Source organism: Lysinibacillus sp. RC46 (assembly GCF_041262385.1).
Lineage (GTDB): Bacteria > Bacillota > Bacilli > Bacillales_A > Planococcaceae > Lysinibacillus.
The window spans coordinates 1-57671 of record NZ_JBGCCF010000024.1 but is presented as its reverse complement, the minus strand read 5'-3'; the positions used below and the strand labels follow the sequence as shown (position 1 = coordinate 57671).

The window sequence follows — 57671 nt, the reverse complement described above, 5'->3', positions numbered from 1 at the left end:
TTCGTGATGGTGACGATGCTGTTTATATCGAGAAAATTGATACGCAGCAAAAAGTTCGACTCTACACAGCAATTGGTAGAAAAAGTCCTCTTTATGCAGGGGCATGCCCTCGTGCTGTATTATCCTTTTTACCGGATGCAGACATTAAGGAATATCTTGAATCGGTAGAACTTACATCATTTGCAATGGGGACAATTACAGAAAAGGAAAAGCTTTTTGAAACGATTGTGCAGGCTAGAGAACTTGGTTATACAATCAGCCATTCAGAATTAGAAAATTATACTTCTGCTGTTGCAGCACCGATTTACGATCATAAAGGAGAAGTCGTTGCAGCAATGAGTATTGCGGGACTAGAAACCAATTATCGAGGGGAAAACGTTGAAATCTTCGTCGATAAACTTAAGAAGGCTACCGCAGCGATTTCTAAACAATTGGGGTATGAACAGCTTTAAAAAATGGGTAGTCTCAAAAGTCATTTGAGATTACCCATTTTGCGCTGAAATTGCTAGTTTTTTCGGAAAATATTACTATCTAAATAATCGAATTTTGGACGATTGAATAGCCTCTATCGCTTCTATAACCTTTTAAACGAAGCCCAAATGCTAATTCATTTCGTTTTCTTTCTTGCTGTATTAACGCCAATTGAGCTTCTTCAAGAGTGACCTCTTTAAAATAGACTCGACCATTTGCTTGCATTTGTGCTAATGATGGTAAATCGGCAGAAATCACTTGAGCTATTTTAGGATATCCACCAGTTGTTTGACGATCTGCCATTAAAATAATAGGTTGCCCATTGGAGGGCACTTGAATCGTTCCAAATGTAACCCCTTCGGATAATAATTCAAATGGCTCTTTTAATTGAATAGCCTCTCCTTCTAATCGATAGCCCATTCGGTCTGACTGTGTTGTGATGGTGTAAGGTGTTGAAAGGAATTTTTTTAAACTCTCCTCATCGAAATGCTGGTATTCAGAGCCTCTTATGAAACGGATTGTTTGCGTTTTTTTAAATGTAACAAAGGGTGTGTAATCAGCTGACCAAGAAAGATACGTTGGTTCTTTTTTTAATTGTTTAAAAAGATCCTCTCCTAAATCTGATCGTCTATCTAATTCAAAAACATCATTCTTCAGCAATTTTCTTCCTTGAAATCCTCCAATTCCAGCACGTATGTAGGTACTTTTACTGCTCATCACTTTGGGTACTTGAATTCCTCCACTAAACGATACGTAGGCTCGGCAACCACTAATCGCAGTATTAAATTTTAAAACAGAGCCTTTTTGAATAAAAAGTGGCCGCCACATTGGTGCTTCTATTCCGTCTATTGTAGGTTGTAAATTCCCACCTGTAATTGCGATCAGTTCATCAGTTTCAAATAAAAGGGTTGTTCCATAAAGTGTTACCTCAAGAGCGCCTTCTCCTTCCGAATTTCCAACAAGTAAATTAGCAATTCGTAAGGAAATTGAATCCATTGCTCCTCCGACGATAACACCAAACTTTTGTAGTCCATATCTTCCTAGGTCTTGAATGGTTGCCAGCATACCTGGCTGTAATACCTTTATGCCCATGTTCTCATCTCCCAATCGCTCTTATATTCATCCAACGAAATTGGTACAAACTGAATTCGATCACCCGGTTGTAATAAGGTTGGAGGAGATTGTTCAGGTAGAAACAAACGAGAAGGTGTTCGTCCGATGATTTGCCATCCACCTGGTGTTTCTAATGGGTAAATCCCTGTTTGATTTCCCGCAATTCCAACAGATCCCGGAGTAATCGATAACCGTGGAGTTTCTTTACGAGGTGTTGCAATTTGTCTGTCCATTCCTCCCATAAAAGGAAAACCTGGAGCAAAGCCTATCATGTAAACAAGATATTCTACAGAAGAATGAATTTTAATGACTTCATTAGGTGTTAAACCATGATAAGTGGCTACAAATTCTAGATCTGGTCCCATTTCACCACCATATACTACAGGGATTTTTACGACACGTTCCTTCGTTGTTTCAACTATATGAGATTGGTTCATTAAAGAAAGAATTGTTGCTTTCACCTTTTCGTAAGGCATTTGAGCTCCTTTTTCTATAGTTGAAAAGTATACTTCAATCGGATTGTAATAAACTGTCACATTATTATAGGCAGGTACAACCTCGATGAATCCTTCAAATGGATTTCTCTCTAATAAATTCAATATATTTTTAACTTTGTAGTGAATTGCCTCACTGATTCCTTCACCTACATGTATAACTAGTGCAGAATCGCTCAAAGGTCTTATTTGTACATTCTCTTTTAAATTCAGCATAAAAACCAACTCCTGAAGTTTCGTAATTCGGTATATCAGTTTTAAATAACGGATTATTAAATATTATATTTAAAGAATAAACAAAAACAAGTTTAATTTAAATGAAAATTTTAAAAAAAATATTCTTTCTCAAAATTTTAAATTTATACTTTTCAGAAATTATAAAATATGTTAAGATTTTTTTAAATTTCAAAACTTAAGTTCCGAATATCGGTACAAAATATTTGTAAACGTATTCATTATAACTACTTAAGTGGGAAGAAAACGGGGAGAAGAAGATGTTTCGAGTTGATTTAAACTGTGATTTAGGGGAAAGTTTTGGTCGTTATCGACTTGGAGAGCAAGAAGAAATCTTAAAATATGTAACCTCTGCTAATATTGCTTGTGGATTCCATGCTGGAGATCCAACAGTCATGCGAGAGACAGTTAAGCTAGCCATTGCTATTGGTGTGAAAATCGGAGCACATCCAGGATTACCGGATTTAAATGGTTTTGGACGACGTGAGATGAACATCACACCACAGGAAGCCTATGATATGGTTATTTATCAAGTTGGTGCATTGCAAGGTTTTCTAACGACTTACAATGAAACGATGCAGCATGTTAAGCCACATGGAGCACTTTATAATATGGCTGCTAAAAATCCAGCGATTGCTGAGGCAATCGCACAAGCTATTTATGATATTTCACCTTCACTTGTGTTATTCGGTCTCTCAGGAAGTGAATTAACAAAAGCCGGAGAAAAAGTAGGGCTTCAAACAGCCCATGAAGTGTTTGCAGATCGTACCTATCAGAAGGATGGTTCTTTAACATCTCGTCAACAACCTGATGCATTGATTACCGATAAGGAACAAGCTGTGAATCAGGTTGTGAGAATGGTGAAAGAGGGAATTGTGCTGTCACAACAGCAAATCGAAATTCCATTACAGGCAAATACTATTTGTATTCATGGGGACGGGGAACATGCTGTAGAGTTTGCAAAATATATTCATTCAAGATTAGCAGAACATCAAATATCAGTACGTGCAATCAAGGAGGGGTAAGCCAATGGTAACAAAAAAAGCGGAAGTTAGTGAAGCTGGGATCGAGCAAGAGAAAAAAGGTAAATTTGTTAAGAAAACAGCAAGTAAAAGTGTGTTAATAGGAGCAGCCTTTTTAATGGCTACCTCATCTATCGGACCAGGTTTTTTAACACAAACGACAGTATTTACACAGCAATTAGCGGCTAGTTTTGGATTTGTCATTTTAATTTCATTAATTCTAGATATTGTCGCACAGGTAAACGTTTGGCGAATCATTGCTGTTTCTGGCTTGCGAGGGCAAGAAATTGCCAATAAGGTGTTACCTGGATTAGGTGTTCTCCTTGCAATAATGATTGTTATAGGCGGTTTAGCATTCAATATTGGTAACGTTGCTGGAGCTGGATTAGGGCTAAATGCAATGCTTGGCGTAGATCCAATTATGGGTGCCATTGTAAGTGCACTTTTTGCTATTTTTATATTTATCTATAAAGAAGCTGGGAAGGCAATGGACAGGGTTGCGCAAATTGCTGGCGGTGTTATGATTCTACTCATGCTATTTGTTGCTTTTAAGACTTCACCACCTGTAGGAGAAGCGATTGTGAGCACCGTTTGGCCTAAAGAAATTAGCTGGTTTGCGATTGTAACATTGGTTGGTGGATCAGTTGGAGGTTATATTACTTTTGCTGGTGGTCACCGCCTTTTGGACGCTGGCATCAAAGGACAAGAATCCTTACCAGAAGTAACAAAAAGCTCTGTGACAGGTATTTTGATTACTGGCGTAATGCGTATTGCTTTATTTTTAGCGGTTCTTGGTGTTGTTTCAAAAGGTTTAGTCATTGACCCTGCCAATCCACCTGCATCTGTTTTCCAACTAGCTGCGGGTAATATTGGTTATCGTATGTTTGGTATGATTATGTGGGCTGCAGCGATTACTTCTGTTGTAGGTGCAGCTTATACATCCGTTTCATTTATTCGTTCATTCCACCCTAACATAGAGAAATATCATAATTGGGTGATTATAGCATTTATCGTCATTTCAACAACAACTTTTGCCTTAGTTGGAAAGCCTGTTAATGTGTTAATTTTGGTAGGTGCATTAAATGCACTGATTTTACCATTATCACTTGGCATTATATTAGTTGCTGCACACAAAAAAGAAATCGTTGGTACATATAAGCATCCACGTTGGTTAACTGTAACTGGAGCAATTGTAGTTGTTCTTATGGGATATCTCAGCATCAATACATTTATTGAAGAAATTCCAAAAATTTTTAGTTAATCTAACAACCATCCATCCATGAGCATCTTTTCATGGATGGTTAATTTATAAGGAGTGAATTGATGATGACAACATATAGTGCTTTAGAGCCGAATGAAATCCGTAAACTTATTCGCAATCAAGAAATTTCTGGACCAACTTCTGGCATGTCGATTGGGTTTACACAAGCAAATTTAGTGATTTTGAAGAAGGAGCATGCCTTTGACTTTCTACTATTTTGTCAGCGAAATCCAAAGCCATGCCCGTTATTAGACGTGACAGAACCTGGATCATTTATCCCTTCAAAAATTGCTAAAAATGCAGATATTCGCAAGGACATTCCGAAATATCGTATTTATCGGGATGGTATTTTAACTGAAGAAGTATTAGACATTACAGATTATTGGGAAGAGGATATGGTAGGTTTTTTAATAGGATGTAGCTTTACATTTGAAACACCTCTTCTTGAAGCAGGTATTCCAATAAGACATATTCAAGAAAACTGTAATGTGCCAATGTATAAAACAAATATCGCGTGTGAAAAAGCAGGTTTGTTTGAAGGACCAACTGTTGTCAGTATGCGCCCTATGACACCAGAGGATGCGATTCGTGCAATCCAAATTACTTCGCGTTTTCCAAATGTACACGGTGCACCAATTCATATTGGTAGTCCAGAACAAATAGGTATTACGGATATTTCAAAACCAGATTTCGGTGATGCCGTGTCCATTAAGCCAGGGGAAATACCAGTATTTTGGGCTTGTGGCGTAACCCCTCAGGCAGTAGCAATGGAAAGTAAACCTTCTATTATAATTACCCATGCTCCGGGTCATATGCTAATCACTGATATAAAGGAAGCAAGCTTGAGCATACTTTAAGGTATGTTCGAGGACATCTATTTATTTTTCTGCATAAGTATGCGTTAAGAGGTTGGGGTTTCTAAAATCTAAAAAGCTGGTGAAATTTTACGACGAGTAATATTTCACCAGCTTTGATTTTTTTTAAAGGACTTACTTGGCACACTACAAAAACAAACGAAAAAGTACCACGGTGTCGTTCGATTCATGGACCTTAAGGGTAAAGAAATCCTGTCGTGACAAAACGTGACTAGATTGCCGCATTACCCTGGGGACGTACAGTTTATAACGTTATACTTAGAGAAAAAATAAGCATTTTCGCTTATGATTCAATTTTACAGTACTCGGTCAATCGAGTTTCTGTATTAATGGATTGTGCGTGGAGGTGCTTTTTTCTTTGCCCTAAAAGAAGGGGATATTTGAAATTCAAATAGTACAACCGTTATTGCAAGTTAGAAAACATGAAGAAAAACGAGATGATTTAGCAGTTGAAAAAATGAGGATTGATTATTTAAGTGGATGGTTCATTACAATTGAAATAATATTAATATATAATCTTTTACCAGGAATAACACTGATGAAAGAAGAAAGCAAGATTTTAAGTAAGTTTTAAGGAACTAATGAGGTGAGTATATTTGGATTGGAAACCTGATAGACAAGCGAAAAAAGCGATCTATAAACAACTCGCAGAATATATGGAAAAGGGAATTGCAGATGGTACATTTCCACCTGATAAACCATTGCCATCAGAGAGATATTTAGCTAGTGCTTTACATTTAAATAGAAGTACTGTCGTTAATGCATATGACGAATTAGAATCGATGGGGCTAATTGAAAGAAATAGAGGCAGTGGTACTACAATAAGTAAAGATATATGGGGTATGACAAAAAAACGGATTCCTAGCTGGAATAGGTATATTGAGGCGGGTTCTTTTTTACCTAGTCAACCTGTAACGCAAAAAATAAGAAAAGAAGCTGTTGAACATAAACTAATAAATTTAGCTTCCGGTGAATTATCTGAAGAACTTTTCCCGAAAAGCTTTTTAAGCGAGATAACTTCAACACGTTCTTTTATTGGAAGCCTAGGATACGATCATCCACAGGGGAATGAAACCCTTAGAAATACCATTACTAAACACGTAAAAAAAAGTCGGGGAATCGAAACTAATCCTTCTTCAATACTTATAACATCAGGAGCGCAACAAGCATTACATTTAGTTGTACAATGTTTGTTAAAGCCTGGAGATGCAATAGCAATAGAAGATCCTTCTTACAATTATAATCTTCCAATTTTTAAATCGGTAGGTATACAAGTACATTATCTACCTGTCGATAAGGATGGAATGAACCCAGAAGATTTGCAGTTATTATATAAAAAACACCGAATTAAAATGATTTTTTTAAATCCATATTTTCAAAATCCAACGGGCTCCTTATTGAATAATAAGAAAAAAGAAGCGATTTTAGACATATCCTCAAAGCTTGGGATTCCAGTAGTAGAAGATGATCCTTATAGTTTAACAGCTTTTTCAGGAGAAAAAATCTCTACCCTTAAATCAATGGATAGGAATGGAAACGTATTATACATTAGTTCTTTGTCCAAAATTGTTGCATCAGGATTAAGAATAGGGTGGATTATAGGCCCAACATCTGTGATTGAAAGATTATCCGATGCGAAACAACAAATCGACTTCGGTCATTCTAGCTATACTCAATGGATAGCGAATGATTTTTTAGAATCAGAAAATTTTCATATTCATATAAAAAGTTTAATTAAGGAATTAGAAAAAAGGAGAGATAAAATAATAAAAAGCCTTGATACTTATTTAAAAGATCTGGTGGAATATTCTATTCCTCAAGGTGGTATTCATATATGGTGTAAAATACTTAAAAATTATAATGAAACTCAATTGCTTGAAGAATCTATTAAAAGAGGTGTCATTTATGTTCCTGGTTCTACACTGGGATCCAAAGATGGTTTTGTTCGATTTACTTTCGCCAGGGAAGATGAAGATTCAATAGATGAAGGAATCAAAAGGTTTGCAGAAGCTCTTAATAGTTTAATAGCCAATTGAATGACTAAAAATGTGTTAGCTTATATATTTATCCCTAAGATAAATGGATGGTCAAAAAAGTATCAAATTGGATGGTTATAAAAAATATAAATCCCTTATCATTGAGAGGTGGATGATAAATCATCGATATAGCCTACTGAAAGAGTTGATATGATATGACATCGGGTTTGATTATTACACTAGTAATTGGATCTATTATTAAATTGTTAATGAGCCCTCCCAGTATAGCTGTGGCATGGGGAGTAAGTAAATTTGAACTGCATAAAAAACTTGATGTTAAAGATGTAACGGTAACATTTAACGGAAAGAATTTAGAAGAGGAAGAAAAAAATAGATTTACAGCCTATTTTAATAAAGCTTCCTTTTTAAAAAAATATTATATATTTCCAGGCAATGAACAATTATTTCTACAGCCAGAGACTAATGTTACTCCATTTGTCATCAACGTAAAAAGAGGCAAAAAAGAAGACGTTAATTTCTTTGTTTTTAGTTACGATAATCACGTTGATGTAGTCAAGAAGTGCAAGGAGAAGGTTGTTTCATATAGTATTAGTTCTGAATATCTACAAAATTTCTCCATTTTAACTACAAATGCAAACCATTGAAAAAAGTTTTCGAAAAATTAGGGGTTCAGTCACCTAGCATGAAAGATTGGCTGTATAAAAAAACCAGAATGGAGAAATCCATTCTGGTTAAAGTCTAACTTTTAGGGTTCACTACAACTCTACGATGTCCTAGTATTTGATTTTGAGAGTATCCCCATCGACATAAACTCCCTCGGAACGGGAAATCGGCAGCTTTTGCTCTGCTGAGAAGCCGATCGTTTCTCCATCCCTTAAAGTAACATCCTCTTCTACAATATATCCGGAAATAGTAATCAAAAAATCACGCAGCTCGGCAGGCGATGCCTGACTGTCCAGGATCTCAATTTCATCCTTGCCAAAGGACTTTAGCCCATAAGTATATCCATCTACCCCGGTTTCCTTTCCTACCAGTCCGAAATAAACCAGATTCAGTAAAGGATACATATCGTCATTCTTCATGACTTCAGCCATATCCTGAAAAAGTTCAGGCTGGAATACTGTGCCAGATGTATAGATCCCTATTGCGTTAGGAAGCTTTAGACAACTGGCCGCCAGCTTAGTGTATAGTCTGCCGCTGTCCAGCGGGGAGCCGGAACGAGTAAATACAGCCAGGATGATTTGAGCAACATGCGTTTGAGTAACCTCCACGGCTTCTTTCCACATGTAGTTTCCCTGTGCATAATACTCAGCCTCACCATCTGGTACGGGAGCATCGACAAAACTTACCGCTAACATGCAGTCGTCCACTTCAAAGACCAGGGTTCCTTCGTTTGTTTCTTCGGCGTTATCCTCATCCTCTACCTCTACTGACGAGCAGGAGAGGTTCCAATCATTCAAAAGGTTGGCTTTTATCTGATCAATATCACATTCTGCAGAGTTAAGCAGAACGAATCCGTTAAAAATACCAGATCCACTGTCTTGTGTTTCCGTCTCGTCCTCCATGGATTGGGTAGCTTCATATGCTGCAGCCTGCTGCATCCAGTATTCTCGGATTAATTCTACCATCTTTACAGCTTCTTGCTCTGCAGTCGCAGGGTTATAGGGTTGCATCTCGCTGAATATATGGCCACAATGCTCAGTGTAAGAAGGGTCCTCATAGCCTCCGCATACACCAAGGAGCCATTTTCCAAGCATTGTTTTTTTATACTTGAATATATAGTAGTGCATATCATGTAAATCAAACTCTCCCGCAATTTCTATTTTACTAGGTTGTTTCCCGAGTTCTCGTTCATCTGCTAGCCAATCAATCATAGATTGCATCGCTGCTTGTTGTTGAGCTGTCATTAATTTCTCTCCTTTACAAATGTATGATTCTACCATTATACTACCAACTTTTGGGGAATTGAATAGTAAATCAAGAATTTTACCTCTGATGGCAGATCACTTCTAGGCGAAAACAAAACATTATATTTTCCTTCAAATCTTTATCCTCATCAAGCAATTCACCATTTCCAAACCCATCCCATTAATTTCGACAAAATGTGAATGGGGGCTACCGTTTAAAAGCCGCTCTGACCTTTTTTCAAAAACTGAAAAGTGTATTGTTTATAAAATTAAGATAGATGTAAAAAAAGGAATTCGATACTTTTGACAAACGATTAAAGTTATTATGCAAAGAAAATTTATGAAAAATATAGAAAATTAAGAAATTAACTTGTATACTTGTATTATAAGTCGACAACTTGAGGGTAAAGATATATTAGAAAGTGGGTTTTATAAATGATGATTGAACGTAAAAGTATTTCAAATCAGGTTTTAGAAGAAATATTAGAAATGATAAAAAATGATGAATTATCAGTTGGGTCTTTAATGCCAAGTGAACATGATTTAGTTACGCATTTTGGTGTTAGTAGGGCACCTATTCGAGAAGCTTTAAAAGTTCTCGAAGTGTCGGGTATTATTTCCAGTAAACAGGGTGGAAGAAGTCGTATTAATTCGATCAATTTATCAGATATGTTAGCGCCAATTCGCTTTGAAGTCATTTCTTTAGAGGAAATTCTTGATTTATTAGAGTTTCGTATACATATTGAGTCGAGTGCAGCAAGTTTGGCAGCTGAACGCCGTACAGAAGAAGAATTGGAAGCTTTAAAAGAAGCAGTTCAACAATTTGAAGAGGTCTATAAATGTGATTATGATACAGGGCAACAAATTGATTTTGCTTTTCATAAATTAATTATGCAAGCATCGCACAATCAATTTTTTATAGATACACAAAATAATCTCTCGGAACTTTATATAAAAGCGTTACAATTTTCTTTATCAAAAAATTTGGGGTTAGAAAAGAAGCGTAATGAAGTACTAGAAGAGCATAGAAAAATTGTAGAAGCGATTGAGAGAAAAGATGCACGTGCGGCAAGTAGTGCGATGATTTTACATTTAACAAATGCACGAAATAAATTGGAATCCTTGAAATAACACAGTATTGAATGGTAGTTAGAAACCCTATAACATGCAAAGGTTATTTTTGAAGTCTTTCACGGCTTTCACGATGTAATCAATTTCTTTATTTACAAGGAGTCAACCGGATGCTGTGATCTTCTGAAGAAAATTCGCAATCAAGTCACTCTTTTGTTGTATTAATAACTAGGAAAGATGTTTCTTAGTGGAAACTAAAAAATTTTAAAAAAATGATTCTCTTTTTTGATTTCTGAAAAAACAATTTCAATTAGGTGAACCATTAAAATAAGAGCGAGTAAGCAAATCGGTGACTATTTTCTATTAGAAATATAAAGAATTCGCAGTTTTCAGGCTTAATTGAAAAGAGCTCTTATTATTAATTAAAGAAAGAGGGATTGTATGGAGCTACAAAAAGTAGAAAGTGAAATTAGAAAAATTATTTCAGACACAGAACGAGTTATGAGAGATCCAGCAGATTTAGTGAGTTATTCGTATGATGCCTCTTTTGGTTCGTATATGCCTGATATTGCTGTACAAGCTATAACAACTGAAGAAGTAGTAAATATTATGAAAATAGCGAATCACTATAAAGTGCCAGTGTATCCGAGAGGGCAGTCAACGAGTTTGAGTGGCGGACCTTTACCTGTACAAGGCGGTATTGTTTTAGATTGTTCTCAATGGACATCGAAATTAGAAGTTTTTCCAGAGGATATGCTTGTGGTAGTTTCACCAGGTGTTACAGCGAAGCAAATTAATGATGCCGCACTCAAACATGGCTTAATTTATCCACCAGATCCAAGTAGTATGAATATTGCTACGATTGGTGGTAATCTAGCAGAAAATTCAGGGGGACCTAAAGGGTTGAAATATGGAGTGACGAAAGACTATGTAGTAGGTCTAGAAGTCGTGACGCCTGAGGGAGATATAATGCGTACAGGTGGAAAAACTATTAAAAATGTAACCGGTTACGATGTGACGAATTTGATTGTTGGTTCAGAAGGTACACTTGCTGTCATAACAGAAGCAACGCTACGACTTTATCCGAAACCACAGGCTACAGTTACATTAATGGCTTTATTTGATAATTTGATAGATTCCGGCCACAGTATTTCTAATATTTTAAGTGCAGGTATTATACCTGCTAAATTAGAAATTATGGATCAAGCGTCTATTCAAGCTGTTGAAGAATATCAACCGACAGGTCTACCGATAGATGTAGAGGCAATGATTTTAATTGAACTAGATGGGCATCCGGTAGCAATTGAACAAGAAATTGAAGTTGTTAGAAATGTATGTACAAAGTATAACGCTCGAAAAGTAGAAATTGCTAAAACAGAAGAGAAAGCTCTAGCTTTATGGAAAGCACGTAAGCTAGTGTCACCAGCAATTGTTCGTAATAAACCGACAAAAATTTCAGAAGATGCAACTGTTCCGAGAAGTAAAATTCCAGAGATGTTTTCACGATTAAAAGAAATTCGTCAAAAATACGATGTTGAGCTAGTTATTTTCGGTCATGCAGGTGATGGAAATTTACATCCAAATATTATTGCAGATGCAAATGATTTGGAGGAAATGAAACGAGTGGAAAAAGCTGTAACAGAAATTTTTGAAGCAGCAATCGAACTTGGTGGAACACTTTCAGGTGAGCATGGAATAGGCACATTAAAGGCACCATTTTTAGAAATGGAACTAGGTGAGGTAGGGGTAGATATGATGAAACGAATTAAACAAGCATGGGATCCAAATAATATTTTAAATCCAGGAAAGATTTTTGCTGAAAAAGGGCAGAAATTTTCGTTAACAAATGATTAAACAAGAACTTGCTTATAAAGAAACGCTTAGCTGTGTACAATGCGGCTATTGTCTACCTGCTTGCCCAACCTATATTACTTTTAAAAAGGAGAAACACTCACCACGTGGCCGTATTAATTTAGTGAAAATGGCTGCTGAAGGAAAAATTTCTTATGAAGATATGGAGCAAGGTATTGAGCTTTGTCTTGGATGTAGAGCTTGTGAAACTGCCTGTCCTTCAAACGTTCCTTATGGCACCATTTTAGAATCGGCTGTTGCGAGTTTAGCGACTTATAATAAAGAAAGAATGAAAAAACGTCACAAACTTATTAAGTATATGTTGTTTGAACATACAATTCCAAATAAAAAAGTACTAAATATTGGTGAAGTAGGGTTAAGTCTTTATCAAAAAACAGGGGTGCAAAAAGTAGTCCGTAAATCAAATATATTAAATGTATTCCCAGAAAAAATGAAAGCGTTTGAAAACATATTACCAGAAGTAGACCGTCACAAAAGGCAATCATTTTATGCATCAAAGCAAATAAAAAAGTTTAATGTAGGATTTTTTACAGGTTGTGTAATGGATACGATGTTCAAAAAAATTAATACGTTAAGTATTAAATTATTGCAAGTGGCTCACTGTAATGTAAGTGTAGTTCCAAAACAAGGCTGTTGTGGAGCATTACATAATCATAGCGGAGAACATGATTTAACAATAAAGTTAGCGAAGCATAATATTGAAATTTTTGAAAAACATCAATTTGATTATATTGTTAATAGTATTGGTGGTTGTGGAGCAATGCTCATTGAATATGATGTTTTATTAAAAAATGATAGTAAGTGGGCCGAACGTGCAAAAGCCTTTGCTGAAAAAGTTGTTGATATAAGTGTCCTTTTAAATCAAGTAGATTTGCCATTTAAAAAATCCATTTCACAGCTCGTCACATATCAGCCTTCTTGTCATATGACAAATGTTCAAAAATGTGTAGCACCGCCTGTTAATTTAATTCAGAAAATTCCGGGTATTTCATATGTACCATTACTAGAAAAAGATATGTGCTGTGGCTCAGCTGGAATTTATAATTTTATAAATTATGAAGCTTCAATGAAAATTTTAGATGAAAAGATGCTTCATGTAAAAAATACACTACATCAAGAAAAAGCATGGATTATTACATCAAATCCGGGGTGTCATTTGCAAATGAAACTTGGTATTGATCGTGAAAAAATGGATGAAAGTGTTGAAGTATATCATCTAGTAGAAGTTTTAGCTGATGCATGTGATATCCATATATAATTGGTATTTTGCTTCTCACAAAGGGGCTTAAATATAGAAAATAGTTAAATGGGGGATATAGTTTATGAAAAATAATTTACCGCAAGTTGACGAGCGTAAATTAATGAGAAAAGTATCTATACGTATTTTGCCATTCTTGATTTTATGTTACATATTAGCGTACTTAGATCGTGCAAATATAGGCTATGCTGCATTAGAAATGAATGCAGATTTAGGTTTAACAAGCCAGGTTTTCGGTTTAGCAACAGGGATTTTCTTCATTGGATATTTTGTGTTTGAAATTCCAAGTAATATTTTAATGGAGAAGTTTGGCGCACGTATTTGGATTGCACGTATTTTGATTACATGGGGTATCATTTCAGGTTGTACGGCTTTTGCTCACAATGAAGTGCAACTATATATTATTCGATTCCTACTAGGGGTTGCAGAAGCAGGATTTTTCCCAGGTATTATTTTGTATTTAACATATTGGTTCAGAGGTAAGGAACAAGCATCTGCAATTGCTATTTTCTCAATGGCCATTCCAGTTTCATATATTATAGGAGCACCGTTATCAACTCTTATTATGGATAATTTCAATTTCTTAGGTTTTGAAGGATGGCGTTGGATGTTTATTTTAGAGGCATTTCCAGCTATTCTTTGTGGATTTATTGCATTTAAATTATTAACAGATAAGCCAGTGGATGCAAAATGGTTAAATGATGATGAAAAGCTTTGGTTAACGAAGACAATTGAAAATGAAAAAACTGTAAAGCAGAGTAAAGCTGTAAAACAAGATGGTCATTTTGCAGCATTTAAAAATGGGCGTGTATGGTATTTATCAATTATTTACTTTGTTTATTTGACAGGAAGTTTAGGTGTAGGTTATTGGATGCCACAAATTATTAAAGGATTTTCAGATGACTTATCAAATACACAAGTTGGATTTATTGCTATGGTGCCTTATATCGTAGCGACAATTGTGATGATTTTATGGTCACGTAACTCAGATCGCACGAAAGAAAGAAAGTTCCACTCGGCATTACCTTTATTTGTAGCTGCTATTACGTTAGCTGGTGCAGGGGCATTTAATGCACATCCTGTTTTATCTATGATATTGATTACATTTGCTTTAACAGGAATGTATAGTTTCAAAGGACCATTCTGGACTTATCCACAGTTGTTGTTGGCGCCGTCATTACTTGCGGTAAGTATTGCAATGATTAACTCATTTGGTAACTTAGGTGGTTTTGTTGGGCCATATATGATGGGGTATTTAAAAGATACATTTAATACAACAACTGTCGGATTATATTTCTTAAGTACATTATTATTAATTAGTTCTATAATGATATTCTTCTTAAAAGACGTTGAGAAAAAAGAGGATATTAAAAAAGTAAAAGAAACAGAAAAAGCAAATAAAGAAAATGTAAAAGAAGATAGTGCTAATATTTTCATATAAATAACTGTTTATCACAAACTAGCAATAAAAAGCTTGTCGCGAATAATCTTTTTCGACAAGCCTTTATTTAATTTACGTTTAGCTTACAGTGAATTATGTTCTATAATATGCTCTCTATAAGGTTACAATCATCTATAACTTATACTGACTGAAATGTGTCGAATGATTTGGGGTCTAATGCCACCATAAATCTTTGTAAGACCATAATCAAATAACTCATATAAATGATCAGCATCTCCATGTACGATAGACGTACCAATTAAAGGAGGTGCTTTTCTTAAGAAAAGAAACCACATATGTCTTTACAAAAGAACTAGTCTAAGCTCTTGAAAAATATGATTTATGAAATTGATTCATTTATTAAAAAATCTTTATGATCTTTAGAAAGGTTAACCAACTTAAATTCACCTTTGCATATATCTCTTTTTATGCTGTTTAGCTCGTTCCAAGCCAAATCATAAAGAGATTTATCAATGATGCCATTCAAATAAGCTTCTTCTAATTCATCAGCATCTTTTTCAATCACTTCTCCCGATGGTAACAAGATAAGATCTAAAAATAGATCATCCATATAAGGTACATTTTCTTCTATTGAATTTTTATGACAAATATCGATATACCATTGAATTATTTCTCCGTTAGCATCAAACATTGTTGTTACAGAATGGTTTTTTTTAAGAGGAAATTGTTGTAACCATAAATAGCCGTTATCAACAATACATAGCTTTTTCTCTCTATAATTCACGAATAAAGGTTCAGTAACTCGGGTTGCTTTTAATAATGTTATAAAACCCTTAAATTCTCTCGTATCAAGATATGACTGACTGTACTTTCTTTCTATAACTCGTTGCCATTCTGCACGGTCTCCGTACTTTCTTTTTAGCATACTGAACCTCCAAACTCATTGAAAATAATGAGGATACAATTCTTTATGCTGCCATATCCATTTTTTCATCTCAAGGATCATTTCCTCATAGCTAGGTACAGTAAATGAAAAATCTTTTCGTGTGTTGACTAGTGTTTTATCAATGTTTACCAATTGGTATGGGCGGATGGTAATTTTATTTTCCTTGAAGTGCTTATTGAATAATTGCAGCAGCTCAAATTTTGAAATACTGCTATTGTTGACGAGGTGGTAGAGGCCTGTTGTCCCTTCAATTGCTGCACGTTCAATGGCTTTTGCTAATGTTAGGGTAGTAACTCCCGTCCATATTGCGCCAGTATAGCCGTTAATAGTATCTTGCTGCTTCATAAACCAATGAAAGAGGCCTATGCCATCTACTTTCATATCAGGGCCGATGATAGAGTTACGAAACGTTAGGTGTGGAGTGCTTTCAATTTCCCCTAAGCCCTTCGTACGATCATAAAAGGTTTCTCCGTCGAGAAGGCTTTTTTCATGATAGGGGGCTACTTTTCCAGAGAATACACAATCCGTACTCAAATGAATAAGCTTTGTTTTCTTGTTTTTTAATAAAGATACGATGGCATGAGGCAAATAACTATTGAGATATATGCTTTTCTCACGGTCGGTTTCACAGGCATCATTTAAAACTCCGATACAATTGACTACAACATCGTAGTCGTGGTCTAGTAATAGTGACCTTAAAAAATTTGTATCTGAAATATCTCCCGTAATATTATTTCCGTATGAAAAGGCTGTTCGTGAATAGGTAGTTACATCATGCCCTTGAGAGCACAAATAGAGTGAAATCGTGTGGCCAGCCATTCCAGTAGCGCCAAGAACTAAAAATTTCAAGGTTTTCCTCCCATCCAATTATGTAATTCTTCTTGAACAAGAGGGAGCTTTAATAATTTTTCTTTGATTTCAGCGACGGACAGTATTTTCGTATTAGTAGAGTTATATTCATCGGTTAACGTAATTTTAGGAGAGCCCTCATCAAGATATTTCCCATAATTTAAATCCCGATTATCTGCAGGGATTCTATAAAAATTCCCCATATCGATGGCCTTTGCAGCTTCTTCCTTTGTTAATAACACTTCATAAATCTTTTCACCATGCCGTGTTCCGATAATTTGTATCTTATTTTGAGCCTGAAATATTTCTAGTAAAGCTTGTGCTAAATCCTCAATATAAGCAGCTGGTGATTTTTGAACCATAATGTCCCCGTTACCAGCGTGTGAGAAGGCGTATAAAACTAGTTCTACTGCCTCGTCAAGACTCATCATAAAGCGTGTCATTTTTGGATCTGTAATAGTTAAAGGCTTGCCAGCTTTAATTTGTTCGATAAATAAAGGGATAACAGAGCCTCGAGAGGCCATCACATTGCCGTATCGTGTACCGCAAATCAATGTTTGATCTGGATGAACCATTCTTGACTTAGCAATAAACGTTTTTTCCATCATGGCCTTTGATATTCCCATTGCATTTACTGGATAAGCAGCCTTATCAGTAGATAGGCAAATAATTTTTTTAACACCTGTTTGAATAGCAGCAGTTAAAACATTATCGGTACCGAGGATGTTCGTCTTAACTGCTTCTAGTGGGAAAAATTCGCAAGAGGGGACTTGCTTAAGAGCGGCAGCATGAAAAACAAAATCGACATCATACATCGCATTGTAAATGCTTTGGATGTCACGTACATCACCGATAAAAAATTTGATTTTCGGATGTTGATAGAGTTTACGCATATCATCTTGCTTTTTTTCATCTCTTGAAAAGATGCGTATTTCTTTAATGTCTGTATTCAAAAATCTCCTTAATACAGCATTACCAAAAGAGCCTGTGCCCCCTGTTATGAGAAGAACTTTATCTTTAAACATTGTATTGTTTCACACCTCTTACATGCATGGAGTACCAATTTATTTTAATCCTCTTCGATGTAAATCATATTCAGAATTCTCCCTCGGGAAGTTATACCAATATGCCAATTCATTTGTATATTTGCTCGTCGGGTTTTTATCCATTAAGGCACAGTTAAAATCCCAATCCCCAGCAATATCTTTTCTTATGGTAAAGGTTGCATCACCTAAAAAACTTCTTCGAATAATTTTAAATTGTCCAGGTAAAGTGTATCGATTAGATTCATCTTTTATAAATGCATAGCCAGCCTTTGTTAGCATGTTGTAGTAGTAAATATCAAACTGACCATCTACTTGTGCTAAGACGTTTCGTATAGCGGGTAAATAGTGATCATCACTATCAATGATAGCTATATAATCACCTGTAGCTTCTGCGATACATCGATTATAGGCTACACTAGCACCTAAATTAGTTGGATGGTTAATTATTTTTAAGGCAGGACAGTTTTTTTGATAGTCCTTTAATAGGGCTACAGTATTGTCAGTTGAGCCGTCATCGCAGACGATAATTTCATAGGCATATTCTTTCGGGATACTTTCCAACATGGTCAATATCCACTCTTCACTATTATAGGCAGGTGATAAAAAGCTAATATTCATGAAAAACCTCGATTCTTTTATAGTTAGTTGAAATAGGTGTAAGTAGGAGTTTTATAAAGTCTAATGCTGTTTACTTTGATTGACATAAAGGATTCTTTATTACAATATGCGTTGCAAGAGCTGTTCTATAGGCAATTGTTTATATTCGTTGTTATTTAAAAGAGAGAAAGCATATTGAAAATAAGGTGATTTTACTAGTGTATTCACGGTGCTTATACTATTCTTTTCACGTTATTAAACGAGAAATCATAATTTAATGAAAGCATTTCATTTTAATAAGGGGGATGTTATGTCAAAAAAGATAGCCTTCATATGTAGCGTGGAATCGTATAAGCTTTCCGACGCACATATTTTCAAAGATTTGTGCCTTGTTCCGATTTTGTTAGGTGAATATTTAGGCTATGATGTTAGTATTTTGACGACGGAAATGAATGAGGCATTATTGAAGCAAAATTTTCCTACTGTTACTTTTCAACATATTCCGTTTGGGGATGACTATGTTGCGAATATGAATACCTATTTAATAGAGCATGCGAAGGACATCGATATTGCATTTGCAATAGGGCCGTATCCATCGTATTTTTCGATATTAAAAACCTATAAAAAATATAATCCGAACGGAAAAATTTATATGAAACTAGATGTTAATCGGTTTTGGTTAAATCGATTGAAAACCTATCCTTATTTTACGGAGTTACTCCAGCTTTGTGATGTGCTGTCCTCTGAATGTGAATCCATTCAAAACGCTATTCATGAATTTTCGAATATAGATATTAAACGTATTCCTAATGGCTTTTATGAGCTGTTTCACACGGAGCCTGTTTCATTTAACGAGAAAGAAAATAGAATATTAGCGGTTGGTCGTTTAGATGCTCCTGAAAAACAAATTCTTTTAGCAGTCAAAGCATTTTTAGCAGCACAACTTTCAGATTGGGAATTTCGGTTAGTAGGTCCAATGTCAGAGGCGTTTAGACAGGAGCTGTTGAACGTGCTTGATGGAAACCCATTTGCGGCACAGGTCACTATTTTGGGACCGATTTATGATAAGGTGCAATTGGAGGAGGAGTATAGGAAGGCTAAAATTTTTTGCCTTACCTCTTTAGTAGAATGCTATGCTCATGTCTTTGCTGAGGCCGCAAAGAATGGTTGTTATATCGTTACGACTGATGTAGATGGGGCTGCGGATATTACTCATAATCAACGCTACGGGTCAATTCATCCGACACATGATTGGCAAAGTGTTGGACGGACATTGCAGCAAGTTACGAATCAAGAAGTTTTATTGGCTGATACATGCGAACACCTCCAAGCATTCGCAAGAGCGGAGTTAAATTGGAGAAATATTGTGCAAAAAGTGGCTGAATATTTAGGGGAAAAGCCAAGTTTAAATTAGGTAGAATAAGAGGAAGGGTAGATATCTCTAACATGTCATTATTATAAGGTGATTGGCGTGAAGACAGGGCACCTCCTTGGAGATTTTAGAGCCAGTAGGGGAACAAGGTTAAAAGCATCCTAAGCCTTCTTGATGAACGGAAATAAAATCTTCGTTATGGTGAATAAAACATAAATGTATAAAAAAATCCCCTAGATTTTCCATTGTCTAGGGGATAATCTTTCATTTTTTTGAAAACTTAAATCGTGCAGCTATTACACTACCTTCAACTGAAAAGTCTATTCTTCTACAAAGTTCGTTTTTCAGCCCAAGGCTATATCTTATTTTATTTCAAGTGTATACGGTTGAGTACTAGCTTTGCCGTAATATTCACTTACTTCAATATAGTAAGTGCCTTTATCTAGTTCGACTGTACCTACTTCAGCATCTCCAGCTCCGTAAAGATCTAAAGTTTCTACTGTTTTTCCTTTTGCATCAATAATTCGGATGACGCCATCTAGTGCTTTTTCTGTTTGAAGAGAGAATGACACATTGCGTTTGCTGTCGTTATTAAACTCAAAATAGTCCTTATCACCAAATGGAACACCAGCATTTAGATATTGAGTGGCTACCCATTTATCATCTTTTTTCGAAAGTACAGTTGGTTTTGTCGGTATACCGTTAACTAACTTAGAATCTGCATCTTCATCTGGTTTTTTATGATCAAACAAAGTTAAAGTATATGGCTGGATTGATACTTGTCCAACATTGCTTCCGTTAAGAACAATAAAATAACCGTGATCTTTTTTTGCTTTAAAGGAAGTATTTACATCTGTTGTTCCTCCAAGACCGAGTAACATTTGAAGGAGGTCTTCACCTTGTCCAAATGGAATTTGTGTTGCCATTTCTTCTGGATCGATTTCCATGTTACCATTTGTATCTTCAATAATGACGCCTGAAAACTTTAAGTCATTTTGAAGTTCTTTAGGTAATTGATTTAGTTGTTCTTTTGTAAATGGTACAGAAGAAATAAGAAGACTCATGACTTCATCGTTACCTTTTTGTTTGTAGTAGTAGAAATCAGTATCATCTTGATAAATGAGATGATCTTTGTAAGTGATACCAGGTTGAATCGTGTTAGCAGCTCCTGGTGAATTATTATTTCTATTATCGTCTTCTGGAATTGCTGCCATTTTACTAGTTTTAAGTGTATATGGTTCAGCAGAACGGTCACCAAGATTCATAACTTTTACAACATATGTTTTGTCCTTTTCCAATGCAATTGCCTTAGCATCGTTTGGATCACTTGTTTGTCCTAGAAGTAGCCCTAGTAGTCCCATATCATTCGTTAATGAAGTAACTGGATTTAATTCATTTGTCTTCTCATCGTATTCAAATATAGTCCCAGCTGGTGATTGGTTCATACCTTTTTGAATTTGGAAACCATATACGGCATCTTCTTTAGCAGTAAATGCGAAGTAATCTTCATCATCTTCTGTTTGGAAGTATGCTTTTTGATCTTTGCTGATATCAAAGCGAATTGCTTGGTCCATGATTTGGTCAACGTTTTCTGGTTTATCCATAGCATATGGATTCATGAATATATTCATGAAATCATTTTGTTGCTTACGTTTTTTTGTTTTATATTCAGTTAAAGGTAAAAGACTCTCTTGTACGTTGTCTTCTAGCATCATCGCATTTAATTGAAGGCCATCTTCATCTATAGGATAAGTAACGACTTCACCTTTTAATGTGTAAGGGATGATTGATTCACTAACAGTTTGCTCAGTATCAATACCGCCGCTAAAGAACATATCAAGTGAAAAATTACTACCGGTTTCATTAGATACGCTTATTACATACTCTTCCTCAGGTATAGCATCGACAACTAAGTTTACTCCATCGCCTTTATCCGCGCCGTAAGTTGCTCGAATTGGATAGGCCTCATTTAATCCTTCAACATCGTCTTCCTCTGTCGGAACATTAACTAAGTCTTCTTTTAGAAAAAGCTCCATGGATGCAGTAACACCTGGAATCCCAGTTAAATCAAATTTCAGTGTCGTTGGTTCATTCACTGAAAATGTAAAATAATCTTTGTCACCTAGATGATCTTCAGAAAGTAGGGTATAGTTTTTCCCGGCTGTACTGAATGGGAATTTTTCAATCTTCTCCATATGTTCCATATCTAATGCATCAATTGGTAATTTTTTAGTCGTTTGAGCCGTGAAGACGTAGTTAGAATCACCCTTTGAGCTATAGCTGCCATTTTGATCTTTAACTCCAATAAGAAGGGTTCCTTTTTGATCTGCATTATATAGGTATCCTTCTTGCTTGCCTACGCGAACATCATTGACGTTAATTGGTTCTACTTCTTCTTTTTGACCTTCAGGGTAGAAGTATAAATCAAATGCATAATCGTATTTGTTTGCACCTTTTAATGTCAGTTGAGCATACTCATTTGCGTCTAGATCAACCTTGTACCATTTCTTTTCGTCCGGTAACTTGAATTCTCCTTTTTCGGTATTTAAGGTATCTTTTTTAAGAACTTTTGCGTTTTTCAAGCGCTCTTCTTTTGTTTCAGAATACTGTTTTGGTAGATTGTTAATATTAAACTGTAATGCTTTCACAGGATCTACTAGGCCATGTCCATATGTAAGATCATAGCCCTTGTCACCTAAATCCTTTGCAGTCATTTCGAGAATAGCTTCTATTTCATAAGGCTTTAAATCTGGATATTTTGATTTTAGTAGGGATGCCACACCTGCAACAACAGGAGAGGCCATCGATGTTCCGCTAAATTTTACAAAGGAGGATCCTTTTTTCTCATCATAAACTGAACTATATATATCTTCGCCTGGAGCTACTAGATCAACCGATGGGCCGTAGTTTGAATAGCTTGATAGTTTGTTTCTATCATTCGTAGAACCTACACTTATAACGCCTTCGAATGAAGCAGGGAAGGAGTAATTATCTGTCGATTCATTTCCAGCAGCAGCTACAACGGTAATTCCTTTATCAATCGCTTTCTGAACGGCTTCCTCCATTAATGGAGATTCACCATAGCCGCCAAGACTCATATTGATAACATCGGCGCCTTGCTCAATAGCGTAAAGGATTCCTTGTGCAATGGCGAAATCACTAGCACCATCTTTTCCGTTGAATACATCAATTGGAAGAAGCTTGGCATTTGGATTAATCCCATGGCCTCCAATCCCATTATCTTTTGCCGCTCCAACAATGCCTGCTACATGTGTTCCATGCTCACTAGGATAAGAAGTATTGGCAGGTGCTGCAGCATTATATGGTGGTAGCACTTGAGATTTTAAATCAGGATGTTTAAAATCCACGCCACCATCGATAACTGCTACTTTTACCTCGTTGTTACCTGCTAATTCTAGTGCTTTATCAATTTGAAGAAGATTCAAATGATACATATCCTGTTTCTTTGGATCTACTTCAGTGCCAAAGGAATGATACACGTAGCTTGGGGATACACGTTTAACCCCTTTTTGCTTAGTATAATATGAAACTGCTTTTTCTAAATTTGTTCCTTTGTTAAGTTGGATAACATCGTATCCTAATGAAGGAATAGAGCGGATCACTTTTGCGCCAATTTTTTTGTGTGCATTCTTATCAAGACCGGAATGTTTGACGATAATAGTATCCTGACTAATCCATTCTTTTTGATTCTTAGATGATTGTTCCTTATTGCTAGCTATTTTCACTAACTCTTGGTTCTTTGCTGTTTTTTGTGGTGCTTCAGCAAAGGCAGAAGTAGCAGGAACCATTAGTGCTGCGGATGCAACTAAAGCTACTGATTTTTTCTTCCAGTTTTTCAACTGTATTCCCTCCTTGGGTGTTCCAAATATTTGTGACATCTATACTATTACGAATGAACGATAGAAAAGTTTCGTAATAAGTATATATTTTTCCAAAAGTACCATTCTATATTTTACCACGTTCCTCGTTATAAAAATATGTAGAAGGGAAGTCAAAAATCCTCAAAGGACCATAGGGTACATCCTACTCGATTTGTGCGTTTGGAGTAGTAGCGTGGATTCTACTACAATTGAAAAGTACCAAATATGGACAAATTATCTTAAAGCCGCTCAATAAGTCTGTGTAAATCTTTCTTCGAACGAGGCATTTTTATGTTTTTCTCAAATAACTTTTTCTTTTGTAAGGCAACGGCCATTTCAAAGACCCATGGGCGTTCAAGATGGGCTCTTTCAAGCAAATCCTCTTGGAAGAACATTGCTACTGGATCTCCATTGTAAATAATTCTCCCAGCTTCCATCACGATGATTTGATCTGCCCATTCATAGGCTAAGGGGATATCATGCGTTGCCAATAATATTGTTCGTTCCCCGTTTTCTAACATAGCTAAATACTGTAAAACTTGTGCACTATAATAATTATCTAGTCCAGCTGTCGGTTCATCTAATAATAAAACGGAAGGTTCCATTGCAAGTACGCCTGCCATTGCGACACGTTTTTTCTGACCAACACTTAAAAAATGGATCGGTTTATCTAGCAATGCTTCGACTTCGGTTTGAGCGACAGCCCACGCAATTTTTTCCTCGATTTTTTCAGTTGTCCAGCCAAGATTCAAAGGACCAAATGCAATATCTTGCTTAACTGTGCCGGAAAAAAGCTGGTTGTCTGCATCCTGAAAAACAATACCAACCTGTTGGCGTAATTCTTTTAATGCTTTTCTACTATAGTTCAGTTCATTGCCACAAAAGGAGATACTTCCAGCGGTAGGCTTCAAAATACCATTTAAATGCTGAAATAACGTTGATTTCCCGGCTCCATTATGACCAAGTAAAGCGATTTTTTTTCCCTTTGGAATTTGAAGTGTAATATCTGTTAAGGCATGAGTTCCATCTGCATAAGCGTAGGATAAATGTGTTAAATCAAAGTATAAATCTGTCATCAGAAAAAACCTCCATAAATGATGAGGAGTATAAAAATAGCAGCAATACCTATCCAATTTTTCGTGTTACAGGGAACATCATCCTGCCAATAGACCATTTCGCCACCACGTGCTTCCATTGCATTGTTTAGCTCACGACTGCGTTGGAACATCTCGACAAATAAAGCTGCAATTAGCATTGATACCGATCGAAGCCACTGCATAGGGGAGCTGTATCCCAGACGAGCCTGTTGGGCAAGATGAATTTTTTGCATACTGTCTAAAAAGATAAAAATAAAACGATACGTTAGCTCTACTAACTCTACAAATAGAGTTGGGAGTCGCCATTGTCGTAAGACGTAACAAATAGATTGGACTGATGTTGTGAGAATTAAAAAATACAAACAGCTAATGCTGCCAAGGACGATGAAAAAAAGCTGCTGCGCTGTTACTAGGCTTGCACTGCTGACAAAAATTGTCCAATTATGAAGAGAAAATGACCAAATGTTTGAAGGAAGCCTGTTTGTCGCTGGCGCGATAGAAATTAAAATGGATACTAAACTTGATAGTAAAAAAAATCCAGGTAGCAACAATAACTTTGCGTAATATTTAGCAGGGATTTTTGCGCCTAAAATGATAAAAGCACTCATCACAATAAATGTAATGAGTGAAATTCGTTCATCTCTCATGATAAGCGACAATAAAAGCAGTCCAAGGGATAACGTCATTTTTTCTAGCGGATGAACAGACGCTAGTTTATTCAAATAAGCATACTTATCAATGAGTAACATAGCGTTTAACCTTCTTTATGTTTGCCGCGCATTAAGCCGATGAAATACCCGATGAAACCAGCACCGATAGCAGCTTGTAGTGCGAATAATAAGCTTTCAATTTCACCACTTGGTGGTTCCCATAAGCTTTCAAACCATGGCTCGTAGCTAGCATCTATTTCACTAATTGCTGCTTCCGCTTCGCCATCAGCCCCTTCGAATTCAGCACCTTTTTGAATAAACAGGGGAACGATTGCTAACAACACAACAATGGCGATGAGCAGTAAGTTTTTTTTCATTTTAGTGAGCCTCCTTTGCAGAGAACACACGTAGAGCTTTTAGTTCACTCACATTGTATTTTTTCAGAAAGTTCATAACGATCACTGTTAAAATTCCTTCACTAACAGCAAGAGGAATTTGTGTTAACGCAAAAATACCAGCAAATTTAGTGAATGAAGCCATAAAGCCTCCGACCTCAGAAGGGAAGGCAAGAGCTAATTGGACAGAAGTGACAATATATGTACCTAAGTCACCAAGCATTGCTGCTAAAAAGACAGCAATGGAAAAGGATAGTCCCAATTTTTGTGAGCCCTTAAATACATAGTAGGCGATAATAGGACCCATAATTGCCATAGAAAAAGTGTTTGCCCCTAATGTTGTAAGCCCACCATGCGCTAACAGTAAAGATTGGAATAATAATACGATTGTCCCGATAACACTCATCGCTAATGGTCCAAAAAGAACTGTTCCAAGTCCAACACCTGTAGGATGCGAGCAACTTCCTGTTACAGAAGGGATTTTTAAGGCAGAAAGTACAAAGGCAAAGGCACCCGAAAGCCCTAATATCATTTTTGTTTCAGGATTTTCATCAATGGTTTTACGAATAGAACGTAATCCTAAAATAATAAATGGAATCGAAATGACCCACCAAAAAATCGCCCATTCGATTGGCAAAAAGCCCTCCATTATATGCATCGCAAATGCACGATTTGGTACGAATAAAAATGCCAATAAAAAATAACTAAGCTTCCAACCTGAAAATTTCAAAAATCTCTCCTCCTTACATTAAAATTTTTAGAAAAAGTATGCGAAAAAAAGCACTTCTCCGATAGTGGAAAAGTGCATAGCTAAAAAAGCAAATAAAATTCTAATCTGCTAAGCCGCACACCCATCCTCGTAGGTTGAAACGATCACATATTTTTCGGCAGGTCTCCTGGCTTTAGTTCAACGTTTTATAGGCCTTCCCATCCTTTGGACAGTGACATTATCTATAAAACTCCCTAATACAGTGGCGGGACCGCGCCGGACTTAAACCGGCTTCCCTTTTAAGCGAAATGCTGAACATTTCACACCGAAAAAAAGATGAAGTTGTGAGATTTCACGACAAAGTGTAACACGAATTTCCATATATATGCTATCCCTTTTGTGAAAAAATTTTAAATTGGGTGTCTATGTCGAAAATTTAGATAAATAGAAAATGGATGTCGCATTTTTCTATGGAATTTTAAAAAAATTGTCACAAATTAAGAAAGAAATATTGAAATTTTAAAAAAATAAGCTATGATAGAAACAGTTTTCAATTACAAAAAAACCATATAATTCATATAAAACATCCATAAGTGCTTGAATATTCAAGATAATAGGGAAATCGGTGAAAGTCCGATACAGCCCCCGCTACTGTAATAGCTGATGAAATCGCGGATGCCACTAGTGAAAACTTAGGAAGGCGCGAAAGTAAAAGGAAGCTTAAGTCAGGAAACCTGCTTATGTGATGATGCAAGCAAACTTTTCGGAGGGAGAAGTTGAAGCGAAAGCGAGTACCAGTATATATTCGTTTTTATTTGGCTTCTACTAAACCTTTACTCTTCGTCTAGAGTAAAGGTTTTTCTTTTTCCTAAAAGCATATGAGGGGAGAACGACTATGACAACTTGGAATTTAGAGGGGATGAAAACACATCTTTTTATTTGCAATGGTAGTAGTTGTATGAAAAAAGATGCTGAGGACATTACACAGGCAATTCGTGATGAAATACAGTTACTGGAGCTTGATAAGGAGATACATACAACAAGGACCCGCTGTAATGGCAGGTGTAAGGATGCTTGTGTTGTCATTGCATATCCTCAGGGCAATTGGTACCGAGTGCCAACGAAGGAGCATGCGAGAGTACTTGTACAAGATTTAAATCATGAAGCGTTACATAATGAGCATGTTTTTACATTGCGTGAAGGTTCGTTGCAGCGTACAGCACAAACAACAGCCATTAAAGGCATTGAAAAGGTGAAAGAGGGGTAACAAAATGGCTCAAAAAGGTAAGATTTTCGTAGTTGGCTTTGGCCCTGGAGACTTTAAACATATTACGACTCGTGCTGTGGAGGCACTACAACAAAGTCATATGATTATAGGCTATAAAACTTATGTTGAACTGATTCAGGATTTAGTTAGTGCAAAGTCGATTATTAGTACTGGTATGACAGAGGAAGTTTCACGTGCGCAAGAAGCGGTGCGTCAAGCAGAGGCTGGAAGTATCGTATCGGTCATTTCCAGTGGGGATGCCGGGGTTTATGGAATGGCAGGATTAGTGTATGAGGTATTAATCGAGCTAGGCTGGACAGAAGCAACTGGTATCGAGGTAGAAATTGTTCCAGGTATTTCAGCTATTAATTCATGTGCCAGTTTACTAGGTGCTCCCATTATGCATGACGCCTGTACCATTAGTTTAAGTGACCACTTAACACCTTGGAATTTAATTGCAAAACGAGTAGAAGCAGCAGCAATGGCGGATTTTGTTATTGCTCTTTATAACCCGAAAAGTGGACGTCGTACGAGACAAATTGTAGAGGCACAACGAATTTTATTGGAATATCGTTCGCCAGATACACCAGTTGGACTTGTGAAAAGCGCGTATCGTGACCGTCAGGAAATAACGATGACTACTTTAGCAGAAATGCTTGAACATGATATCGGCATGTTAACAACGGTTATTATCGGGAATTCAACAACATTCTTCTACGACAATAAAATGATTACGCCACGTGGTTATCAGCGTAAATATACACTTGGTGAGGAAAAACAACCGTTACGACCACATCAACGACTTAAAGAAGAAAATGAACCATGGGCGATGAATCAAGAAACAGGAGCAGCACGTAATGATTTTGCGACAGATCCTAATGCCAATCGTATTAAGCCCAGTTTAGCCATAACACCACAACAAAAGCCTAAAAAATCGTCACTTGAAATGGCGACAGCTGCTCTTACTATGGTAAAGGGAACAAGCGCGGTGAAAGTAACACCTAAGCGTGTTCAACAAAAAATCGAATCTATTTTTGAATTAGCGGTTAGTCCTGGGGTTGCCAATAAGTTCTTTAGTCCTCAACAAATGATGACGTTGGCTGAGGTAGTTGGTGAGGAAGGAACGATGGAGTATACACCAGACCATCAAATTCATTTGAAAGTTCCAACGTCCGAGCCTGAAGAGGTTACCGCAAAGCTTCGTGAAGTTGGCTTTTTACTAGCACCAATTGGTGACGTGCTATCGTTAAAGGCTTGTGACTTCTGTTATGGAGAAAAGTTCGATTCGATTCCATATGCGGAAGAAATTCAAGAAAAGCTTGGTGGTATGTCGTTACCGAAAACATTAAATATCGGCTTTAACGGCTGCGGTATGGCATGTTATCGAGCAGTATTTGATGATATTGGCATTGTTTATCGTAAAAGTAAATTTGATGTTTTTATTGGTGCCAAGCCGGTTGGTCGTACAGCACATGCGGCCCAGCCAGTTGTTGAGGGATTAGAGCCTGAACAGCTCATCCCACTTATTACCGATATTATCGAAGAATATAAAGCAAATGCACATCCAAATGAACGTTTGTTTAAATACTTCAAGCGTGTGAAAAAGATATTACATTTTACGTATCAGGATATGTCTTCAAAAATAAAAGTAGAGCCCGCTCCATGCGGCGACTAGTGAGGAGTAATAAGATGAAAGCAATTTTATTTGTCGGCCACGGGAGCCGTTTAGCTGCAGGAAATGATGAGGTACGCACGTTTATCGAGCAAATGACACCTCGTATTGATGATAGCTTTTTAGTAGAAACATGTTTTTTAGAGTTCGCTTCGCCGAACATTGAAGAAGGTATTACGAACTGTGTGAAGAAGGGTGCTACAGAGGTACACGTTATTCCGATTATCCTTCTTCATGCTGGACATTCAAAAATGCATATTCCAGCAGAAATCGAACATGCGCGTGAGCATTATCCGAATATAACGTTCACATATGGTCAAACAATCGGTATCCATGAAGAAATATTTGCGATTTTAGAAGATCGTTTAGCAGAAATCGGCTTTAATGCGGAAGAAGAACAGAAGGATACTGCCATTTTATTAATTGCACGAGGCGGTAGTGACCCATATGCAAATGGTGATTTTTATAAAATTACACGTTTGTTATGGGAAAAACTCCCGGTTCAGTATGTAGAAAGCGCGTTTATGGGCGTCACAGATCCGCGTGTTGAAGAAGGAATAGAGCGCTGTGTGAAGCTGGGTGCTAAAAAAGTCATTATGCTACCGTACTTTTTATTCACAGGTATCCTAATGGAACGAATGAATGGTATGTGTAAGCAATTTAACGAAAAATATCCTGAATGTGATATTCAAATTGCTAACTATTTTGGCTATCATGAGCGTTTACAAAATGTGCTATTAGAGCGTATTGAGCAAGCTGTGAATGGTACATCAACAGGTATGCAAGATTTAGAAAATTATCGTGCTTATGCGGCAGTGCATGGACATGCGCATCATCATCACCATCATGACCACGATCATGGACATGATCATGATCATCACGATCACCATGATCACGATCACGACCATCATCACCATCATGAAGAGGAGCCAGTGAAATGATTTTCATGTTAGCAGGGACGAGCGATGCTAGGAATCTAGCACTTGAAATCCAGTCAGCAGGTTATGCTGTGACAGCAACGGTCGTTACTGAATCAGCTGCTTCTAGCCTGGCAGAAGTAGGCCTTCCTTATTTAATCGGTCGTTTAACAGCGGATGAAATGGCGACGATTATTACGGAGCGAGGGTACCGTTTAGTTGTAGATGCCTCTCATCCATTTGCTGAAGAAGCTTCAAAAAATGCCATGGCGGCAGCTGAGCTAGCAAATGTTCCTTATATTCGCTATGAACGTGCTCATGAGCATTATGCCCATCCACTAATTACGGTAGTGAAAGATTATGAGGAGGCTGCCCATTTAGCAGCGGAAATACGTGGTGTCATTATGCTAACGACGGGCAGTAAAACGCTAGCAACCTTTACGAAGGTATTACATGGTTTAGAAAATACACGAGTGATTGCGCGTATGCTTCCTCGACTCGATAATATGGAAAAATGCGAAGCACTTGGTGTGGCACAAAGAGATATTGTTGCCATACAGGGCCCTTTTTCAAAGGAATTAAACGAAGCCCTCTTTCGTCAATATGATGTGACATTGATGATCACGAAAGAAAGCGGCAAGGTTGGCTCGGTGGATGAAAAGCTAGACGCTGCCCTTGCATGTGGCATTGAAACGATTTTAATTGCAAGACCAAATATAAAATACGGACAGCAATATTTTACATTTGAAGATGTATTACAAGCTGTACAAAACACACTTTAGGAGGCCATTCAGATGGATTTTAAAACAGATTTCAAACCTTTAACAGTAGACCCAGATAAAATTTACGATTACAGTTTTTCAATTATTGCAGAGGAAATGGGCGAGCATAACTTCTCAGAGGATGAGTGGAAAGTTGTTCGTCGTATCATTCACGCTTCTGCTGACTTTGAATTAGGACGTAGCGTTATTATTACACCAGGAGCACTTGAGGCCGGTATTAAATCAATCCTTGCTGGTCGCCATGTCATTGCAGATGTGCAAATGATCGAAAGTGGTTCAGGGAAAAAACGCTTCCAAAAGCATGGTGGCGATTTACACTGTTATATTGCTGATGAAGACGTATCGATTGAGGCGAAAAAACAAAACACAACACGTGCAATTATTTCTATGCAAAAGGCTACTAAATTACATGAAGGTGGCATCTATGCAATTGGGAATGCACCAACAGCATTACTTGAATTAATTCGTTTAATTAAAGAAGGCTTAGCGAAACCAGATTTAATTATCGGTATGCCCGTTGGTTTCGTGTCAGCTGCTGAATCGAAGGAAGAGCTGTTAAAACTAGAAGGTATTCCGTATATTACAAATGTTGGTCGTAAAGGCGGTAGTACAGTGACGGTTGCCGCATTGAATGCTGTCTCACTTTTAGCGGATGAACAGGCGAAAAAATAGTGGAGCGGAAGCCAAAAAAGGATCCCAAAGACATGCGTCACGGTTATACAACGGGATCCTGTGCAACTGCAGTAACGAAGGCCGCATTACTTGCCTTAATTACAAATGAAGAGCAAGAAACAAGTACTATTCATTTACCGATTGGGCGAGATGCGACCTTTACGATAGAAAAATGTACATTTCAGCAGGATGCTGTCAGCTGTGAAACGATTAAAGATGCTGGTGATGACCCAGACGCAACACATAAAGCACTCATTATCGGCACGGTGAGCTGGTCGGATATACCAGGTATTCATCTGGACGGTGGAATTGGTGTCGGGCGTGTAACAAAGCCCGGCTTACCAGTACCTGTCGGAGAAGCGGCCATCAATCCAGTACCACGGAAGATGATTCATAGTACTGTACAAGGCGTACTTGATGAATTTCAAATTAAACGAGGCGTTAACGTAGTTATTTCCGTCCCTAAAGGTGAGGAAATTGCTAAAAAAACGTTAAATGGGAGACTTGGTATTATTGGAGGCATCTCCATTTTAGGTACAAGGGGAACCGTCGTGCCTTTTTCGAGTTCCGCCTATATGGCCAGCATTGTCCAAGCGATTAGTGTTGCAAAAGAGGCTGGTTGTGAGCATCTAGTTGTGACGACTGGTGGCCGCAGTGAAAAGTATGGGATGGCACAGTACCCTCATTTGCCAGAGGAAGCGTTTATAGAAATGGGCGATTTTGTAGGCTTTACATTAAAGCATTGTAAACGACTTGGTATGAAGCAAGTATCGCTTGTTGGTATGATGGGGAAATTCTCGAAGGTGGCACAAGGTGTCATGATGGTGCACTCCAAAAGTGCTCCTATTGATTTTAACTTTTTAGCACAATTAGCAGTGGATATAGGTGCAGATGAAGAAACCGTTACAAACGTACGAGAGGCAAACACTGCTTCACAGGTCGGAGAAATTATGGCAGAAAAGGGCTATGATGCATTTTTCAACCACTTATGTGAAGCTTGCTGTTATTCTTCATTACATCATATTAAGGGCGGTTTAACGCTTTCCACATCGATCTATTCGATGCAGGGACAATTATTAGGAAGGGCTGATGACATTGCATCGATCGATGAAATTGATTGGGATCGGGGATAACGGACAAGAAAGCTTACTACCACAATATGTACAGTGGATTGAAGACTGTGAGGTACTTGTTGGTGGAGAGCGTGTTCTAGAATTTTTCCCGAATTTCACTGGTGAAAAAATGTTGATTAAAGGTGGTCTTTCAGCGCTTGTCGAAAGGTTATCTGCAGAAACAAGAAATACAGTTATTTTAGCGTCAGGTGATCCATTATTTTACGGAATCGGTGGTTATTTAGCGAAAAAGCTAGACATTGACGTTTATCCATATATGAGCTCTGTGCAGCTTGCTTTTTCAAAGATGGGGGAAAGCTGGCAGGATGCTTATGTTACAAGTATTCATGGGCGCTCCATGAAAGGCTTAGCACAACGAATTGATGGTAAAAAGAAAGTGGCATTGCTAACAGATGCAGAGAATAATCCGAATGAGTTGGCACGTTATTTAAAGCACTTTGGCATGACAGAGTACCGTGCATTTGTCGCAGAAAATTTACAGGGCACAAATGAAAAATTCGGTTGGTATTCGCTTGATGAATTAGAAATGGCTGATTTTTCTCCATTAAATGTTGTCATTTTACAGCAAACTTCAGAACCGAAACGCTATGCACTCGGTATCGATGATGAAGAATTCTCACAGCGTAAGCCAGACAAAGGGCTGATTACGAAAAAAGAAATTCGTGTCTTAAGTTTACAAGCGATGCAACTGCAAAAGGATAGCACTATTTGGGACGTTGGGACATGTACGGGTTCGATGGCGATTGAGGCAGGCAAGCTTGCGCCAGAAGGTCAAATATTTGCCGTGGAGAAAAACGCTCCAGATTTAGAAAATTGCCTGCAAAATCAGCAAAAGTTCCGTGTAGATATTACTGCTATTCATAGTAAAGCGCCAGCAGGACTTGAAAACTTCCCTGACCCGAATGCGATTTTTATCGGCGGCACGGGAGGAGAAATGGTGGAGTTATTACAATTGTGCTGTACACGCTTAAAGCCAAATGGTCGTATTGTCTTGAATGCTGCAACCATTGAAAATTTATATAAAGCAGTCGAAGCGTTTAAGTCTTGTGGCTTTGCTGTAGACATCTTGCAGGCACAGCTTGCGCGCAGTAAACCAATATTAGATATGACACGTTTTGTCCCATTAAATCCAATTTACATTATTTCTGCATATCGAAAGGAAGAAAATCATGAGTAATCTTGGTATTTTATATGGCTTGGGCGTAGGTCCTGGCGACCCAGAGTTAATTACAGTTAAGGCATTCCGTATCATTCAAGAATCGCCTGTTATTGCCTATCCGAAAAAACTAAAAGGCAGTAAAAGCTATGCACATCGTATCGTAGATGTCTACATTAACCCAGAAGAAAAGGACATGCTTGGCCTAGTATTTCCAATGACAAAAGATGAAGCTGTATTAGAACGCGAATGGACGAAATCAGTGGAACTTGTCTATGGAAAATTAAAAGAAGGTAAGGATGTCGCATTTGTTACAGAAGGTGACCCATTATTATATAGTACGTTCATCCATATGATGAAGCTTATGCAGGACATGCACCCGGACGTTGAAATTCAAACAGTTCCTGGTATTTCTTCGTTCAACGGTTCAGCATCACGACTTGGCATTGCGCTGGCAGATGGCGATGATCGTGTTGCCATTGTCCCTGCCCATGATAACTATGAGGCGATGCGTGAAGCGATTGAAAGTCACGATGCAGTGGTGTTCATAAAAGTAGCGAAGGTTATTGATTTAATGCTTGAGGTGCTTCGTGATTTAGATTTACTTGATAAGGCATCAGTCGTAACAAAGGTAACGTCAGACGAAGAGATTATTTGGGATGTACGCGAGCTAGACGGTGTCGATTTAGAATATTTAACGTTAATGGTGGTGCGTAAATAATGAAGAAAATATATATTGTCGGCGCTGGTCCTGGTGATCCAGATTTAATTACAGTGAAGGGTTTACATATGCTACAAACAGCGGACGTAGTAATGTATACAGATTCTTTAGTGAGTGAGGACCTTATTGCAAAGGCACGACCAGATGCAGAGGTTATTCGTACGGCAGGTATGCATTTAGAGGAAATGGTAGCGACTATGGTAGATCGTGTCAATGCGGGGAAAGTGGTAGCTCGTATGCATACAGGGGACCCTGCGATGTATGGAGCCATCATGGAGCAGGTGGCACTATTAAAAAAAGAAGGTATTGGTTACGAGGTTATTCCTGGTGTTAGCTCTGTCTTCGCTTCTGCAGCGGCAATTGGGGCAGAATTAACTATTCCTGACTTAACACAAACACTTATTTTAACGCGTGCCGAAGGACGTACTCCTGTACCAGAATTTGAAAAGCTACGTGATTTAGCAAGTCATCATTGTACAATTGCCTTATTCCTGAGCGCAACGTTAACAAAGAAAATAGTAAAAGAATTACAAAATGCTGGCTGGGCTGATGATACACCAGTAGCTGTTATTCAACGAGCTTCTTGGCCAGATCAAAAAATCGTACGTACAACATTAATTGAACTGGATGAAGCCATGCGTGTAAACGGTATTCGTAAGCATGCGATGATTTTAGCTGGCTGGGCATTAGATCCAGATATTCATGATAAAGATCAATATCGTTCGAAATTATATGATGCTACTTTTACACATGGCTTTAGAAAAGGCGTGAAGACTAGTGATTGAGTTACAAGAGGGCGTATTGCCAGAGGTTGACCAACGAAATCCTTATGCAGTTGTCGCCATTACAAAGCACGGTGTTCAAATTGGACGTCGCTTGCAGCAAACCTTTGCTGCGAGCGACTTATATTACATGAGTAAATTCGAGCAGGGTGATGAAGCAGAAAAGCATATTCAGATGTTTACAGGTACTGTGCGTTTACTGTTGCCTACTCTTTTTAAGCAATATAAAGGCTTAATTTTAATCATTTCACTCGGTGCAGTTGTACGCATGATAGCACCGATTTTAAAGGATAAAAAGACAGATCCAGGCGTTGTTGTCATTGACGATCGTGGTGAAAACGTAATTAGCGTGTTATCGGGACATTTAGGTGGCGCCAATGAACTGACACATGAAGTAGCTGCAGCACTTGGAGCAAATCCGATTATTACAACAGCCTCAGATGTGCAAAAGACCATTCCGGTTGATTTATTTGGTGCACGTTTTGGCTGGGTATGGGATAGCGCCGACAAACTAACACCTGTCAGTGCCTCTGTTGTCAACGAGGAGCACGTCGCAATCGTTCAGGAAACTGGGGAACGTGACTGGTGGATGCGTGATACAGCGATGCCAGAACAAATTAAAATGTATCCGTCAACATATGCTGCGATTGAAGCGAAACCACATGCTACTCTGCTGATTACTGACCGCATCATTGACCCGGAGGAAGAAGTACTTCTTGAAAATGGTGTCATTTATCGACCAAAATCGGTCGTGCTTGGCATGGGCTGTAATCGTGGAACAGCTGTGGAAGAAATTGAGCAAGTCATTGATGAAACTCTTGCAGAGCTGAAGCTTTCGAAAAAAAGTGTGAAAGCGCTATGCACGATTGATTTAAAGAAGGACGAGCAATGCCTACTAGAAATAACGAAGAAATACGATTGGGAGTTTGTAACATATTCACCGGCGGAATTAAATGAAATTGATTTCCCATCACCTTCGGAAACCGTATTTAAATATACAGGAGCATACGGGGTGAGTGAGCCTGCAGCGATGCGTTATGCGCAGGTCGAGTCGCTTGTGCTAGAAAAGAAAAAATCGGGCAATGCTACAATCTCAGTTGCTAGATTAACATTTTAAGGAGGAAGCCTATGCAAACGAATCGCTTTGTACTTGCTGGTACTGGTAGTGGAGTTGGTAAAACAACCTTTACCATTGGACTCATGAAAGCGTTACAAGAAAAGGGCAAAATTGTGCAAGGCTTTAAATGTGGTCCCGATTATATTGACCCTACCTATCATACTGCCGTAACAGGAAGGGTATCGCGCAATATTGATAGCTGGATGTTTTCACATGAAGCAGTGCGTGATATAGTCGCGCGCGCAAGCAAAGATGCTGATGTTTCCATTATTGAAGGAGTTATGGGCTTTTATGATGGCAAAAGTCCGCTATCGGATGCTGGCTCTGCAGCAGACAATAGTGTTGTCACAGAGAGTCCTGTTATTTTAATTGTCAATTGTGCAAGTATGGCACGAAGTGTAGCGGCAGTTGTGAAAGGTTTTCAATTGTTGTCGGATCAACCGAATATCGTTGGTGTCATTGCCAACCAAGTCGGAAGTGTCGGTCATTATGAGATTGCGAAGGCTGCTATTGAGCAGGAGTGTGGTATTCCTGTCATCGGCTATTTGAAGCGAGAGGAAGGGATTGATATTCCTAGTCGTCATTTAGGATTAGTCCCTGCCATCGAACGAGGAGAACTCGATACATTTTTTGATAAGCTAGGCGCTCTAATGGCTGACACCATTGATTTAGATCATTTGCTTGAATTAACAAAGGCTCCTGTTCTACAAGAATCAGGGCAACTATTTGCGGAACAACCATCTCAAAATATTTGCATCGCTGTAGCAAAGGATGCCGCGTTTAACTTTTATTATGAAGAGAATTTGAATTTACTGCGTGCAAAAGGAGCCGAGCTTCAATTTTTCTCTCCACTTGCGAATGAGCCTGTTCCGGCTACAGCAGACGGATTGTATATAGGTGGGGGCTTCCCTGAAGAATTTGCAGATATTTTGGCGGATAATTCAGATGCCAAAAAGTCTATTCGTGAAGCAATTGCCAAAGGTCTTCCAACATTAGCTGAGTGTGGTGGCTTTATGTATTTGACGGAGGCTATTACGAATAGCAATGGTGACCGTTATGACATGGTTGGTGTTATTCCGGGAGAAGTAGCAATGCAAACAAAACTAGCGGCTCTCGGCTACCGTGAAATTTTTGGCACACCAAATAATTTTTTAATTGGTACAGATGAAGAAGCTAAGGGACATGAATTCCACTATTCAAAATATAGCGGCTCACATAATACGCCGGCCTATGAAACGAAGGGGCGCTTTGGTAACAAGAAAGAGGGCTACCAAGCAGGGAATTTAGTAGCTGGCTATACGCATTTTCATTTCGTATCTAACCCAAAGCTTGTTGACAATTGGTTAACAGCTTGTAAGAAGGTGAAAAATCATGACTAATTATTTTCCTATTCATATCAATATTGAATATAAAACCGTAGTAATTGTTGGAGGAGGGCATGTAGCAACACAGAAGGTAGCTTCACTGCTTCCAGCTAAAGCTAATATTGTCGTTGTCAGTCCAACTCTAGATGAATCCTTACTGACTCTTGCTGAGTCAGGGCAAATTACGTGGCGTGAAAAAGAATTTGAAGCGCGTGATTTAGATGATGCATCGCTCATCATTGCAGCGACAAATGATACGTCAGTAAATGAGGCTGTCCAAGAAGCAGCTCAACATTGGCAGCTCATCAACCGTGCAGATGCACAGGCTGAAAGCGACTTTATAACGCCAGCAACAGTGCGCCGTGGTCCTTTAGTGTTAACAGTGTCAACGTCAGGTGCCAGTCCAGCACTAGCGCGTAAAATCAAAGCTGATCTCGAAGAGCAATTTGATGACGTTTATGATGACTATGTATGCTTCCTACAGCAGGCACGTTTAATGATTGCTGCTAAGTTTGAAAAAGGCTCACAAAGACGTACCGCTTTACAAGCATTACTTGAACCAAACCTACTAGAATGGACACGTAGTGGAGAGATTGATAGACGTGAAGCATTTTTACAACAAATACTGATGGGAGAAGCGCGATGAAAGACGGAACAGTGTATTTAGTTGGAGCTGGACCAGGAGATCCAAAGCTCATTACAGTATACGGGCTCGAATGTATTCAAAAGGCTGATGTCATTGCATATGACCGTCTTGTGAACCCGAAATTACTAGAGTTTGCGAAAAAAGATGCTGAGCTTGTGTACTGTGGTAAATTACCTGGTAAGCATCACTTAATTCAAGATGAGATTCATACATTACTCGTCGAAAAAGCGCAGGAAGGCAAGGTTGTCACACGATTAAAAGGTGGCGATCCATTTGTTTTTGGTCGTGGTGCAGAAGAAGCGGAAATTTTAAAAAGTCATGGTATTGCTTATGAAATTGTGCCAGGTATTACAGCTGGAATTGCTGCCCCAGCGTATGCCGGCATCCCTGTAACACACCGTGATTTTGCAACAAGCTTTGCGCTTGTAACAGGGCATGGTCGTGAGGAAAAAGGACAGGACTTTTTAAATTGGCCAGCACTTGCAACAGGCATCGATACAGTCGCCTTTTATATGAGTGTTGGTAATATTGCTTATATTTCTAGAAAGCTCATCGAAAATGGTCGCAAAGCAACTACTCCAGTGGCCGTTATTGAGTGGGGAACAACAGAGCAACAGCGTACCATTACAGGACAGCTTGATGAAATTGCAAGCATTATTGAACGAGAAGGCTATCATAATCCTTCCATGATCGTCGTTGGCGAAGTCGTCAATGTACGTGACAAAATTCAATGGTTTGAAGAACAGGGACTAGGCCTTACATAAAGACAAAAGTTATTTGAGCATAGGGAGGAAACACATCATGACAGTAATCGAGGCTTTAAAAAATCGTCGAGCGATTCGCAATTACACGACACAGCCTGTTGAAAAAGAAAAAATCGAGCAAATTTTACAAGCAGCAACTTATGCTCCAAATGACCGTATGCGCGAACCTTGGCATTTTTATGTTATTCAAGGCGATGCGATGAAACGCTACGAGGAAATGGCAAATGCTTATTTGCAAGAGCGATTCCCAACAAAACCAAATTTAGTGGAAAGCTCGTTAAAAGTTGTTCAAACAACGCCTGTGGCCATTGTTGTGACAGCAGATATAGTAGAAGACGATGCTGATGCGACAGCAGATAATGTCTTTGCTGTATGTAGCGCTATTATGTCTATGTGGCTTACCGCAGAGGAGCAAGGACTTGGCTTCGTATGGCGTACACGTGGTGTAGGGCTTGTTCATGACCCGCGTATGCACGCATTCATTGGCGCAAGTGAATCACAAAAAGTAGTAGGAACGATCTTTATTGGCTACCCAGAAGAGCAGGAGCTTAAAGACAAGAAACGTACCTCATTTGAAGAAAAAACAACATGGCTTTAAGGGAGGCTTAAAGAATGGCTAGAAAAGGCTTGCTTTTAGTTTATACAGGTGAAGGGAAGGGCAAAACAACAGCTTCTCTTGGTGTCACATTACGCGCAGTAGGTCGAGGCCTAAAGGTGCGTTACATGCAATTTATTAAATCACCAGAGCGTACATACGGTGAGCAAATTGCTCTTCGGAAGCTTGGCGTAGAAATGGAGCAAATGGGAATCGGCTTCACTTGGACAAAAACACCCGAGGAGCATCGCGCTGCGTTAGCAAAGGCATGGAAAAAAACAAAGGCCGCTCTGCAAGACGACAGTATTGATGTACTCGTATTAGACGAGCTCAACAATGCGCTTGCTATTACAAAATTCCCAATCGATGATGTGCTCCCATTAGCCGAAGTCATTGAAGCTATTCAACAGCGCCCATCTACAATGCATTTAGTTGTAACAGGCCGTAGCGCCAATCCAGCGCTAATTGCAATGGCTGATTTAGTATCAACCATCGATGCGACAAAGCATTATTATGACGAAGGCATTCCAGCTGTTAAAGGTCTTGAATTCTAATTAGATCCTCTTGCAGCGGTGGGTACTCGCAGAACGGGGTAGAATCCCGGGAAGCAAGCTGAACCCCGTGTATCAAGTTGAACTTCGCACGTTTGTGAGAATACTCGCGCTCTGAGGGGAAATACTCGCGGAACGAAGCAGAATACTCGCGCTCTGAGGGGAAATACTCGCGGAATGAAGCAGAATACTCGCGCTTTGGGGAGGAATACTCGCGGAACGAAGCAGAATGCCCCCGCTCTGGAGGGAATGCCCGCGGAACGGGGTAGAATCCCGGGAAGCAAGCTGAACCCCATGTATCAAGTTGAACTTAGCACGTTTGTGAGAATACTCGCGCTTTGAGGGGAAATACTCGCGGAATGAAGCAGAATACTCGCGCTTTGAGGGGAAATACTCGCGGAATGAAGCAGAATACTCGCGCTCTGAGGGGAAATACTCGCGGAACGAAGCAGAATACTCGCGCTTTGGGGAGGAATACTCGCGGAACGAAGCAGAATACCCCCACTTTGGAGGGAATGCCCGCGGAACGGGGTAGAATCCCGGGAAGCAAGCTGAACCCCGTGTATCAAGTTGAACTTCGCACGTTTGTGAGAATACTCGCGCTTTGAGGGGAAATACTCGCGGATCGCAACAGAATACCCGCGAAAGCAAGAAGAACACCCGCACTTCAACTATAAAAAAAGGAGGGAAAAGACTATGCCAGCAAAATCTATCATGATTCAAGGGACGGCTTCTGATGTAGGGAAAAGTATGATTTGTACTGCGCTGTGCCGTATTTTCTCTGATGATGGGCTAAAGGTAGTACCGTTTAAATCACAAAATATGGCCCTTAACTCGTTTGTAACTCAAGATGGCGGTGAAATTGGCCGTGCACAGGGTGTACAAGCAGAGGCGGCACGAATTGTCGCCACTACGGATATGAATCCTATATTGCTAAAACCAAAGCAGGATATGGTATCGGAAGTGATTGTTCATGGCAGACATTTTTTAAATATGGACGCCAAAAGCTATCGCAATCAATTCGTTCAAGAAGCGATGCCGATCGTTGAAAAGTCAGTACGAACTTTACAAAATACATATGATGTCATTGTTCTTGAAGGTGCAGGAAGTCCGGCAGAAATCAATTTGAAAGACCGTGACATAGCAAATATGCGCATGGCTCATCTAGCAGATGCAGCGGTTGTGCTAGTTGCTGATATCGATCGAGGCGGAGTATTTGCATCGATTGTTGGAACACTCGCATTACTTGACGATGCAGAACGTGCACGTGTAAAAGGGCTGATTATTAATAAGTTTAGAGGGATGCGTGAATTACTCGATGATGGCGTTGAATGGGTTGAGCGTGAAACGGGGATTCCTGTCCTTGGAGTTGTACCATATATAGATGTCAATATTGAGGCTGAAGATTCGTTAGCACTATCTTCGTTGCGTTTTAAAAAACCAAAGCAAGGGGAGTTTGCAGTGGATGTGGCAATGATTCGTTTACCACGCATTTCAAACTTTACGGATGTCGATCCATTTTTTGATGAGCCAGAGGTTGGTGTGCGTTTAATTGGCAATGTCAATGAGCTTGGCACGCCCGACTTACTTATACTACCTGGAACTAAAAGTACAATAGATGATTTAGCGTGGTTAAAGGCACAAGGCTTCGATCATGCGATAGCAAATTTACGCGCACGAGGGACAAAAATTATTGGCATTTGCGGTGGCTTCCAAATGCTTGGCGAAACGTTACTAGACCCAGATGCAGTAGAAGGTAATGGTGATTCAGCGCAAGGTCTAGGTTTATTGCCAATGGAAACTGTTTTTGTTGGCGATAAAAAAACAGTTCAAATGACAGGAACAAGAGGACAGGATACGTTTACTGGCTATGAAATTCATCTAGGACGTACAAAAATTTTACGTGATGAAGTTTCACCATTTTTACAGCTTGCAGATGGACGAGTAGATGGGGCAGTAAGTGCTGATGAACAAGTGATCGGAACATATTTCCATGGTTTATTCCATAATCGTACCTTTACACGACAGCTTGTCAACGACATTCGCGTGAAAAAGGGGCTCGCTGCTTTACCAAGCGATGTGAAAAGTGACGCGGAACGTAGAGAGGACGCTTACAATATGCTGGCAAAGCATGTGCGTGCTAATCTCGATATGAAAAAAGTATATGAAATCATGAATATAGAGGTACCTGTATGACAAGAAAAGGACCGTTAGCTATTAATTATGAGGCGTTATGGCAGGAAGGTATGAAGGACTGGCATGGCCAAATGCCTGAAAGAATGGTCAATGATCAACTAGAGGAGCAGTTTTGGGTACAGTCAATCGCACGTAAAAAGGCTGGACAAACAGATCCTTATGCTGCAAAAAATTTTCAAGAAATTAAAAAAAGTATTCAATCTGAGGACTCGGTATTGGAAATTGGTCCAGGCTGGGGTAATTATACATTTCCACTAGCTGATCATGTGTGCAAGCTAACATGTGTAGATAGCTCAGAAAGTATTCTTAGCTATTTAGAAAATTGCATGGAAGACAAGCAGCATGTTTCCTATATTCATGCAAAATGGGAAAGCCTTGCTGAAGATGAAGTAGAAATGCACGATATCGTCATTGGTGTCAATTGCTTTTATCGTATGTATGAAATCAAATCAGCACTTTACCATATGAATCGTCTAGCTAAAAAGCGTGCAATTATTGGCATGACAACAGGGCCGATTCAACCCCACTATGAAATTTTATACGAAAAGTATGGCTACGATATTAAATTTCCACGAAGAGATTATATAGAATTTTTAAATTTGCTCTATGAAATGGACATTTATGCAGAGTGCAAAATCATCCCTTTAGAACGAGTGTATGAATATGAAAGCTATGAGCAGCTTGTCACAACACAAAGTAAAAAAATATTAAATAATACTTTTAATAGAGAGCATGTTGAGGAATCGCTCTTGCCGTTTATTGAGGAAAAGAACGGGCGTTATTATTATCGTCATGATTTCCATGCGGCACTCGTATCATGGGAGCCGAAATAATTATGAAACCTTTGGACAAAACTAGTGACCAAAGGTTTTTTTTATTGGAAGCGATAGGGTACAATAAACGATATAGAAATAGAAGTGAGGTGGCATATGTGCAACTACATTTTTTAGGAACAGGCGCAGGAATGCCTTCAAAGGACCGAAATACAAGTGCTCTAATGGTGAAGCTATTAGATGAAGTGGGAGAAATGTGGCTTTTTGATTGTGGAGAGGCGACCCAACATCAAATTTTGCATACATCGTTAAAGCCACGTAAAGTAACGAAAATATTTATTACACATTTACACGGTGACCATATTTTTGGATTACCTGGCTTTTTAAGCTCTCGTTCATTTCAAGGCGGGGACGAGCCATTAACGATATTTGGCCCACAAGGTTTACAGCAATGGATTGAGCAAACCTTAGCCTTGTCAAAGACGCATTTAACATATCCATTACAATTTGTTGAAGTTCATGATGGTATTATTTATGAAGATGAACATTTTACAGTAAGTGCAAGTGAATTGCGACATGTAGTTCCATGCTTTGGCTACCGTATTGAGCAAAAGGATTTGCCAGGCGAACTATTAATGGAAAAAGCACAGGCTCTTGGTGTTCCAAAAGGTCCTTTGCTAGGACAATTAAAAGCAGGGAAAGATATTGAGCTTTCGGATGGCACCATTGTTTATGCGAAAGATGTTGTGACTCCGCCAAAAAAAGGCTTTACGCTCACTATTTTAGGAGATACTAAATACTGCTCAGAGGCTGTTTCATTAGCTAATGGAGCCGATATCGTTATTCATGAAGCGACCTTTGATGGTACTACGACAGATTTAGCAGCGAACTATGGACACTCTACAAATGTTGAAGCGGCAAAGGTGGCACAACAAGCAGGAGCAAACTATTTACTGCTAAACCATTTAAGTGCCCGTTTTTTACCACATGATTTACCAAAATTTTTAGCAGATGCACAGGAGGTTTTTCCACAAACCTTCCTGACATCCGATCAATCCGTGTTTACATGGAATAACAATAAATTAATTTAACACATAAAGTACCCTTTCAATGACTCTTCATTTAAAGGGTACTTTTATCTTTATTAGGCGAATGTTTTCTGTGCGAAAGCGTAGCGACAGCAACAAATGTTTTTTCTGTGCGAAAGCGCAGCGACAGCAACAAATGTTTTCTGTGCGAAAGCGCAGCGACAGCAACAAATGTTTTTTCTGTGCGAAAGCGCAGCGACAGCAACAAATGTTTTTTCTGTGCGAAAGCGCAGCGACAGCAACAAATGTTTTTTCTGTGCAAAAGCGCAGCGACAGCAACAAAATGCTTTAATAGCGAGACAAACCTACATTTTGAAGTGATCCCTAGGTAAGAAAGAGTATTTTATAAGGTAGTTACGAATAATTATCGATACAATTCAATAATTTGAGAGGCTATATATTCGGAACTAAAATGAACTCCATTTCTAAGCCACCACATGATGATCCCAAGTATTGAAGATGCGAGAATATCCATTGATAAAGTTGTATTAGTACTATCTACGCCTTCACTTTTACGTTGTATGACAATCAAGTCCTTTAATGTCATATGCATCTTTTTATTGAAACCAGGGTGCTCAAATAGAACAGCTAAAATTTTTCTATGCTTATAAAAGTAATCTAAAAACGTAATTAATTGTTCTTGATTATTTAAATTATCTATTTGTAAGGTAGGGGACATTTTCGACAACAAGTCGTCGAAGATATCATAAACTACTTGCTTTAATAAATCGTTAATATCTAAAAAGTGTAAATAAAAAGTTGCTCGATTTAGCTCTGCACGTTTTGCTATTTTTTGTACTGTTAGTTTCGAAATATCAGGATTTTCAATCAAGATCTCTACGACCGCTTCTTTAAAGGCCCGTTTAGAGCGAATAGATCGAGGGTCTTGCTTTTTTTGTGTAGTCAATTTAATTCTCCTTTATCTATTAAATATAAAGTTAATTAATAGTATTTTAAATTTTGTTGTTTAATTGACACTTCTTGAAAAATTGTAAATAGGAATCAAAAAATAAAAATGTTATTATCTATTTTATTGACATAGTGTTAATAAAACAAGTGGAAAGAGGACTAAATTAATGCCGGAATCAATAAATAAAAAAGTACTATTAACAGTACTAATTTTAGGGTGTTTTTTATCTACACTAAACCAAACATTGTTAAACGTTGCATTAAGTAATTTAATGGACGTATTTTCCGTTTCTGCTACAACCGTTCAGTGGTTATCTACTGGCTTTATGTTAGTAAACGGGGTGCTAGTCCCTATTACAGCATACTTAATGAAACGTTTTTCAACACGCCAATTATTTATAAGTTCAATGCTGTTTTTATTAATAGGCTCTATTTTTTGTGCAGTAGCTCCGAACTTCGCGACTTTACTAATAGGTCGTATGATTCAAGCAATAGGAGCAGGAATTATTATGCCATTGCTAATGAGCATCGTGATGTTTATTTTTCCTCCTGAAAAAAGAGGCAGTATGATGGGCTTAATTGGGCTAGCTATTATTTTCGCTCCAGCCATTGCACCAACATTAGCAGGGTTCGTTATAGATTATTATTCATGGCGTTGGTTATTTATCGGAATAATCCCATTTGTCGTGATCATTATAATTATGGCGATGAAATATTTAATTAATGTTTCAGAAACAGCAAAACCGAAGTTAGATGTATTAAGCGTTATTTTATCAACAATTGGCTTTGGTCTTATTTTGTATGGTTTTAGTAATGCAGGAAGCCATGGATGGGATGATAAAGTAGTAATCGCTTCTATACTTGTGGGAATAATGACTACGGCAATATTCTGCCTTCGCCAAATTAAATCTTCTGATCCACTTCTTAACTTATCTGTTTTTAGCAATAAATTATTTACGCTAACGTCCATCATCAACATTATTGTCACAATGATGATGTATGCGGATATGATTTTATTACCAATATATTTACAAAATGGAAGAGGATTTACGGCATTAGACGCTGGTTTATTATTATTACCGGGTGCACTTGTAAATGCCTTTATGTCTCCAATGACAGGAAAAATGTATGACCGCTTTGGTGCAAAGCCGTTATTTATTATCGGTTTGATTTTTGTCATTCCTTCAATGTGGGTTGTAACAGATTTAACAGAAACAACAGCCTATAGCTTTTTAATAATACGTACCATTTCTCTACGTATAGGGTTGAGTTTTATCACAATGCCATTGAACACAGCTAGTTTAAATGCCTTACCTAAGACACTTGTCACACATGGTACAGCAGTGAATAATACAATGCGCCAAATTGCAGGTGCAATTGGATCTGCAGTCGTTATTACAATTTTTACATCACAAACGACAAACCATGCGAAAACATTGCTAGCAGAAACACCAAATGCTACTGCTGAAGGCATTCGTACACTTGCTTCCATCTTAGGTTCAAGTGATGCCTATTATTTCATGACAATCTTAGCGATAATTGCATTTGTTTTAACTCTATTTGTCCCATCTAAAAATAAGCTTCAACAACAATCATAATTATGAAGCATTCAATGTTTTGGCCGAATTAACTTTTGAATGCATACGCCTCAAAATAAGAGTCTTTAAAGAGCCTTACTACAATTAAGTGTAGCAAGGCTCTTATTTTTTTAACAAATACTAAGAAGTAAAAGTTGTAGAACAGAAACTTGGAATATAAAAGAATTATAATGCGGTTAATAGTATATTTTTGTATAATTTAGTAAAGGGGAGTGGTTTATATGAATCAGCAAAAGATGCCACCAGCACTATTGCGTTTAATTGTTATTTTTCCAAATGTGCTAAGCTATTTATTACTTGTTGGTCTAATTGTGTTTGTTATCTCAAATTATGACACATTAAAAGCTACGGACAACTTAACGGTTTGGCTTATTTTTATTGTAGTACTTGCACCAGCCGCTGCCTATACGACATTCAGTATTGTCAAGAAAATTCGTGCTGGACAAATGTAAGCTAGAACAAAAAGTGTATTCATTGCATAAACTAATGGATACACTTTTTAGACTTTTTAGTTCTGAAAAATATAACTCCGATTATCATTAGCGCTATTATTACAACAATGGATATAAAGTAGATGTTAGAAATTATATTCATTATGTGAAAAGGTGCTTTATGAACAAAGACTGCCTTTACCCACCGATTATTTTCTTTTACAGCAATTGCATTGGAAGTCGATGTTCGTTTTATTGCATAATATTTTGTCCCTTTTGGGTAATAGTTTGAGGCATCTCCGTAATATTGTCCTGTCATATCATTTGGCTTGGTCTTTACTTCCCCTATAACTTTAGCGATCTCACTATCTTCAATAAATTCTTCTTGTTTAACTTCATAAACCTTTCCTTTCCAAACGACAAAAGGATAAGCCCAAGAGAGTGCTTGAACAGAGGATGAAATCATACATATAAATAATAGCGATAGCAACGATGTTCTTTTCATAAAGCACCTCCAATCTTTATTTAATTATAAGAGAAAAAGTTAGAAATGTTGAATATTAATCTGAAAATTCCGTGAAACTGAAACGTATTCATCTTTTTTGTATTTGTATAAGAGTTACATTTTCTGGAAGCGGGGCTTATCTGATCTACAAGAAAAGAGTTTAATAAAAAATTTCAAGACGAATAAAATAATTCCATATAGGGAAACTAAAAATAAATAGGAGTTGTTTCATAAAAAAATTGAAAAGCGGGGTGTTTTTGTGGATCCAACAAATTGCGATTTTTCACCAATGAAACAAACTTTAAAGGAAGAGCTTCTGCAGGTCATTCATTCATTACAGCAAAGTGTAGAAGCTATGGATACTGATACAAACTGTCTTCTTGGGAATTTTGAAAAAATAAAAGAGAAATTTGTAACAATTGAAATGAAGGCTGCTACGTTTTATTTGAATTGCTATCTTTCGCCGTTTACAGAAAAATATCCTGAGCTTTCGCATAGCGTACAAAATATGTCTAAAAGAAGACACGGCGGACTAATTGTTATTGAACGGGAGGATTCTGTAGCATCGATAATACAGCCTGGTATTCATATTGGCGCAGAAGTAACGCATTCCTTATTAGAATCTATTTTTTTTCCTGGAAATCCACTTCATGATGGTGCAGTTTTAGTAAGCCGAAATCTAATTGAGTCAGCAGCAAATGTACTGCCACTGTCAGAAATATATATGGGGGAAAAGAAATTAGGCACAAGACATCGAGCAGCATTAGGGTTAAGTGAAATAAGTGATGCGCTTGTCCTGGTAGTGTCTGAAGAAACAGGGAGAATTTCGTTTGCCTTTAAAGGAACCTTATATCCAATTACCACGCATGGCATTATATAGTGTGAGCTTCACACTGAAAAATATCTCGAATTCGAGATATTTTTCTTGCTTATTTAACACTTGCGTTGTAAAGTGATGAATAAGAGGAGGGGGAGGAAGCAATGCGAAAACACACGCTCGGATCACTGACGTGGATTCGGATGATGCGCTTTACAAATCAAAGTAATCAGCTTTCCAATGAGTTTTTAAAGCGTTTTGACATAACGACTGCACAATTTGATGTCCTAATACAAATAAAGACATATGCACCGTTAACGCAATCCCAATTAGCAGAGAAAGTGATAGTGACGCAAGGTGGTATGTCTCGGATGCTTACTCGTCTTGAAAAAGAGGGACTTATTGAACGCAAGCAAAATTGGAAGACTAAAACAATCTCACTAACAGCTAAAGGCGAGCAGATGATTGATGCGGCAACTCCAAGTCAGCTACAATTTCAATCTTCATTTTTTGAAGAAGTATTAACAGAAGAAGAAATGAAAACTTTAAATACACTAATGTCGAAAATAGAGAAGCATAGTCGTGATAAAAAATTACCACCAGCGTGATTTTTTTACACTATCACTTGCTTAGTCAAGTGAAAACGAGGAGGAAACATTCATGAACAAATTAAGTGGACATCATCATATATCAATGCTAACAAAAAACGGCAAACGTAATAATGATTTTTACACAAAAATTCTCGGCTTACGTCGTGTAAAGAAATCAGTTAACCAAGATTCGCCTTCCATGTATCACTTATTTTATGGAGACTTAACAGGAGCACCGGGTACAGAATTAACATTTTTTGAAATGCCTGTAGCAGGACGAACAGTTCGCGGAACAAATGCCATTACACGTATTGGACTACTAGTGCCAAGCTATGACAGTCTGCAATATTGGAAAAATCGTTTTCAACAGTTAGAGGTTGAACATAGTGAAATAACAACATATGCAGGGAAAGATGCTTTATTTTTTGAGGATCATGAAGGGTTAAGAATGGTGCTTTTAAACAATCATGGTCATGAAACACCAGCTCATTGGCAACCATGGGTCGGCTCTGATATCCCTGCCGAACATCGTATTTTAGGGATGGGTACAGTTGAAATGACAGTTCGTTACTTGCAACGGACAGTTAACGTATTAAAAGAGCTATTTAACTACACAGCTGTTGAAGAAAGTGAAAAAGAAGCAGTATTGCAATCCATTCCTGGTGAAGTATTTGGAGAAATCGTCGTTAAAGAATTAGAAGGGCCAAGTGAGAAACCTGGTCGTGGTAGTATTCATCATCTTGCACTACGTGTCGGAACAGAGGAGGAATTGCAACAGTGGGATATCAAAATTAAAGAGCAAGGCTTTGATAGTACTGGCATTGTGGATCGTTATTATTTCCAAAGTCTTTATTTTAGAGATCGTAATGGAATTTTATTTGAAATGGCAACAGATGGCCCAGGGTTTACAGTTGATTCGGCAGTAGAGGATCTTGGTAAAGAACTTGATCTCCCACCATTTTTAGAAGAAAGACGTGCAGAAATCGAAGCTATTTTAGAGCCACTAGATTAAGGAGAGATTATAATCATGGAAAAATATCGCATTGATCAATCAAAAGGCATTGAATTTGGCTTGTATTCATTAGGGGACCACATTCCAAATCCATTAACTGGTGAACGTATTTCGGCTCAGCAAAGAATCCAAGAGTTAATTGAAGCTAGTCAGCTAGCTGAACAAGCAGGTATTGATGTTTTTGCTGTTGGTGAAAGTCATCAATCGTACTTTACTACACAGGCACACACGGTTGTTTTAGGAGCAATCGCACAAGCTACATCAAAAATCAAATTAGCAAGCTCCGCGACGGTACTAAGCGTCTCTGATCCAGTACGGGTCTACGAAGATTTTGCGACGATTGATTTAATTTCAGATGGACGTGCAGAAATAGTTGCTGGGCGTGGCTCTCGTGTTGGAGCATATCAATTACTAGGCGTGGATTTAAAGGATTATGAAGAAATTTTTGAAGAAAAATTAGAGTTATTGAAAAAAATAAATGACAACGAACTGGTCACTTGGGAAGGGCAATTCCGTGCACCACTTCACAATGCGCAAATTTTGCCACAACCTAAAAATGGGTCGTTGCCAATTTGGCGAGCTGTTGGTGGACCACCTGCTAGTGCTATTAAAGCAGGCTATCTGGGCATTCCGATGATGCTAACGACATTAGGTGGCCCCGCAGCTAACTTTAAGCCATCAGTAGATGCCTACAGAGAAGCAGCAGAGAGAAGTGGCTTTGATCCGAAAGAGTTACCGATTGCTACAACAAGCCTATTCTATGTTGCTGATACGACGAACGAGGCACTAGAAGGGATGTACCCACATTTAAATGGTGGATTCCAAGCAATTCGGGGCGCTGGTTATCCAAAGCAACAATTTGGGGAAGCGCCAGATACACGAGACGCCTTAATGGTCGGCAGTAAGGAACAAATTATTGAAAAATTACTATATCAATATGAGCTCTATGGTATGCAACGATTTATGGCACAAATTGATTTTGGCGGTGTGCCATTCGATAAATTAATGAAAAATATCGAAATTATAGGGAACGATATTCTACCTGTGATTAAAAAATATACCGCGAAATAAATAGCCCGAAGCCCTCAGTTAAGCGCCCAGTCGGAACGGAGATCAACCCCTCGTTTTGTCGGAGGACCATATTTTATGACGCTGCATGAGATTAAATCTTATGCAGCGTTTTTTCGTTTTAATGTTTAGTTTTGGTTGGACCACTTAAACCACCGAGCATGACCATCAGGGCGTTCTAGTATGCGTATAGATGTTATTTCTCCTCGATCAATAAAATCTTGATGCAATAGCATATCAAATAAATTGTTATAACAATGGTAGAGAGGTCGTTCCATGCTGATCTCTTTTAATTGTTCAATTAGTTCAAGGCGTAATTCTATTGGGATTTGATTGGCCACATGCGTATGATAAACAACTAATAGCGCATCTTGATTTATATCTCTACTAATCTCTTTTATAAGTTTAATAGCATCTCCTTTTATCAGCTCTAAATCGAGTTCTTTTAAAATAGGAAGTGCTTGATTTAATAAAAGTCTACGTTCTTGATGCTCTGGCCAAATTAATGCCTGTAACCAACGAAGCTCTTCCTCGTTATGAATATCAATAGGATTTAAATCGATACCAACTCGCTTACAAACAACTGGCGCATTTGAAATGGAAGCTGGAAGCGGTTGTCCCCGATTTTCTGAGGACAAGACGAAAGCACTATTTGAATTGTTTATATGAAGCTGATGATTATAGCAGTAATTGTATTGATCCATTCCAAGTTGAAGTCCTGCACTTGCCCCGATTTCTATGAAGGCTAGTGGTTTTTGATGGCGTTCATAAATTTCTGTCATCATCGGGTAAAGGTAAGTACAACGGCGAATCTCATTAGTCTGGACAAGTTTTTCTTGAAATAAAATCTTCAATTCTTCTGAATGGGACAAGACGAATGCTTTAAAAACAGGGTACACTTTATTTATTGCTTTAGGTGTTATTGTTAAGGATGGATAAAAATTAACTAATTCATCATTTGATGATGGCAGTAAATATTGAACGCCAGCTAATAATAAATTTGGTACAGGTTGTCCTTGGGGTATTAATGCAGCAATTTTTAAGAGTTCATCATCATCGGCAATTTTATTCGCTAAATGTTCATACAGTGGACTTGAATTTTCACATTCATTTTTTGCAAAAGTACGAAATTGCTTACTTAATTTAGCTAACATACGATTCTCCCCTTTGTGTAAAAGTAATCGATTCTATTTTTAGTTTATTATTGTTGGATAATTTAGTAAATTAAATATAGTTAATGAAGTTGATTAACAACATTAATGAATGGGGTGAGATTTTGGATTATAAATGGATACAGTCTTTTGTAGTAGCCGCTAAATCTTGTAATTTTCGAGTAGCCGCAGAAGAACTTCATTTATCGCAGCCAAGTATTACAGTTCATATTCATCAGCTAGAACACTTTTTGAATGTTAAATTATTTAAACGTGAAAAAAATCGTGTGCAATTGACGGAGGCAGGACAGCTTTTTCTAATAGAAGCTCAGCAAATCATTCATCAATGGGAAAAAAGTATTGAACGTTTTCAGTTAGCAACAAAGGGTATTGAAGAAAAACTAGTGATTGCAATGACTCCTTTAATGGTGGAGACGATATTGCCTCATGTTATCTATCAGTTTATCAATGAAAATCCTGCCATTGAAATATCGATTCTAGTAGAGGATTCAGCAAAAATTGAGGATTTAATAAATAGTGATAAGGCGCATATTGGTATTTCCTTATTGCCAACACGTTACCGCCATTGGCACCAAGAGCTTCTTGTAGAGAGTCCTTTAGAATTGGTTATTCCCCTGGATGCTTTCGATGATGAGACAGGAGCTTATATTGATTATGAGGAATTATTTCAAACCTACACTTTATTTACACACCATCACCCAACTATTTGGGAGGATTTATTACATAAACTACAGGAAAAATATGTAGTGACCAAGCAAGTGTCCATATCCCAATCCTATGTGGTAAAGCGCTTAATAAAAGATGGACTAGGCATGTCATTTTTGCCACGGATGATTGTGAGAAGAGAGCGCATGGAAGGTCGGTTTAATATCGTTCCCTTCGATGAATTAGCTTTGCAAAGTGTTCCTGTATATCTTTTTTATAAGGATTCAGTAAAAATTCCAGAAGAGCTATTATGTTTATTTCAGACGAGGGATTATTTGTAAAATTATTGTCAACCTTCCCGAGAATTACTTATCGATTTCATAGCAATATTAATGGTTCATATCAAAAGTAGAGAAGTCGTTAGTAAAACCTATGTCATGTAAGTTGATTGGAGTTGAGACTGGACGCCCCCTGTAGCGAAAGCGAAGCGGCAGCTACAAAGTACCCAGTCGAACGGAAATCAACCCACGTTAGGGTGATAGCTATTAAAAATTTAATGTTGAACGATATAAAGTTTTATATAATATCAATAGGAATATTTTAACAAAGGTGTGATTGTATTGAGAATTTTGATGGTTGAGGATCATGAAGATGTAAATGCGATGTTAACCGAATTGTTTGTGCAAGCAGATTATCAGGTAACAAGTGTGATGGATGGTATAGAAGGTCACCGGGCATTTCTGCAAAATGAGTTTGATATAGTGCTTCTTGATATTATGCTTCCCTATAAAAGTGGGGATGAATTACTAAAAGAAATTCGCGCTATTTCGGATGTACCTGTTGTTATGATTTCAGCTAAAGATTTAGTATCAACAAAAATCGATTTGCTTCGATTAGGAGCGGACGATTATATTACAAAACCTTTTGATCTTGGTGAGGTTCTTGCCCGTATTGAATCGATATTACGTCGTGTTAAAAAACAAGCTACACCAATGAAGCAGCTACAATACAAAGACATAGTATTGGATGATGTCGCTAAGCGAGTTACAGTGAGTGGTGAAGAGGTCTTGCTAACTGCAAAGGAATATTTATTGCTCGAATTATTTATGACAAACCAAGAGAAAGTATTCACGAAAGCAAATTTATATGAATCCATTTGGCAGGAAGAATATTTAGGGGATGAACATATTATTAAAATCCATATTAGTAATCTTCGACATAAATTAAAGACAAAAAACCCGCAAGCGGATTATATCGAGACGCTTCGAGGGCTTGGTTATCGCTTACGTCCATAAATTATCCGTAATCTATACGCCATCTTTACTTTATCTATACCTTTCATGAGTAATCTATGAATATGAAAGGGAGGTGCTTAATATGGGAGAAACCATATTAAAAACGAATCAATTAACGAAAACATATAAAAAGCATTCAGTACTTCACGACGTATCGATCGAATTAAAAGAAGGGCGTATATATGGGCTTATTGGTGAAAATGGTGCGGGTAAATCAACCTTAATGAAGATTATTTCAGGGATTAGTTTTCAAACAGAAGGTTCATTTGAGTTATTTGGAAAATCATCTGACAAGGAAATACAGCAGCAACGAAAACGTATTGCCAGCATGATTGAACAACCAGCGATTAGTCCTGATATGACTGCAAAAGGTAACCTTAAATATCATCGTTTAATGCGTGGGATTCCGAATGAGGAGCTAGAGGATGAAATACTGCAATTGGTTGGATTGACGAGCACAAACAATAAGAAAGCTAAGCATTTTTCACTAGGCATGAAACAACGTTTGGGCATTGCTATTGCGTTATTAACTAACCCAGAGCTATTGATTTTAGATGAGCCAGTGAATGGGTTAGATCCTATAGGTGTTGTTGAAATTCGTCAGCTTTTAACACGTCTTTGCGAAGAGCGACAGATGACGATTCTAATTTCGAGTCATAATTTACCGGAACTTTATCAAACAACAACTGATTATATCATTATTCATAAAGGGAAAATTATGAAACAAATGACGCAACAACAGCTCGACGAAGAATGTAGACATTATATTCGCATTGGTTGTACAGCTCCCGAACAATGTGCACATGTTTTAGAAACAGTTCTTAAAACACAAAACTTTCAAGTCATGCCTAATAAAACGATTAAATTGTATGATTTCTTAGAGGAACTTGGGGACGTATCAACCGCCTTATTTGAAAATGGGGTAACACTTACGGAATTTAGTCTACAAGGAGACACATTAGAGAACTACTTCCTTACGTTAATTGGAGGTGAGCACCATGTTTAATTTAGTACGTGCTTACCTCTATAAAACAACTAAATCCAAAATATTTTGGGTCTTACTGGCTCTTACAACATGTTCTGCAACAGCAATGTTTAGTATTGCCTATGGGATTGGCAATAATTCAATAAATGAAAGCATCAGCAACGTTGGTTTTTTACTATCTGATATGAATACGATGTCAATAGTAGGCGCAGTACTAGCCACTACACTTATTTGTTCAGATTTTGATACAAAAAATATCCATCATCCAATTATAAGCGGCTTTGCAAGAATCCAAATTGTCATAAGTAAAGCGATTGTTTTCTGGATTTTACTTTTTGTTCTTGTAAGCCCGTATATCATTGTGACAATAATTGGTTTATCAATGGACAGCACGTTTAGTATGGGTGGGAAAGCGGCCGGTTTTTTAAGCATTCTAACTTCGACTACTAGTGGTAGCTTTGGCGAATACGTAACAATAATGATCACCATGACAATGGTTTATCTTGCCCAGTTAACGACTTGTATTTTACTGGCGTTTGCCTTAAGAAAATCGGTGCTTGTAGTAGCTGCCTATTACATGATGTCCATGTTCTTTGGGCAGGTCGCTAGTTTTCAGGATTCATTTGTGATTATAGATAAAGTATTATCCTTCACACCATATTCAGCGGAGTATCTTACGATTAATTTAAGCATGAGTAAAGGTGATATATTTTCGGCCGTTTCCATTTGTGTCATCTTTATAGTAGTAATTATATATTTAACATTCATGACATTTAGAAAAGCAGAAATCAGGTAAGGGGATGTAGGGAATGTGGATAGTGGCAATTGTAGTCATTGTAGGATTACTATTTTATATTTTTTATATTCAAAGGCAACTACGATTGATGAACATACAATTGTCACAACGTCTACATCAGCAATATACACAGCCAATTAGCGTAGAGCTCCTAAATAAAGAAATAAACCAACTAGTGGCAAATATAAATCGCATATTAATAGAATCGCAGAAATCAAGGTCGTATATTAAGCGGGAAGAAAAATACTACAAGGAAATGATTTCAAACATTTCTCATGATTTTCGTACACCGCTAACAGCGATAAAGGGCTATCAACAAATGCTATTAAAAGAACCCTTAACAGAAAAGCAACTTGCAAAGCTTGAAGTCGCACAAAAACATGTTGGAAGACTAGAGCAATTATTAGCAACGTTTTTTGAATATTCCTATTTGCATAGTAATGAAGATCAACCCAAAGAGGAACGTATTAATATATCAAATATCGTATTTGAAGAGATTGCTGGTGCCTTTGCACAATTTGAACAACAAGGAATAGCCGTCAACTTACCTAATTTTAAGCCTCTCATTATTAACTCCGATGAAGAAATGCTGTTACGCATTGTGCAAAACTTAGTACGAAATAGCATCATGCATGCGCAAGGGGATGTAACGATTAAGATGTGGTTAGAAGAAGAACATGCATATATCTGTTTTCAAAATCCAATTGACGAAAATATTCAACTAAATCCTAACCAGCTCTTTGATCGATTTTATACAACAGACAATTCCAGACGTAAAAACACGGGTCTAGGGCTATCTATTGTCAAACTGCTAGCAGAAAAATTAGGTGGAAATGCAACGGCCAAAATAGAAAATGGCATGATTGAGTTTTTAGTGTGTTTAAAAAAGAATTTGTAATAGTAGTAGCCAAGAAGCTTAGTGCATCTTGGCTACTACTGTAAGCCCGAAATATAAAAAAAGCGCACCTTTTCGGTACACACGACGAATGGCCATCTATCCTAATTTTTTTCGGATAGATGGCTAGTTTGCACATGTGGCTTGGATTTTTTTCGACCAAGGCATGTAATTATTTAAAATCTCTGGTTGTTGGTGAATTGGTAAATTTGGCAATTCTGTCATTAACGTCACTAGG

General features: G+C 37.9%; 55 protein-coding genes and 2 riboswitches (1 of these 57 running past the window's edge). Of the genes, 40 read left to right on the top strand and 15 right to left on the bottom strand.

The features are described from left to right. Nucleotides 1-452: the 3' portion of an IclR family transcriptional regulator gene (locus ABH966_RS19570; RefSeq protein WP_370081309.1), read on the top strand. It extends 304 nt beyond the left edge of the window; the window shows 452 of its 756 coding nt (coding positions 305-756); its start codon lies off the left edge, out of view; it ends in the stop codon at nt 450-452. 79 nt (nt 453-531) lie between these two features. Here the strand turns inward: ABH966_RS19570 and ABH966_RS19565 are convergent, their stop codons facing one another. Together ABH966_RS19565 and pxpB are read right to left on the bottom strand one after the other, a co-directional pair. Beyond that, on the bottom strand, nt 532-1563 hold the full coding sequence (locus ABH966_RS19565) for a 5-oxoprolinase subunit C family protein (RefSeq protein WP_370081307.1): 1032 nt from the start codon (nt 1561-1563) through the stop codon (nt 532-534). Then, nucleotides 1554-2294: a 5-oxoprolinase subunit PxpB gene (gene pxpB / locus ABH966_RS19560; protein WP_370081305.1), complete on the bottom strand. Its 741-nt coding sequence runs from the start codon at nt 2292-2294 to the stop codon at nt 1554-1556. Before pxpB ends, ABH966_RS19565 begins: the two co-directional genes overlap by 10 nt. 278 nt (nt 2295-2572) lie before the next feature. Here pxpB and ABH966_RS19555 point away from each other — a divergent pair, with 278 nt between their 5' ends. The 5 genes from ABH966_RS19555 to ABH966_RS19535 all read left to right on the top strand — a co-directional run bounded on the left by ABH966_RS19555 (nt 2573) and on the right by ABH966_RS19535 (nt 8111). After that, nucleotides 2573-3337, top strand: a complete 765-nt coding sequence (locus ABH966_RS19555; RefSeq protein WP_370081303.1) for a LamB/YcsF family protein — start codon at nt 2573-2575, stop codon at nt 3335-3337. A 40-nt stretch (nt 3338-3377) separates the two neighbouring features. After that, a complete protein-coding gene (locus ABH966_RS19550) occupies nt 3378-4595 on the top strand; it encodes an NRAMP family divalent metal transporter (RefSeq protein ID WP_370081351.1) in 1218 nt (405 codons plus the stop codon). A 65-nt stretch (nt 4596-4660) separates the two neighbouring features. Continuing rightward, on the top strand, nt 4661-5452 hold the full coding sequence (locus tag ABH966_RS19545) for a putative hydro-lyase (RefSeq protein ID WP_370081349.1): 792 nt from the start codon (nt 4661-4663) through the stop codon (nt 5450-5452). Between the two features lie 614 nt (nt 5453-6066). Beyond that, the gene (pdxR, locus tag ABH966_RS19540) at nt 6067-7506 is read left to right on the top strand and encodes a MocR-like pyridoxine biosynthesis transcription factor PdxR (RefSeq protein WP_370081301.1); all 1440 of its coding nucleotides are present in this window, start codon (nt 6067-6069) and stop codon (nt 7504-7506) included. Between the two features lie 155 nt (nt 7507-7661). Next, a complete protein-coding gene (locus ABH966_RS19535; RefSeq protein WP_370081299.1) occupies nt 7662-8111 on the top strand; it encodes a YfmQ family protein in 450 nt (149 codons plus the stop codon). A 129-nt stretch (nt 8112-8240) separates the two neighbouring features. Here ABH966_RS19535 and ABH966_RS19530 read toward each other — a convergent pair whose 3' ends face one another. Further along, on the bottom strand, nt 8241-9374 hold the full coding sequence (locus tag ABH966_RS19530; RefSeq protein WP_370081297.1) for a DUF4261 domain-containing protein: 1134 nt from the start codon (nt 9372-9374) through the stop codon (nt 8241-8243). A 435-nt stretch (nt 9375-9809) separates the two neighbouring features. On the opposite strand from ABH966_RS19530, the gene ABH966_RS19525 reads away from it, so the two are divergent. The 4 genes from ABH966_RS19525 to ABH966_RS19510 all read left to right on the top strand — a co-directional run bounded on the left by ABH966_RS19525 (nt 9810) and on the right by ABH966_RS19510 (nt 15016). Then, nucleotides 9810-10505 carry a FadR/GntR family transcriptional regulator gene (locus ABH966_RS19525; protein ID WP_370081295.1) on the top strand — a complete coding sequence of 232 codons (696 nt, stop codon included), beginning with the start codon at nt 9810-9812 and terminating at the stop codon, nt 10503-10505. Nucleotides 10506-10886: 381 nt separating this feature from the next. After that, complete coding sequence (locus ABH966_RS19520; RefSeq protein ID WP_370081293.1) at nt 10887-12299, top strand: FAD-binding oxidoreductase; 1413 nt, start codon at nt 10887-10889, stop codon at nt 12297-12299. Beyond that, nucleotides 12292-13575 (top strand): (Fe-S)-binding protein, encoded by a 1284-nt coding sequence (locus ABH966_RS19515; protein WP_370081291.1) that lies wholly within the window; start codon nt 12292-12294, stop codon nt 13573-13575. The genes ABH966_RS19520 and ABH966_RS19515 overlap by 8 nt, the downstream gene beginning before the upstream one ends. A gap of 64 nt (nt 13576-13639) precedes the next feature. Continuing rightward, complete coding sequence (locus ABH966_RS19510; protein WP_370081289.1) at nt 13640-15016, top strand: MFS transporter; 1377 nt, start codon at nt 13640-13642, stop codon at nt 15014-15016. Nucleotides 15017-15356: 340 nt separating this feature from the next. On the opposite strand, the gene ABH966_RS19505 is transcribed toward ABH966_RS19510, so the two are convergent. From ABH966_RS19505 to ABH966_RS19490, 4 genes are read right to left on the bottom strand one after another with little or no spacing between them, the layout of a single operon-like run. Then, complete coding sequence (locus ABH966_RS19505) at nt 15357-15902, bottom strand: ribonuclease FAU-1 family protein (protein ID WP_370081287.1); 546 nt, start codon at nt 15900-15902, stop codon at nt 15357-15359. Nucleotides 15903-15917: 15 nt separating this feature from the next. Continuing rightward, nucleotides 15918-16772, bottom strand: coding sequence for an SDR family oxidoreductase (locus ABH966_RS19500; RefSeq protein ID WP_370081285.1), 855 nt, complete (start codon nt 16770-16772; stop codon nt 15918-15920). Next, nucleotides 16769-17797 (bottom strand): polysaccharide biosynthesis protein, encoded by a 1029-nt coding sequence (locus ABH966_RS19495; RefSeq protein ID WP_370081283.1) that lies wholly within the window; start codon nt 17795-17797, stop codon nt 16769-16771. The genes ABH966_RS19500 and ABH966_RS19495 overlap by 4 nt, the downstream gene beginning before the upstream one ends. Before the next feature lie 39 nt (nt 17798-17836). Beyond that, nucleotides 17837-18436 (bottom strand): glycosyltransferase family 2 protein, encoded by a 600-nt coding sequence (locus ABH966_RS19490; RefSeq protein WP_370081281.1) that lies wholly within the window; start codon nt 18434-18436, stop codon nt 17837-17839. Nucleotides 18437-18725: 289 nt separating this feature from the next. On the opposite strand from ABH966_RS19490, the gene ABH966_RS19485 reads away from it, so the two are divergent. Then, nucleotides 18726-19829 (top strand): glycosyltransferase, encoded by a 1104-nt coding sequence (locus ABH966_RS19485; RefSeq protein WP_370081279.1) that lies wholly within the window; start codon nt 18726-18728, stop codon nt 19827-19829. A 320-nt stretch (nt 19830-20149) separates the two neighbouring features. Here ABH966_RS19485 and ABH966_RS19480 read toward each other — a convergent pair whose 3' ends face one another. The 5 genes from ABH966_RS19480 to ABH966_RS19460 form a co-directional block, all read right to left on the bottom strand. Next, on the bottom strand, nt 20150-23647 hold the full coding sequence (locus tag ABH966_RS19480) for a S8 family peptidase (protein ID WP_370081277.1): 3498 nt from the start codon (nt 23645-23647) through the stop codon (nt 20150-20152). A 260-nt stretch (nt 23648-23907) separates the two neighbouring features. Next, the gene (locus ABH966_RS19475; protein ID WP_370081275.1) at nt 23908-24744 is read right to left on the bottom strand and encodes an energy-coupling factor ABC transporter ATP-binding protein; all 837 of its coding nucleotides are present in this window, start codon (nt 24742-24744) and stop codon (nt 23908-23910) included. Beyond that, nucleotides 24744-25514, bottom strand: a complete 771-nt coding sequence (gene cbiQ, locus ABH966_RS19470) for a cobalt ECF transporter T component CbiQ (protein WP_370081273.1) — start codon at nt 25512-25514, stop codon at nt 24744-24746. The genes ABH966_RS19475 and cbiQ overlap by 1 nt, the downstream gene beginning before the upstream one ends. Nucleotides 25515-25519: 5 nt before the next feature. After that, nucleotides 25520-25792, bottom strand: coding sequence for an energy-coupling factor ABC transporter substrate-binding protein (locus ABH966_RS19465; RefSeq protein ID WP_370081271.1), 273 nt, complete (start codon nt 25790-25792; stop codon nt 25520-25522). Nucleotide 25793: 1 nt separating this feature from the next. Continuing rightward, on the bottom strand, nt 25794-26540 hold the full coding sequence (locus ABH966_RS19460; RefSeq protein WP_370081269.1) for an energy-coupling factor ABC transporter permease: 747 nt from the start codon (nt 26538-26540) through the stop codon (nt 25794-25796). Nucleotides 26541-26679: 139 nt separating this feature from the next. Next, nucleotides 26680-26864, bottom strand: a riboswitch (cobalamin riboswitch). Nucleotides 26865-27093: 229 nt separating this feature from the next. Continuing rightward, nucleotides 27094-27276: riboswitch (cobalamin riboswitch) on the top strand. A 138-nt stretch (nt 27277-27414) separates the two neighbouring features. Between ABH966_RS19460 and ABH966_RS19455 the strand changes: the two genes are divergently transcribed. From ABH966_RS19455 to rnz, 18 genes are all read left to right on the top strand, one after another. Beyond that, entirely contained in the window at nt 27415-27786 is a 372-nt protein-coding gene (locus tag ABH966_RS19455) for a (2Fe-2S) ferredoxin domain-containing protein (protein WP_370081267.1), read from the top strand. A gap of 4 nt (nt 27787-27790) precedes the next feature. Next, complete coding sequence (gene cobJ / locus ABH966_RS19450; protein ID WP_370081265.1) at nt 27791-29461, top strand: precorrin-3B C(17)-methyltransferase; 1671 nt, start codon at nt 27791-27793, stop codon at nt 29459-29461. A gap of 14 nt (nt 29462-29475) precedes the next feature. Further along, a complete protein-coding gene (locus ABH966_RS19445; RefSeq protein WP_370081263.1) occupies nt 29476-30399 on the top strand; it encodes a sirohydrochlorin chelatase in 924 nt (307 codons plus the stop codon). Further along, entirely contained in the window at nt 30396-31157 is a 762-nt protein-coding gene (gene cobK / locus ABH966_RS19440; protein WP_370081261.1) for a precorrin-6A reductase, read from the top strand. Before ABH966_RS19445 ends, cobK begins: the two co-directional genes overlap by 4 nt. A 12-nt stretch (nt 31158-31169) precedes the next feature. Further along, complete coding sequence (locus ABH966_RS19435; RefSeq protein WP_053594968.1) at nt 31170-31829, top strand: precorrin-8X methylmutase; 660 nt, start codon at nt 31170-31172, stop codon at nt 31827-31829. A gap of 32 nt (nt 31830-31861) precedes the next feature. Continuing rightward, on the top strand, nt 31862-32962 hold the full coding sequence (locus ABH966_RS19430) for a cobalt-precorrin-5B (C(1))-methyltransferase (RefSeq protein ID WP_370081347.1): 1101 nt from the start codon (nt 31862-31864) through the stop codon (nt 32960-32962). Beyond that, nucleotides 32919-34139 carry a precorrin-6y C5,15-methyltransferase (decarboxylating) subunit CbiE gene (gene cbiE / locus ABH966_RS19425; protein WP_370081259.1) on the top strand — a complete coding sequence of 407 codons (1221 nt, stop codon included), beginning with the start codon at nt 32919-32921 and terminating at the stop codon, nt 34137-34139. Before ABH966_RS19430 ends, cbiE begins: the two co-directional genes overlap by 44 nt. Next, nucleotides 34132-34839, top strand: a complete 708-nt coding sequence (gene cobI, locus ABH966_RS19420; RefSeq protein ID WP_370081257.1) for a precorrin-2 C(20)-methyltransferase — start codon at nt 34132-34134, stop codon at nt 34837-34839. The genes cbiE and cobI overlap by 8 nt, the downstream gene beginning before the upstream one ends. Next, nucleotides 34839-35624 carry a precorrin-4 C(11)-methyltransferase gene (gene cobM / locus ABH966_RS19415; protein ID WP_370081255.1) on the top strand — a complete coding sequence of 262 codons (786 nt, stop codon included), beginning with the start codon at nt 34839-34841 and terminating at the stop codon, nt 35622-35624. The genes cobI and cobM overlap by 1 nt, the downstream gene beginning before the upstream one ends. Next, nucleotides 35617-36738: a cobalt-precorrin 5A hydrolase gene (locus ABH966_RS19410; RefSeq protein ID WP_370081253.1), complete on the top strand. Its 1122-nt coding sequence runs from the start codon at nt 35617-35619 to the stop codon at nt 36736-36738. The genes cobM and ABH966_RS19410 overlap by 8 nt, the downstream gene beginning before the upstream one ends. An 11-nt stretch (nt 36739-36749) precedes the next feature. Beyond that, on the top strand, nt 36750-38117 hold the full coding sequence (locus ABH966_RS19405; protein WP_370081251.1) for a cobyrinic acid a,c-diamide synthase CobB: 1368 nt from the start codon (nt 36750-36752) through the stop codon (nt 38115-38117). After that, a complete protein-coding gene (locus ABH966_RS19400; protein ID WP_370081250.1) occupies nt 38110-38748 on the top strand; it encodes a precorrin-2 dehydrogenase/sirohydrochlorin ferrochelatase family protein in 639 nt (212 codons plus the stop codon). The genes ABH966_RS19405 and ABH966_RS19400 overlap by 8 nt, the downstream gene beginning before the upstream one ends. After that, entirely contained in the window at nt 38745-39512 is a 768-nt protein-coding gene (gene cobA / locus ABH966_RS19395) for a uroporphyrinogen-III C-methyltransferase (protein WP_370081248.1), read from the top strand. The genes ABH966_RS19400 and cobA overlap by 4 nt, the downstream gene beginning before the upstream one ends. Before the next feature lie 37 nt (nt 39513-39549). Continuing rightward, nucleotides 39550-40110, top strand: coding sequence for a nitroreductase family protein (locus ABH966_RS19390; protein WP_370081246.1), 561 nt, complete (start codon nt 39550-39552; stop codon nt 40108-40110). A 14-nt stretch (nt 40111-40124) separates the two neighbouring features. Then, entirely contained in the window at nt 40125-40661 is a 537-nt protein-coding gene (locus ABH966_RS19385; RefSeq protein ID WP_370081244.1) for a cob(I)yrinic acid a,c-diamide adenosyltransferase, read from the top strand. A 693-nt stretch (nt 40662-41354) separates the two neighbouring features. Further along, nucleotides 41355-42854 carry a cobyric acid synthase gene (locus ABH966_RS19380; RefSeq protein ID WP_370081242.1) on the top strand — a complete coding sequence of 500 codons (1500 nt, stop codon included), beginning with the start codon at nt 41355-41357 and terminating at the stop codon, nt 42852-42854. Then, nucleotides 42851-43687: a class I SAM-dependent methyltransferase gene (locus tag ABH966_RS19375; protein ID WP_370081240.1), complete on the top strand. Its 837-nt coding sequence runs from the start codon at nt 42851-42853 to the stop codon at nt 43685-43687. Before ABH966_RS19380 ends, ABH966_RS19375 begins: the two co-directional genes overlap by 4 nt. A 98-nt stretch (nt 43688-43785) precedes the next feature. Continuing rightward, on the top strand, nt 43786-44718 hold the full coding sequence (gene rnz / locus ABH966_RS19370; RefSeq protein ID WP_370081238.1) for a ribonuclease Z: 933 nt from the start codon (nt 43786-43788) through the stop codon (nt 44716-44718). Nucleotides 44719-45079: 361 nt separating this feature from the next. Here rnz and ABH966_RS19365 read toward each other — a convergent pair whose 3' ends face one another. Then, nucleotides 45080-45622 carry a TetR/AcrR family transcriptional regulator gene (locus ABH966_RS19365; RefSeq protein WP_370081236.1) on the bottom strand — a complete coding sequence of 181 codons (543 nt, stop codon included), beginning with the start codon at nt 45620-45622 and terminating at the stop codon, nt 45080-45082. Nucleotides 45623-45791: 169 nt separating this feature from the next. Between ABH966_RS19365 and ABH966_RS19360 the strand changes: the two genes are divergently transcribed. Together ABH966_RS19360 and ABH966_RS19355 are read left to right on the top strand one after the other, a co-directional pair. Continuing rightward, on the top strand, nt 45792-47222 hold the full coding sequence (locus ABH966_RS19360; RefSeq protein WP_370081234.1) for a DHA2 family efflux MFS transporter permease subunit: 1431 nt from the start codon (nt 45792-45794) through the stop codon (nt 47220-47222). Nucleotides 47223-47443: 221 nt separating this feature from the next. Further along, complete coding sequence (locus tag ABH966_RS19355) at nt 47444-47674, top strand: acyl-phosphate glycerol 3-phosphate acyltransferase (RefSeq protein ID WP_370081232.1); 231 nt, start codon at nt 47444-47446, stop codon at nt 47672-47674. 31 nt (nt 47675-47705) lie between these two features. On the opposite strand, the gene ABH966_RS19350 is transcribed toward ABH966_RS19355, so the two are convergent. Continuing rightward, nucleotides 47706-48158, bottom strand: a complete 453-nt coding sequence (locus ABH966_RS19350) for a hypothetical protein (RefSeq protein WP_370081230.1) — start codon at nt 48156-48158, stop codon at nt 47706-47708. A gap of 259 nt (nt 48159-48417) precedes the next feature. Here ABH966_RS19350 and cdaS point away from each other — a divergent pair, with 259 nt between their 5' ends. The 4 genes from cdaS (at nt 48418) to ABH966_RS19330 (ending at nt 51648) form a co-directional block, all read left to right on the top strand. Further along, nucleotides 48418-49038, top strand: coding sequence for a sporulation-specific diadenylate cyclase CdaS (cdaS, locus tag ABH966_RS19345; protein WP_370081229.1), 621 nt, complete (start codon nt 48418-48420; stop codon nt 49036-49038). Between the two features lie 101 nt (nt 49039-49139). Further along, on the top strand, nt 49140-49583 hold the full coding sequence (locus tag ABH966_RS19340) for a MarR family winged helix-turn-helix transcriptional regulator (protein ID WP_370081227.1): 444 nt from the start codon (nt 49140-49142) through the stop codon (nt 49581-49583). Between the two features lie 52 nt (nt 49584-49635). After that, complete coding sequence (locus ABH966_RS19335; RefSeq protein WP_370081225.1) at nt 49636-50577, top strand: ring-cleaving dioxygenase; 942 nt, start codon at nt 49636-49638, stop codon at nt 50575-50577. 15 nt (nt 50578-50592) lie between these two features. Beyond that, complete coding sequence (locus tag ABH966_RS19330) at nt 50593-51648, top strand: LLM class flavin-dependent oxidoreductase (RefSeq protein WP_370081223.1); 1056 nt, start codon at nt 50593-50595, stop codon at nt 51646-51648. 125 nt (nt 51649-51773) lie between these two features. Here the strand turns inward: ABH966_RS19330 and ABH966_RS19325 are convergent, their stop codons facing one another. Continuing rightward, on the bottom strand, nt 51774-52799 hold the full coding sequence (locus tag ABH966_RS19325) for a DUF2332 domain-containing protein (protein WP_370081221.1): 1026 nt from the start codon (nt 52797-52799) through the stop codon (nt 51774-51776). 122 nt (nt 52800-52921) lie between these two features. Here ABH966_RS19325 and ABH966_RS19320 point away from each other — a divergent pair, with 122 nt between their 5' ends. The 5 genes from ABH966_RS19320 (at nt 52922) to ABH966_RS19300 (ending at nt 57436) form a co-directional block, all read left to right on the top strand. Next, the gene (locus ABH966_RS19320; RefSeq protein WP_370081219.1) at nt 52922-53803 is read left to right on the top strand and encodes a LysR family transcriptional regulator; all 882 of its coding nucleotides are present in this window, start codon (nt 52922-52924) and stop codon (nt 53801-53803) included. A gap of 279 nt (nt 53804-54082) precedes the next feature. Then, a complete protein-coding gene (locus ABH966_RS19315; protein WP_370081217.1) occupies nt 54083-54757 on the top strand; it encodes a response regulator transcription factor in 675 nt (224 codons plus the stop codon). A gap of 82 nt (nt 54758-54839) precedes the next feature. Next, nucleotides 54840-55763, top strand: coding sequence for an ATP-binding cassette domain-containing protein (locus ABH966_RS19310; RefSeq protein WP_370081215.1), 924 nt, complete (start codon nt 54840-54842; stop codon nt 55761-55763). Further along, on the top strand, nt 55756-56538 hold the full coding sequence (locus ABH966_RS19305) for an ABC transporter permease (protein WP_370081213.1): 783 nt from the start codon (nt 55756-55758) through the stop codon (nt 56536-56538). The genes ABH966_RS19310 and ABH966_RS19305 overlap by 8 nt, the downstream gene beginning before the upstream one ends. Before the next feature lie 13 nt (nt 56539-56551). Beyond that, the gene (locus ABH966_RS19300; protein ID WP_370081211.1) at nt 56552-57436 is read left to right on the top strand and encodes a sensor histidine kinase; all 885 of its coding nucleotides are present in this window, start codon (nt 56552-56554) and stop codon (nt 57434-57436) included. Nucleotides 57437-57671: the final 235 nt, after the last annotated feature.

Coding starts and splice junctions, on each gene's coding strand:
- ABH966_RS19565 (WP_370081307.1), bottom strand. CDS start 1,563: ATGGGCATAAAGGTATTACAGCCAGGTATGCTGGCAACCATTCAAGAC.
- pxpB (WP_370081305.1), bottom strand. CDS start 2,294: ATGCTGAATTTAAAAGAGAATGTACAAATAAGACCTTTGAGCGATTCT.
- ABH966_RS19555 (WP_370081303.1), top strand. CDS start 2,573: ATGTTTCGAGTTGATTTAAACTGTGATTTAGGGGAAAGTTTTGGTCGT.
- ABH966_RS19545 (WP_370081349.1), top strand. CDS start 4,661: ATGACAACATATAGTGCTTTAGAGCCGAATGAAATCCGTAAACTTATT.
- ABH966_RS19535 (WP_370081299.1), top strand. CDS start 7,662: ATGACATCGGGTTTGATTATTACACTAGTAATTGGATCTATTATTAAA.
- ABH966_RS19530 (WP_370081297.1), bottom strand. CDS start 9,374: ATGACAGCTCAACAACAAGCAGCGATGCAATCTATGATTGATTGGCTA.
- ABH966_RS19525 (WP_370081295.1), top strand. CDS start 9,810: ATGATGATTGAACGTAAAAGTATTTCAAATCAGGTTTTAGAAGAAATA.
- ABH966_RS19520 (WP_370081293.1), top strand. CDS start 10,887: ATGGAGCTACAAAAAGTAGAAAGTGAAATTAGAAAAATTATTTCAGAC.
- ABH966_RS19515 (WP_370081291.1), top strand. CDS start 12,292: ATGATTAAACAAGAACTTGCTTATAAAGAAACGCTTAGCTGTGTACAA.
- ABH966_RS19510 (WP_370081289.1), top strand. CDS start 13,640: ATGAAAAATAATTTACCGCAAGTTGACGAGCGTAAATTAATGAGAAAA.
- ABH966_RS19505 (WP_370081287.1), bottom strand. CDS start 15,902: ATGCTAAAAAGAAAGTACGGAGACCGTGCAGAATGGCAACGAGTTATA.
- ABH966_RS19495 (WP_370081283.1), bottom strand. CDS start 17,797: ATGTTTAAAGATAAAGTTCTTCTCATAACAGGGGGCACAGGCTCTTTT.
- ABH966_RS19490 (WP_370081281.1), bottom strand. CDS start 18,436: ATGAATATTAGCTTTTTATCACCTGCCTATAATAGTGAAGAGTGGATA.
- ABH966_RS19485 (WP_370081279.1), top strand. CDS start 18,726: ATGTCAAAAAAGATAGCCTTCATATGTAGCGTGGAATCGTATAAGCTT.
- ABH966_RS19475 (WP_370081275.1), bottom strand. CDS start 24,744: ATGACAGATTTATACTTTGATTTAACACATTTATCCTACGCTTATGCA.
- cbiQ (WP_370081273.1), bottom strand. CDS start 25,514: ATGTTACTCATTGATAAGTATGCTTATTTGAATAAACTAGCGTCTGTT.
- ABH966_RS19465 (WP_370081271.1), bottom strand. CDS start 25,792: ATGAAAAAAAACTTACTGCTCATCGCCATTGTTGTGTTGTTAGCAATC.
- ABH966_RS19455 (WP_370081267.1), top strand. CDS start 27,415: ATGACAACTTGGAATTTAGAGGGGATGAAAACACATCTTTTTATTTGC.
- cobJ (WP_370081265.1), top strand. CDS start 27,791: ATGGCTCAAAAAGGTAAGATTTTCGTAGTTGGCTTTGGCCCTGGAGAC.
- ABH966_RS19445 (WP_370081263.1), top strand. CDS start 29,476: ATGAAAGCAATTTTATTTGTCGGCCACGGGAGCCGTTTAGCTGCAGGA.
- cobK (WP_370081261.1), top strand. CDS start 30,396: ATGATTTTCATGTTAGCAGGGACGAGCGATGCTAGGAATCTAGCACTT.
- ABH966_RS19435 (WP_053594968.1), top strand. CDS start 31,170: ATGGATTTTAAAACAGATTTCAAACCTTTAACAGTAGACCCAGATAAA.
- ABH966_RS19430 (WP_370081347.1), top strand. CDS start 31,862: ATGCGTCACGGTTATACAACGGGATCCTGTGCAACTGCAGTAACGAAG.
- cbiE (WP_370081259.1), top strand. CDS start 32,919: ATGACATTGCATCGATCGATGAAATTGATTGGGATCGGGGATAACGGA.
- cobI (WP_370081257.1), top strand. CDS start 34,132: ATGAGTAATCTTGGTATTTTATATGGCTTGGGCGTAGGTCCTGGCGAC.
- cobM (WP_370081255.1), top strand. CDS start 34,839: ATGAAGAAAATATATATTGTCGGCGCTGGTCCTGGTGATCCAGATTTA.
- ABH966_RS19405 (WP_370081251.1), top strand. CDS start 36,750: ATGCAAACGAATCGCTTTGTACTTGCTGGTACTGGTAGTGGAGTTGGT.
- ABH966_RS19400 (WP_370081250.1), top strand. CDS start 38,110: ATGACTAATTATTTTCCTATTCATATCAATATTGAATATAAAACCGTA.
- cobA (WP_370081248.1), top strand. CDS start 38,745: ATGAAAGACGGAACAGTGTATTTAGTTGGAGCTGGACCAGGAGATCCA.
- ABH966_RS19390 (WP_370081246.1), top strand. CDS start 39,550: ATGACAGTAATCGAGGCTTTAAAAAATCGTCGAGCGATTCGCAATTAC.
- ABH966_RS19385 (WP_370081244.1), top strand. CDS start 40,125: ATGGCTAGAAAAGGCTTGCTTTTAGTTTATACAGGTGAAGGGAAGGGC.
- ABH966_RS19380 (WP_370081242.1), top strand. CDS start 41,355: ATGCCAGCAAAATCTATCATGATTCAAGGGACGGCTTCTGATGTAGGG.
- ABH966_RS19375 (WP_370081240.1), top strand. CDS start 42,851: ATGACAAGAAAAGGACCGTTAGCTATTAATTATGAGGCGTTATGGCAG.
- ABH966_RS19360 (WP_370081234.1), top strand. CDS start 45,792: ATGCCGGAATCAATAAATAAAAAAGTACTATTAACAGTACTAATTTTA.
- ABH966_RS19355 (WP_370081232.1), top strand. CDS start 47,444: ATGAATCAGCAAAAGATGCCACCAGCACTATTGCGTTTAATTGTTATT.
- ABH966_RS19350 (WP_370081230.1), bottom strand. CDS start 48,158: ATGAAAAGAACATCGTTGCTATCGCTATTATTTATATGTATGATTTCA.
- ABH966_RS19340 (WP_370081227.1), top strand. CDS start 49,140: ATGCGAAAACACACGCTCGGATCACTGACGTGGATTCGGATGATGCGC.
- ABH966_RS19335 (WP_370081225.1), top strand. CDS start 49,636: ATGAACAAATTAAGTGGACATCATCATATATCAATGCTAACAAAAAAC.
- ABH966_RS19330 (WP_370081223.1), top strand. CDS start 50,593: ATGGAAAAATATCGCATTGATCAATCAAAAGGCATTGAATTTGGCTTG.
- ABH966_RS19325 (WP_370081221.1), bottom strand. CDS start 52,799: ATGTTAGCTAAATTAAGTAAGCAATTTCGTACTTTTGCAAAAAATGAA.
- ABH966_RS19310 (WP_370081215.1), top strand. CDS start 54,840: ATGGGAGAAACCATATTAAAAACGAATCAATTAACGAAAACATATAAA.
- ABH966_RS19305 (WP_370081213.1), top strand. CDS start 55,756: ATGTTTAATTTAGTACGTGCTTACCTCTATAAAACAACTAAATCCAAA.
- ABH966_RS19300 (WP_370081211.1), top strand. CDS start 56,552: ATGTGGATAGTGGCAATTGTAGTCATTGTAGGATTACTATTTTATATT.